This is a genomic window from Bifidobacterium pseudolongum subsp. globosum (genome assembly GCF_004155535.1).
Taxonomy (GTDB): Bacteria; Actinomycetota; Actinomycetes; order Actinomycetales; family Bifidobacteriaceae; genus Bifidobacterium; species Bifidobacterium pseudolongum_C.
In genome coordinates, this window is record NZ_RYUH01000013.1 from 1 (window position 1) to 43,454 (window position 43,454).

Consider the following 43,454-nt stretch of genomic DNA (forward strand, 5'->3'; position numbering starts at 1 on the left):
ACCCACAACCCAACCCCGGGAACCCCGGCAAGCCATGAGCGGCAGCAAGAGAAAAACCTACACCAACCCCCACCACAACACAACCCACCGGCGTGTCGCAACCCCCACAACCCAACAACCACAACACCTCCACCGGCGTGTCGCAAACCGCCACAAACACCCCTGAGCGCCACACACGGCGCGCGAACCGTTTCTCAGCACGCCCAACACACGCGGTCTTGACGTTGTCAACATATGCGGGTATGTTTACTTCTCGCCTCGGGCGGTTGGCGCAGTGGTAGCGCACTTCCCTGACACGGAAGGGGTCACAAGTTCGAATCTTGTATCGCCCACCAGGCTGCACACTGTGCATTGCCTTTGCGGACATAGCTTAGTTGGTAAAGCGCGACCTTGCCAAGGTCGAGACCGCGGGTTCGAGTCCCGTTGTCCGCTCTCTTGTTCTTACTGATTATCCGCCATTCCAGACGGTTTACGCCAATTCCCCGCGCATCGGCACATGGCAGAATTCCGGCACTTTGTACCACTTCACCGTATACCCGGCGCCGTGCGCGCAGAACACCGAATCCGGTGTATGCTCCAGATCGGCCTCGGGGTCATAGCCCACCGCCTCCACGACCGCCTGCTCGTCATGGCATTCCCTGTATCCGCCGAACATGAGCGCTAGACGCCCTTCGCCGTGCGTATATGCGTTCACGTCCATCGCATAGTCGCGCATCTCGCTCACCGGCGCCGCGCCTTCCACCACGGCAAGTCCGTCCGCGATCTGCGGGGCCGCGCTCTCGCCGCTCATCCGCTGCACGTCGCTCAACGCGCGCCCGAGCATCTCCTGCGGAAGCTCAAGACGGAACCGGTACCACGGTTCGAGCAGCACGGCATGCCCCGTCTCGCGCGTCTCCATGAGTCCCTGCCGCACCGCGCGGTAGGTCGCCTGCCGGAAATCGCCGCCTTCGGTGTGCTTCAAGTGGCCACGCCCGCCGATGAGCGTCAACCGCATGTCGGTGATCGGCGCGCCGATGAGCACGCCCGGATGCTCGGTCTCCTGCAGATGCTGCATGATGAGCCGCTGCCAATTGCGGTCGAGCTCGTCTTCGCTCACATCCGTGGCGAACTCCAGTCCGCTCCCCCGCGCAAGCGGCTCAAGCAGCACGTGCGCTTCCGCGTAATGGCGCAGCGGCTCAAAATGGCCCACGCCTTCGACGGTCGCGGTGATCGTCTCCGCGTACAGGATCGACCCCGGGCCGAATGAGATGTCGAGCCCGAAACGGTCGCGCATCAGCTGTTCAACGATCTCCAGCTGCACGGCGCCCATGAGCTGCACATGCGCCTCCTGCAGCCGCTCCTGCCACACCACGTGCAGCAGCGGCTCCTCATCTTCGAGCTCGCGCAGCGCCTGCAGACATGCGTGCACATCGTTGCTCCCCGGCAACAGTGTGTAGGTGAGCACCGGCCGCAATGCCGGCTGTGCCGCATTGCGCGCCGTGCCGAGCCCTTCGCCGGGGAATGTGCGCGCGGGTCCGGTGACCGCGCACACCGTGCCCGCGGGCACCGACTCGACCGTCGTGAATTTCGCACCCGAGTAGACGCGCACCTGGTCCACTTTCTCCGCGCCGCTCGCTTCGGGCAGCATCATCTTGGCGGTGAGCTCGCCGCCGGTCACTTTGATCCAGCTCAGGCGGTTGCCCTGCCGGTCGTGCGAGATCTTGAACACGCGCGCGCCGAATTCGGCGGTATAGTGCGGTTCGCGCGTGAAATACGCAAAGCCTTCCAGAAACTCGCTGATGCCCTGCATTTTGAGTGCCGCGCCGAAATACACCGGCACAACCGCGCCGTCGGCGATCATGCCGCGCACGGTGCGCACGTCAATGCCGCCTGTCTCGAGGTATTCGTCCATCGCGGCCTCGCTTTGCATCGCGATCGCGTCAAGCTGATCGCTCGACGGCCCATCCACCGCAGCAGTGAAGTCGATGCACGCGTCCGAACAGCGCGTGTGCAGCTGGTCGAGGATGCGCGCGCGGCTGGCGCCCGGCGCATCCATCTTGTTGACGAACACGAACACGGGCACATGGTAGCGCTGCAGCAGCCGCCACAGTGTGAGTGTATGGCCCTGCACGCCGTCGGCTGCAGACACCACGAGGATCGCGTAGTCGAGCGCCTGCAGTGTGCGCTCGGTTTCGGCGGAGAAATCGACGTGGCCTGGGGTGTCGAGGATTGTGAGCTCCACATCGCCCACGCGCATCACCGCAGGCTCGGTGTAGATGGTGATGCCGCGCGCGCGTTCGATCGCGTCGGTGTCGAGGAACGCGTCGCCGTGGTCCACGCGTCCGAGTTTGCGCGTGGTGCCGGTGGCGTACAGCAGCGCTTCGGACAGTGTGGTCTTGCCGGCGTCCACATGCGCCACGATTCCCGTTACGATCCGCTTCACCGAAGTCTCCTTTCCGCGCGCAATGCGCGTCATGCCACCCCGAACACGCCGCCGTGCACGGTGTAGACGAGACCGCACACGCCCAACACCACGATAAGCGACAATACAACCCAGCCCCTATGCGAAAACAGCTGGCGCAGTGGCACGCCAGGGCGGCGCTGCCGGCGCGCCACCACGAGCAGCGGCAGGCCAATCGCATACAACGCGCACGCCATCATCAGATACCGCAGCCCCGCCGAGTAGACGAGGAACAGCGAGAACAGCGTGCCCAGTATGCCGGTGGCGAGCGCACGATGGCGCGCGACCGCACTGCGGAACACGGTGCGCTCGCGTACGGCGACCTTCCACAGATACACACAGCACAACAGGTAGCAGGGCATGGCCATGACCGAGGTGATGGAAATCATGACCCCCCAAGCGTCCCCGTTGACGAAGTGGCAGAGCACGAACAGCAGCTGGCAGGTGATGGCGGTCCATACCAAGCCGGTGGATGGCGCGCCGAAGCGGTTGGTGGCGAGGAAGGACCGCGGATAGATGCCGTCGCGCGCGGCGTACAGCGGCATCTGGCTGATCATGATCATCCACACGAGCCATGCGAACACCACGGAGATGATCACGCCTACGTTGACCATGATGGAGCCCCACTGGCCGAAGCGCTGTTCCATGATCACCGACATCGAGGGGTTGGGCATCTGCGCCACCTGGCTGGCGGAATATACACCGAGCGGCAGCAGCGAAACAAGGATGTAGAGCACGAGCACGGTGAGATAACCGGCGGTTGTGGCACGGGAGACGTCGCGCGGATGGCGCGCCGAACCGGAGACCACGACCGCGCCCTCCATGCCGATGAACAGCCACAGGGTGACGAGCATGGAGTCGCTCACCTGGGAACCGATGCGGTGCACGTCGAACCCAAGTGGCGTGCCTTGGGCGCTCAATCCCCAGAAGCCGCGCACAAATACGCCGGTTTTGAATACGGCGGCGAGCGCCACCACGAACACGAGCACGGGGATCATCTTGCAGATGGTGCCGGCGATGTTGATGATGGCGCCTGTTTTTGTACCCAGCGACGCCACGATGAACATGAGCCAGAGGATGAGCGACGAGGCCACGGTGGACGCGATGTTGTTGCCATTGGTGAAGGTGCCGGGCATAAAGATGTCGAGCGTGGACATGATGAGCACGCCGTAGGCCACCAATGAGAAGCAGTTGCACAGCCAATACCCGTAGGCCACGAGGAAGCCGACGAAATCGCCGAACCCAGTGCGGGCATACGAGTAGAGACCGTCTTGCATATGCGGTTTGACGTGGGTGAGCACACGGAACGTGTTGACGATGAACCACATGCCCACGCCGGTGATCGCCCATGCCACGATCTGGCCACCGGCGGAAGCATGCTGCGCCATGTTCTGCGGCAGGCTGAAGATGCCACCGCCCACCATCGCCGACACCACAAGCGCGAACAGACCGACGAATCCCACCGTGCCACGAGACCCCGCGGCCGCCGAAGCGGAATCGCCCGCCATCACCGGCGCATTGGATGCGTGTTGCCCGCTGTCCGCCATCGTCAATCCACTCCTGCTGTGTGCATGCATGCCGACATCAGAGCGTAACAGATGGCTCGTTCCGCCCGGCCGGTTGTGCGGCCGGCGCAATGTGCCATGGTGTCACACCCAACCGCGCACCGCGTAGAAGCGCAGTGTGCACAGCACGTCCACGAGGATGTCGTTGAGCGACCCGGCGGTGTAGTCGACCATGGCGTAGGACGCATACCCGTCTTCGAGACGCCACATCGTGGCGCATGAAAACCCGTTGGCTGCCGTGCCATGGAACCGCAGCAGGGCCGCGTTCGGCGCCGCGTGTGCATCTGCGCTGTGCAGTTCGAACGCGCATGGGTCTTCCGCGCTCGCGGCCACACGCACCGGCGCTGCGATTCCGAGCTGGGATTCAGGCAGCACAATGGGCGCAATCCGCGCGATGCGCTGTTCGAGTAGATCGACAGTCACGGCAGGCGGATTGCCAACGGTGCTGATGAGGTCCTGATAGGCGTAGGCGATGCGCCGTGCGGCTGACGCAGAAGGCGTGTCCGCGCGCATCGTCGTCAGGATGCGCTGCGACTTTGGCGCATCGGCCGATTGCTCGATGAATGTGGCGGTCAGGCCTTCGGCGTCATAGTCGCAGTCGAGCGTGACCACGTGCCCATGGTTTGCGCGTGCTTGCATGTGCAGTCGAGCGTGGTCATCCGGATCGTCGCATAGGCGCATCAGTGCGGCGGTGAGTTCGTTTTCTGAAGGCATGCACTCCATATAACAGTATCCCGCCTCCAAACGGGGGCGGGATACTGTTGCAATATAATTCCCCATGTGAATTACACGGTGTTGGGCCGTATGACTCACACGCTTATGGTTTCCTCACCAATGGGAACAATATATGGGGAATCAATCAGCCTTCCTTGGCTTCGGCTTCACGTTCAATGGCTTTGTCCACATTGTCTGCGGCTTTGTCAAGGTCCACGTCCGACTTGGCGTCGTGCTTGGCGGCCCTTTCGACGTCCTTAATCGCATCCTTTTCCTGATGCTCGGCCTTATGCACGTCCACATCGGCCTTAAAGTCATCGAACCTCTCTTTGAGCGTTTCGTGGGGCTTCTTTTCGCCTGCCATAACGACCACCTTTCGTGTGAGTAGTCTGTAGCCCATCCGGGCCTACTCCCATTACACCGCATCCCGCATCTCGCCGTGCCAAGCGACGCTACAAGCGTATATTCGACCGTCATTTTTTGGCGATTCCGCATGGCATTGGCTTGCACGCCAAAACACGATGGCAACATGCATTATTCCCGTTTTCCGCGCAGCACCGAAGCCCCTATGCATATGGGGAACGCGGTGTTAGGTTGAGAGCAGGCGCGCAAAAAGACGCGCCGAACATCTATCACAACCATACGCAAGTCCCGAGGTGCCATTGTGTTCCATCCCCGTTTTTCACACCCGTCCGCACACGTCACCGCCGCGATCGCTTCCATCGCGGCGCTCGGCATGTTGCTGGCCGGCTGCGGCACCAGCGGCGGCACCGGCTCCCCCAGCGCGCAAGGCTCATCAAGCACCGCAACCACTTCGGTGATCACGGTGAACAACGTGGAACCCTCCGCCAACCTGTTGCCCGGCAACACCAACGACATGGCCGGCTGGAAGGTCGTGACACAGCTCTTCGACGGGCTCGTCACATTCTCGGACGACGGCAAGCTGATCTACGCCGACGCCAAATCGATCACCCCGAACAGCGACGCCTCGCAATACACGATCACACTGCGCGACGGTCTGCAGTTCTCCGACGGACAGAAGATCACCGCGCAGACCTATGCCAAGACGTGGTCGTTCGCAGCGAACGCCGCAAACGGGCAGCTCGGCGCTGCGATCTTCTCCACCATCCAAGGCTACGACGCGCTGCAGGACGCCAACGGCGACAAAGACGCACAGTTGAGCGGCCTCAAGGTGGTGGACGACCGCACGCTGCAGGTCACGCTCAACGCACCCGACTCCTCGTTCCCTTACAAGGTGGGCGACGTGGCGTTCCTGCCGATTCCCGAAAGCGCATACTCCGATGTAAACGCGTTCGGCGAGCACCCGATCGGCAACGGCCCCTACATGCTCAAGCAGTGGGACCATGATTCGAGCATCCAGCTTGTGCCGAATCCGAAGTACACCGGGCCGCGCATACCGAAGAACGGCGGCGTCACCTTCGAGCTGTACACCGACGTGCAAACCGCGTATGCAGACGTGGAATCAGGCAATCTCGACGTGATCGACACGATTCCCACCTCCGCGCTCGCCACGTACCAACATGAAAGCGGCATTCAGGCCTTCAACAAGCCAGGCCCCGCGTTCCGCTCGTTCACGATCCCGCAGAAGCTCGCGCATTTTTCCGGTGAGGAGGGACGGTTGCGCCGTGCGGCGATCAGCCATGCCGTGAACCGCGCCAACATCATCGAGAAGGTGATGTACGGCACCGCCACCGTAGCCACGGACTTCACCGCGCCGACGATCGCCGGCTATTCCAAGAGCCTCAAGGGCGCAAGCGTACTCGACTACAATGCCGAGACGGCCAAGAAACTGTGGGACCAGGCCAATGCGATCAGCCCGTGGAGCGGCACGTTCCGCCTCGCCTACAGCGCGGACAGCGGCGACAAGCAGCGCGTGGAGGGCATCACAAACTCCATCAAGAACGCCTTGGGCATCGACGCGCAGCCATACATCATCCCCACGCAGAAGGAATTAAGCAGCGCGATCCACGACCGCACGATCAACGCGGCGTTCCTGCAGGGCCTGCAGTCCGACTACCCATATCCGGAAGGATATCTCATGCAGGCCTACGATTCGTCAGCGGCTGACGGCAAGGGCCTGAACAACGGCGATTACAAGAGCACGGCCTTCGACAAACTGAGCGATGACGCTGCGCGCCAAACCAACGTGGATGATGCGATCAGCTACTATCATCAGGCTGAAGAGGTGCTGTTCAAGGATTTGCCGGTGGTTCCGCTGTGGTATGCGAATGTGACCGCGGCGGCCGGCGAGCATGTGCAGCATGTCGGATTCAATTACATGGGCGTGCCGAAGTACAACGAAATCACGAAGTGATGGCATATGGGAGCAATTGCGAACGATGAGATGATCACCGCCAAAGACGGTCAACAGCACAGTTGGAAGTCGATCAAGCTGCTCATCGCCACGCTGATTGTCAGCACGCTCGGCGACGGCTTCTGCGGTGTGATGATGGCGGTCGCGCTCCCGAACATCTCGGAAACCTACCATGTGAGCATCGCCACAGCCAACTGGGTGACGGTTGGCTATGCAATCGTCGCGGCCACGGCGGTGATGACCGCCGCCACCGTGCTCGCGCGCATCGGCTTGAAGAAACTGTTCTTCTGGAGCCGCGTGCTGCTCATCGTCAGTTCGCTCATTGGCCTGTTCTCCCTGAATTTTCCGATGATGCTCACGAGCCGCCTGATCCAGGCGGTCGGGTCGGGACTCATGTTCCCAACAATCAACACGGTGATCATCCGTGTGGTACCAGCCAAGATCTCGGGCCGTGTGGTGTCGCTCAACAGCGCCATCATCGGTCTGGGCATCGCGGTGGCCCCGTTGCTCAGTGGCGTGTTCCTGACCTATGTGAGCCTGACGTCGATGTATGTGGTGCCGTTGGCGGTCGGCATCATCTCGATCCTCATGGGCGCGAAGTTCATGTTCGACGTCGAACCGCGCAAGCGGCATCCGATCGACGTGCTGTCGATCGTGCTCTCGTTCGTGGGCTTGGCCGCGCTGATGATGGGCTTCTCTGAGCTGACGCACCGCCCGCTGTTCGCCGTGCCCATGCTCATCGTCGGTGTGGCGGTGCTCGCGTGGTTCACCGTGCGCCAGTTCCATGTGGACGTGCCGCTGCTCGACCTGCACCCGATGAAGCACTTGTATGTGTCGATCGGCGTGCTCATGTACATGGCGGGTGCGATGGGCCAGCAGGCCGTGTTGTTGCTGTTGCCGCTGTACTTGGAGCGCGCGTGCGATTACACGCCGTTCGTGGCCGGCTGTTTCCTGCTCATCATGACGTTGTTCTATTCGGGTTCGGTGATTGTGGGAGGCAAGACCGTGGACCGTTCCGGCATGTGGCCGGTCGTCTCGAGCGGCTTCCTGCTCATGGTCATCGGCCTGTTCGCCACGTTCTTCGCGGCCCCCACCAAGATCGCGTGGCTCGTGGTGCTCATCGGATCCGTTGTGGTGGTCGGCGACGCGCTCATCAATGTGCCCGATAAGGATGTGGTGCTTGAGGCGCTGCCCGACAATGCCGTGCCCGACACGAGTGCGATCTTCTCGACCGGCAACCAGATCGCAGGATCGATCGGATCCGCGCTGTTCGTGGGTGTGCTTTCCGCCGACGTGCTCAGGCAGACCGCCGCGGGCATCAACCGCCATGCGGCGTATGCCAACGGTTTCCAGCATTCGATCCTCATCGCCGCAATCTTCGAAGTGGTGATGCTGCTCGTCTCGGTGTGGTACTCGCGCGAGATGGTGAAGCACGACCGCGCCAAGATCAACCAGCCGGCATAATCTCAGCCCTCAGCCGCACTGCATGACACAGCGAACGCCGGGACCCGCATGCACGGGCCCCGGCGTTCGTCTATGCGCCGCCCTTACACGGACGGCATGGTGTTTCAGTTGTTGGCAGCCTGCTGCTGCTCTTCCACGCCGACCTCGGCCTTGAGGCGGGCCAGTTCGTCGTCCACGGACGCGGAGCCACCGGCGAGGTACTTGTTGGCGATGTCTTCGTTGCTCGCCTGCGTGTTCAGTTCGGCGGTGGCGTTGGCCTCGTTGAGCATGCGGTCGGCCTTCTCCTCCATGCGCTCGAACGCGGCGGTGCCTCGCGAGGCCTTGGCGGTCTTCTCGGTGGCTTCGTTGACGTGCTGCTGCGCGTTGGCCACGGAGACCTTGGCATGCACCGCGGCACGGCGTGCCTGCAGGCTGTTGATGTCGTTGACCAGCTTGTCGTGCATCTGACGCATCTTCGCCGCATTGTCTTCGGCGACGGTGGCGGCGGTCTCAAGCGAGGTGAGCGTGCTCTCATACTGCTGCTTGGTGGCGAGCAGTTTGCGGGCATCGTCGTCGTTGCCGGCCTTGACCGCGGCCTTCGCGGCCGCCTCGTACTTGGCGATGTCCGCCTTGCAGTCGTTGACCTGCTGGCGTGCGTTGGTGGCTGCGGCCATGACGCTTGCGGTCTCCTTCTTGACCGATGCGAGGTCTTCGTTGAGGTCAAGCAGCATCTGGTCGACCATCTTCGCCGGATCTTCGGCCTTGTCGAGCAGCGCATTGATGTTTGCGCGCATGATGTCGCCGAATCGTTTGAGAATAGCCATGGCTATTGTCCTTTCTGTTCCTGACCAACCTGATCGTTGTGATCTGCCTGATCATATTTTTCCAAAATCGGATCGCGCGCCTCTTCGAGCGGTGTGGTGACCATACGCTCCACATACTGCTCGTGCTCGCGTTTGCGCTTGATGAGCATCCACGCGATCACGGCGCCAATGGCAAGGATGCCGATCACAATGACCGCGATGATCACCCACTTGTGCACATCGTTCTTCGTGGTCGTCTTGGTCATGATGCGGTCCGCGGTCGAATCGAACGTGGCCACGATCGCATCGTCCGTCGACCGGTCGCTGAACCAGTACTCGTCAAGGTACGTCCAGAAGATCTCGGTGGCCTGCGCGTCCATGATGCTCGAGACGTGTTTGCCGTTGACAAGCGTCATGTACCCCACATCGTTGTCCACGTCCTGTTCGGCGAAATACACGAACAGCAGCGTGTCTTCGTTGTCGATGTGGTCGTCGTACCATTCGCGCGCCCACGCCTGTTTCTCGTCATCGGTTGTGAGCTTCGGGTTGTATTTGGCGAACAGGATGTACGGCTGTATGCCGGTCTTGTCGTAGAACACCTTGAGGCGTTTGGCCGCTGACGTGCGGTTTTCGAACCAGCCGAGCTGGTCGTCGATGCAGTTCGAGTCGTATGGCAGCCCGGAATCGAGCTTCGTGCGGTTGTATGTGCTCTCCGGCACCGTCACATTGTAATCGTTGCGGTTGGGCTCATTGTTCGAGCAGCTGGGCATCATGAAGATGAGCAGGAAGATGACGAGCGCGGCCAGGATGCCGATCAGTGGCATGAGCCCGGTGAGCCCTCCATGGGGCTTTTTGCCACCGTTGTTGTTGCCGCCGAACGGCGTTTGCGTGGGGGGTGGGGTCACCGGTGGGCCACCGGCCGGCGAGAACGGCCCCTGCCCCGCCCCCTGTGTGCCCGTGCCGAACGGTCCGCCCGAATACGAACGGGGCATCTGCTGGCCGCCGTAACGCGGCTGTTGCCCCATCGCGTCGAAAATCTCCTCGGGGAACGGCATACTGCGCCGGCCGTAGCGGTTACGCGCGGAGCGCCGCCCCGCATTGTAGCCACCCGCCATGCCTATGCCGGCCGCACGGAACAGATCGCCCACATCGAATGATCCACTCGACCCTGTGGATCCACTGGATTGCGGGAAGCCAGCGGGTCCACCGCCTGCGCGTCGCCCCGAGCCCGGCATGCTCGGCCGGTGTCCACTGGACATGCGTGACCCTCCATCGTGGCCGCTTGACGAACGGCCCGACCCCGAACCGGCACCAGCTCTTGGCATGTGATCATCCTAACCTCGTTGTGGGTATTGGTATCAATATAGCCGATGAGGACAGCTCGATACGCCACCATGCCCCACTTCACTCCTTGGGCGTAGGAATCTCCTTCCGTTGCCCCTTGCGGCACGGTGCCAGATGCATGACCGGGAGGAGGCCCGCCATGAACACCGTGAGCAATCCACAGGCGAGCCACGCCCATACCGAAAACGTGCCGGTGACCGGCATCACACTGACGCCCGGAGCCTGAGAGACCAGCTCGTATTGCACGATGCTGCCATCGTAGTTGTATCGGGTCATCGTGTTCCATTGCGCAGCGCCGGGCTCCCCGCCTTCCGGATACCGGGCCGAGTCATTGCCGATAATCGCCGTGGCCGACTCGTCCAACGCATACCCATCAGGGAACAACGCCCGGTCGGTCTGGGGGAAATCGCCGATGGACGTCGGATAATCGGAGCGTTTGAACTCGTCGAGGTTATCCGCATACGTCTTCGTCAGGTCATCGAGATCCTTGTACTGGTCCTTGCCGGATTCGTCTTTCCAATGCAGGCGCGCACGGATCGTGGAATGGCCGGTGACGGTGATGCGTGCGGCGTCGGCATCGGATGCCCGGGTAACCAACGGCATCATCGGAGTGCCGTCGGCCTGTTGGGCGTACAGTCCCGAAGACAGCGCCACGGTCTTCTGCGCGTCGTGCACCAACGTCGGGTCGATGCCTGTGAGCACAAAGCGGCCCGCGACCGCGGAGGCCGGCAACACATCCATCTCGATGACCAGCGAACGCACCTTGGACCAATCCGTGACCTGGTCGGCGGTGACGAAACCATCCGTGGACGGCACCGCGCCCTTCGCGTCCGTCAGCACCACCGGAGATGTAGAATACAGCACTGTGTATGCGCCATCGACCGGCGACCCATCGCTCGATATCTCGGTCACCGGCCCCGTGAGTTGCACTGAGAAGCCGTTGCCGGAATCCCGCTGCGGAACGTTGACGAATTCCTTGAGGTTCGTCAGCCGTTGCGGTGTGCCATTGGTCAGGGTCACCGCGAACCGCATGGTTCTTGGGTCCGCGTAGTTCGTGGTGTCGCCATTGCCGGCGGCCTTGTCGTCGGAACCCGTCTGCGAGGCGAATGCATACGCCAGATTGCCCTGCGACAGCTCCCCTGACATCACCGCATTCGGGGCGGAGACCGCCCAAGTGCCTTCTCCCACCTTGTAGACGTGGTCGCTTGCGCCGCCTACATAACTGTGATTGGCAGGTACGCCCGCGGCATTGGACGCGGTCATGGCGGTGGTCGGACTGACCATGTAGATCTCCCAGGGGTACGATCCGGCCGCTGTGTCCGGCGCGATGTCGAGATGCACCTGGTTGTTGGACCCTTGCGCCGTGTAATAGTCGTATCCTGTGCCGGTATAGTCCACCTTCACCACCTGGCGGCCGTCCGTGGCCTGGAAGGCGCTGACATGCGGCTGCACCGTGATGCCGTCATGGTTGTTGAGCGTCGTCACGCCGATCTGCTCGTCGTACGAGACCCCTCTCGGCAGCACGTAATAGAACACGGGCTCGTGGATGCTGCGTGTGGTCTGGTTGCCGTCCAGATTCGCCCACAGGGAGATGTATCCGGAATCCTTGGATCCCGGAAGCCGCTTTGCCTGAGAGGGATACACGCCGAGCGACGCCTTCAGCTCTTCCGTGGTGATGACCTGCTGCCGCACGCTTGCGGTGAGCGAGAACGACGTCCATTGCCTGTTCTTCGCGTCCCATTGCCTTGCGCTTGGCACCGATAGCGATGCGGATGTGGTGATCATGTCGCCGCTCCTGACCGGCGTACCGTCGTCGTAGGAGCCCGCCAGTGTGCCTTGCACGTACACCATGGTCCGGCCTGCGCATGCCGCATTGTCGTCCACAAACGTGGTGCAGGACGATCCGGCATCGGTGTCGGCCCCGGAATCGAGCATGTTCGGATACAATGTGATGTCGCGGATGGGCGAGTCCTTGGACCGTGCGATCGTTCCACCGGCGGGCACCGTGCCGGTCATGAGTGTGCCATCCAGCAAGGTGACCTCATACCGGTACTGCGTCAGGTCGGGAAGTTTCTGCGCGTTGGACGGCGTCACCACCGCCGTCGCGTCGAACCCGCTGGGCACCTTGATCTCCAGGACGGCGTCGTCCACGTTCATGGGGGAATCGTTGCCGAATCCCACGAAGTTGAGTGTCGTGAGCTTGCTGTCCTTGGTGAGCAGCAGATCGTTCACCGTGTTGTTGCCGCCGATGCTGACGGCCATGCAGTCCGTGTTGCCGTTGTCGCACAACTGCGAATCCCCGGACGGCCGCAGGTATTCGGTCCACGCCGGCACCGTTGCGGTGAGATGCTGTTCGCGGCCCTGTGGGTCGACGACCGTCTGGTCCACCGACACGGGGCTTTCCGCCGTCAGTTCGGTCACCTCCTGTGGCGGTTCGGTCCGGTAGGAGCCTACAAGATAATACGGCGGCGCCGCCTGCCAGCTCTGTCTGCCGGAGCCTTTGGGCACCGTGATCACGATATCGCCCGAAACCCCGTCAGGCTGGGCGATCGTCGTTTTGTCAGTGAACCCGTTCTTCACATTGGTGGCCTCCTGGTCCAGACGAAAGTGCTTGGGGACAGGAATACGGATTGTGGTGCCATGGTTCACCGCCGAATTGACCTGTGCGGACGACCATGACGTGTCGTCGTACACCCCGTCCGTCTCATTCAACGCAAACCGATAGGTGTAGTTCTGATTCGCGTAGATGGCCTTGTATGAACTGCTTGGGGGCGTCACACGGGTGATGGCGGTGGGCTTCATCACAGGACGGATGACCTGCGTGAACTCGATGGGCTCGAGCTTGGTGCCATTGCATGACCACGTGATCGTCTTCGTGGAGGTGCCCACACCGTCGATCGGGGTCGGCTGCGCATAGTAATTGTTCCGTGTCGCAAGCACGATGTTGACGGAAAACGACGCCGAGGCCGAGAACGTGTAGGTGAACGTCGTGGCATGCGACGCATTGTCGTCCCTGCGCGTGACCGTGCCGATGCTCGGCGGCACCTCTTCGGAATCCGAGATGGCGTATGTGCCGTTGCCGTTCGCTATTGATTGCGGCACGGTGATGGTGTATGTATCTCCGGCATGGGCCCTGACCGCAAGCGTCAATGTCGCATCCGCCGGATCTGGGACATTGCCGATCCGGTTGCGCGAAAGCGTGAGCGTCGCGTCCGCGCTCGTACTGGATACACTCTGCGCCACATCCGCCGACGTGGCTTGCGAATCCTGTTCGGAGGCGGCCGCCGTACCGGTGACCGCACATGTTCCCAGCAGCAGTGCGACAGCCGTGAGCACCGCTGTGATTTCACGTCTTATCATCCGTTCGTCCCTCATAACACAGAAAGGGGATCATATATATATACACGCGCATTGCGGGAGTCCCCTTGTCGGCCTTGTATCTGCAGCCATTATCACCAACGTCCACACAAACACCATCCTTGTTCACGAAAGGCCGATTATCCCGTGTAGCGGGAAGCCCCAATCAACCATGCACGGTGATGCCGTGGCCGGATGAGGCGCGCTGTTCCCGCCGCCTGTGTCTGATCCAACGCGTGACGAGGATCGCGGCGAGGATCGCGACAAGGAAGCAGGCCAACCCCACCCCGATGGCGATGAGCAGTCCATCGGACTGCGTGTCGGCAGGCGGTATGTTGTCGGGGATGGGTTCACGTACACCGGTGACGAGCAGACGATCCGTATTCACTCCGATCGGCGTGCAGGTGACCATCGTCACCGTGGCGTTGTCATTGGCGTATTGTGCACGGAGCATCTGCAATGTATGCTCCATCTGGTCGGGTTTGATGGTGCGGATGTCCCCGATGCGGTACCCGTGTTCGCCTCCCAGCACGTCGAGGTAGAAGACGTCTCCCCTCTTCATCTCGTTGAGGCGGGTGAACAGCATGCCCTGCACGCCGCCCGAATGCGCGGCGAGCACCGAATACGTGTGCGCGTCACCGACCGGCATGGCTGTGCCGTAGATGTGGCCCGCACCCTTGTCGAGCACATTGTCGAGCGTCGTGTGGTAGACGGGGATGTTCACCGAGATCTTCGGTATGCGCAGCCGGGCCATGGCGCCGTTGCCGTCGACATCCAGCGTATTGGCGTACTTGCCGTCGGCCGTCTCCAACGGGGCACCGTCGGCCCCCTGCGCATCCGCTGGGATGCGCCCCGCGAACACCGTTTGCAGCGCGTTGTTGTAATCGCGCGCCGATTCGAGCGCCTTGCGCCTGCTCTCCGCCGGCCAGGCGGCGGGGGCGGACGCTACGTCGTCCGCCACGGAGCGCGCGATGATGTCGTTGTGGATGAGTGCGCCGACGACCCACGACAGCATCAACGCGGCGAGAATATAGCAGGCCCATCCGATGATCGCGAACGAAGCGGTCAACGTGTCCTGATGCCGCAGATCGGCTCGGATCCTGGGCGCGAACCAAGCGGCATGACGTGTCCCTGTGGCTGCATGCCGCTCATGCCCTTCGGGCCGTTCCCCGCTCATCGTTCCTCCTGCAAGTCATCCATGATCCACCGTGGTGGTGGCGTGCCGCACCACCACCCATTGAACCCTAGTGCTTCCGGTGGCGTACAGGCAGTATCACCGTCAGCATAGCGAGCGCGATGGCACAACCTACCGCGACCAGCAGACCGGTGACCGACTGCCGTCCGGTCGAGGGCATGACCGATGCCGTGTGCGTCTCGTTGACGAATTCCGTGGCGCCCTCATAGCTCACTGCAGTGGTGAGTGCGCCCGCGCCGTCATCGGCCACCGTGACCGTGGCGACCACGGTGTGCCCGTCGTATACGATGCCGTCGTCCTTGCGCGCGACTTCGCTGATCCGGTACTTATAGGTGCCGGGCGTGACGTATGCCAGTTGCGGAAAGGTGACCGTGCCGTCCTCGAGGTTCGCCGGATTCTTCCCCACGGTCGCGCATGTCTTGGAGGCGTCGTCGATCTGGCACATCGTGAAGGTGAACCGCCCGCGTTCCAGCGGGAACCGGACGTCAGGCTGCTCCTGCGAGCGCAGCGTCTTGTGCACCTGCAGCGTCGCGTACCCGGCCTTCGTGCTGTATGCATTGACCGCCTCGACGGCCATCCGTTCGCCCGCGGACAGGGTTCCGTCGGGGTTCGTCAGTGATTGCAGCGCATATCCCGCCGGGATGTCGGTCTCCTCGACGTGGTATTTCGCCCCGGCCGGTATGTTACCGATCGTCGCGCTCGTTCCCGCGGTGAGCTCGACATCCGCCTTGCCGTCGGTGAACACGGCGTCGCCGTAGGTGCCGCTGATCGCGCGGCTCGCGTTGTCGGCGAGTGTGACGGCGAAGTGGAATTTCCTGCCCGTATCCTGTGTGCCTGTCACGGTCTTGCTGAGGGTGAGCGTGGCCGGTTTCGACGCGTTCCGGAACGTCGTGTCGCCGACGAGTTGCGCGGTCGCGGCGAGCGTGCCGTCCTTGCCATCGGTCACGGTGACGGTGACCTCGACGGTGTGGCCGTCATACGTGATGGTGCCGTCGCTTCCGGCGACTTCACGCACGTAGTAGGTGAATGTGCCGGTCTGGGTGAAGGTCAATGGCGCGAACGGGATCTGCGCGCCCACATTGTGCACGGTCTGCACGGCCTTGCCGTTCTGGTCGAGGAGTTCGAATTGGAAGTCACGGTCGGGCACGTTGCCGTCGAGCAGCTTGGTGAACCGCAGTTGCAGCGCGGTGGATTGCGGGTTGTAGCGGTTCGTGAACGTGGCGGTGGCCATGCTGTTGGCGGGCACGGCGCCTACGGTGTTCTCGCCGGAGACCTGTTCCCACCCGGGAAGCATGCCGCTTGCCCCGCTCGTCGGCCCGGTCTCACCGCTGGACTGCTTCTTCCATTGCGCGTACAGGGTGTACCGGGTGCCGGGGTGTGGGTCCGATGGCTTCCACGTGTCTCCAGGCTGGTACAGCGTGGTCTGGTCGTCTTTCTGTGTGGACCAGCCGATGAACGTCCAGCCGAAGCGCAGGAAGCTGGAGCGTGGCACCGTCGCGGAATCCGCCAGCCCCGTCATGATGGCATCCATGGACCCCAATGCGCCGTTCGCGTCGAACACCGTGATCCAAGACGGCGTGTATCGGATGAACACGCCGCCGGCGGTCACCGGATCATGCTCCGGATCCTCGCTGTTCGTCATATGGTCATACATCGCCGCCGCAGTATACGGTCCGACATAGCCGTCGGTGGATATCCACTGGACGGACGACGCCTCCGCTCCCTGCTCCTTGCCTATGTCTTCCATGGCGTGCACCAAGTCCAGGGAACTTGGGTTCTGCCCCTGCGCGTTGGAGGGGATACCGACGCTCGCCACCGCATCGTCTCCGGAGAACATGTCGGTGGTGTCCGTCTGCGGCATGTTCCATGTGCCCAGCGCCGAAGCGTCGACAAGACCCGTGCAGTCCTTGAACATGGCATTCGCCACCATTACGGTCCAATGGCCCAATCCATCCAACGTGGTCAATCGTGTGCATCCCTTGAACATGGATGCGGCATCCAGGTACCGTTCATCCATGTTCCACGCAGACAACGCCTTCACGCTGGTCAGGGACGAGCAACCCTCGAACATGGACTCCATGTTCGAGGCATAGCCCAATCCCCAATGGGCGAGCGCATCGATGTCAGACAGCGACGCGCAGCCTTTGAACATGGCGTTGAAGTCGTTTGCCGCCTCAAAGGACCAGGAGTCCAGTCCGTTCAACGTCTGCAGGGATGAGCATCCTTCGAACAGCGACGTCACGGTGGATACGCCGTGCAGATCCCACTTGGACAACGGCCTCAGGTCCTTGAGCGAAGCACATCCTTTGAACAGCTCCGTCACGTCCCCGACGGCGCTCAGATTCCATGTGGACAATGGCTGCAGGTTCTCCAACGATGCACAGCCGGAGAACAGCTCAGGCATCTGGTCGACGCCGCTGACATCCCAGGAGGACAGCCCGGAGATGTCGGTCAGATTCGTGCATCCCTTGAACAGTCCGTTGATCTCCCCTTCCACGGTGATGGGACCGTCGGAGACGATCCTGCGGATATCGGCGGCATGGGACTGCCACGGCGTGGTGCCATCGGTGTACACATGTCCCTGCCCCAGATGCAATGTGCCCTGTCCGTCAAGGCTCCATGTGACAGCTTCGTCGCCGTTGCCCCAGATGCCTGAGGTGGCGGCATCGGCCGCGGCACGCGCCATGGGCGCCGCGCCATCTTCCGCGGTGACGACCGCCGGCTGCGCCGGCGGGGCCGGTTCACCGACAGCCATCGCCGACGCCGGCCAGAACATGGCCAGGGAAGCGATGACCGCGGTGGCGGCCTTGATTCCCTTATTCATTTTCCTTCGCTCCTTAGCAGAATCCACATGTTCATCGCCGCGCCGCCTCCTCGGTGAGCGAGGCGACTTCGGTCACCGCATAGCCCGTGCCGCCGGGGACGCCCCCGATTGTGACGCTGCCGCCCGCGGGCACTCCCACGCGGAACCGGCCGTGCGCGATGGTCACATGTGCGACGGATTTCTGGTTGTCCCGGTCGATGACGGTCACGTCGTGTTCGCCGTCTAGCGGTTTCGCGCCGGCGGGCACAGCGAGCGTGACCTCCATCGGGAAAACGGTGTCGGCATGTGCCTGCGTGGCTTCGTCGTCGGTGATCTTCTTGACGATCCGCAACGTGCCGTTGGCGGCCTGATTGCGCCAGACCAGCGGCGCCGACGCGTCGCCGCCGTGGAACCGCTGCGCGATGGCCAAGGTGCCGTCGCCGTTGTCGCTGACCGTCGCGGTCACCTGCTCCATGTGGGTATCCCACGTGACGGCGTCGTCGTCTTCCACAGATTCCTTGATGGTGTACGTGAACGACTTGCCCGCGTCCTGTTCGCTGTATGCGATCGGCTTGAACCTGGCTTCGCCGGAATCGTCGGTGACGGCCTGCTGCAACGGCTTGCCCGCGGCATCGAGCATCTCGAACGTGAAATGGCGCTTCGTCAGGTCGCCGCCCACGAACACCTTCGTGGCGGTCAGATCCATGCTGCCTGTTGCCGTGTAGGCGTTGGAGAACGTCGGCGGCGTGTTGGCGCCCGTGTCGTCCTTGATCTCGGTGCCCGCGGCGTCGTAATACGTGGGCACTGCGCTCATCGTGCCATCGCCGTTGTCGCTGACCGCGACCTTCACGATATACGTCCTGTGGTCATAGGTGTATCCCGGGGCCCCGGTGTCCACCTCGCGCATCGTGTAGGTGTAGGTCCTGCCGTCGTCCGGCGCACCGTATCCGATTGTGCCGAATGCGATGGTGCCGTCCGCATCGTTGTTGGCGGTGCGGACCAGGTCCCCGTTTGCATCGAGCAGTTCGAAGCGGAACTGGCGATTGCCCAACGCGCGGCCATGCAGCGTCTTGTGCGCCTGGATCTGCACGGAACCCTGCGTCGTGTACACGTTCCGCACTGTGCCCTGCGCATTGCCGCCTGTCGTCACCGTGCCTTGCAGACCCGTTGCGGAGCCCACGGCGAAGCCGTCGGTCCCTTCCTCGGTCCATGCGTAGGTGTCGGTGGACGGCACACGCTTCACCGTCACGCTCTGCCCGGCCTTCAGCGTCACCGTACCGCCGTTCTCCACGCTTCCGGCGGACCCGTCGGTGCGGGTCCATGCATAGGCTCCGGTGTCATAGGCGCCATCCGCCTTGCGCAAGGTGAGACGGAACGTGAACGTCGCGTTCTGCGACTCGTCGGTCACACCGCTTGCGGTCTTGGTGAGCGTGATGTCACCATATGGGTCGTACCGGTTCGTGATGTCGAATCCGTCGGCGGCGTATTGCGGCACATACCCTTCCACATACCGCTCATGCACGGCGTAGGTGTATGGGACCGCGGCGCCGTTCACACGATGGTTCTTCGGCAGCTCGCCGAAATCATAGGTCCATGCGCCTTCGGCGTCAACGTGCACGGTCCGGCTGTCGATCTGCGTGCCGTCGCGCAGCAGCACGACTTCGATGGCATCGGGCCGCGTCATGGCGTCTTTGTCCTGCCAACGCTTCACCCCGTGCACGGGCACCGTTTCGATCTCGTGCACGTTGGTCAGCGTGCACGTCAAGCCATCCGCGGTGACCGTGGAGCCGGTGTGCGCCGTGTATCCGTCGGCCACGTCCAGCTCCTGCACGTTCCAATCGATCGCATTACCCTGCTCGTCGCTGCGCGCGAGGTTCTTCCAGACATGGGTCCACGAGTTCGAGGCGTCCAACGTGACCGGCGCGCCTTCGGCGGCGCCGTCGCGCATCAGCTGCACCCGCACCGAGGAGGGTCGTGTGCCATCGCGGTCGCCATCGTCGTCGAACGTCTTGACGGCGGTCACATTGAACGGCGTCAGGCCGACCTTTGTGTAGTCGTGGTGGATGTAGTGGCTCGCCCGCTGCCCATTGTCCATGATCTGGGTGCTCGACATGTAGACGTTGTTGTATGCATGCGCCTGCCGTTCGATGGCCTGTGTGGCCGCATCGCCGATCGGCGCGCGCATGCGCACGATCGCCGTCAATCCGCTGTTCGGCGCCATGACGAACGGCGATCCGTCAACGGCCGTGGAGCAATCGATGGCGATGGCCTTGACATCCGCGGGATTCTGCGGCACCGTGGTGGTCCACACCGATCCATCAGACAGATCCGGCAGCGACGACATCGTGCCGGAGACCGAGTACCGGCCCAGATCCACATGCGCCGTGGCATAGTACACCACCGGCTTGATGCCGAGCGCGCGCAGGCGTGCGGTATCCACGCCGATGAACGAGCCCTCCCAGCGCGCACCGCCATGGTCGGCGTCGCCGGCGGTGGGCGTGTATCCGTCCAGATCGTCATACAGCACCACGTGTTCCACGCGCGAGGTCTGATCGGTGCGCATGTCGAGCGCGTACCGGTAGGTGCCGCCCGCGGGCACGGTGACCGCGGTCCTCAGCCCGTCGCCGTACACGCCGTCGACGTCGGAGGCGACCTGTTTGCGCAGGCCGACGAACGCCGAGGTATCGGCGTCCAACGTCACGCGCGACGACGCGTAGACGGTGTTCGGCGCGGATGCGGCACCGGACAGATGACTCATCAGATCGGCCACACCCTGTGTGGCGTCTGCCGAATACTGGTTGTTGCCCGCCGTCGGGTCATCCGGCTCCCCCATGAGGCCCTTGCGGGTCCCCAACTGGCCGGTTGTGGATTGGTAGGCGATGTTGTTGGTCAGCTGCTTGCCCAGCTCGGTCGCGTCGGACCAGCGGTAGCGTGCGTCGAAACCCAGCCTGATCGTGTCGCCGTACCCTTCCGAGGCGAGTCCGCCGGAATCGCGGATGGTCGCGGCCGCGGGCGTATGCGCCACGGTGACCTTGAGCATCGTGCGCCCCGATCCGCGCCAATCGTCCACGGCATGCACCGCGGTGACGTCGCTGCCCTGGGCCGTGACCGAGGTCAGGTCCGGGGTGACGCCCTGCGGCAGCAGGTCGTAGAACGTGCCGCCGTGGTCCTGCGCGACCGCGCCGTCTGCGACCGCCTGCGCGTACAGCTGCGCGGATGTGATGTTCGACTGTTCGTACACGTTGGCGTCGTAGTGCAGGCCGATCAGCTGCCTGGCGGTGTCGTTGCCGGTCACCGTGGTGGATTTGCGCATCCAGACGCCTTGTGCGGTGGAGGCGAGCGAATCGTACCCTCTGGCGTCGCGCTCGCCCAACACCTTGCCGTCCTGGTCCGCCTGCATATGCGCGGCGTTCGCGATCTCCGCGGCGGCGGTGTCCGACTGGCCGGACAACCGCGCCACCGCGTTCTCGATGCGCGTTGACGGCTTGATCGTGATCGTGGGGAGCACGCCGGTGTAGACCGCGGCGGCGGAGGAGGAGTAGGTCATCTTCCACTGCGTGATGCCTGCGTCCTTCGGGAACGTCAGCGTGGAGCCGCCGGCCGTGGCGCCGTTGTCCGCGGCGATCCGCAGGGACTGCAGTCCGTCCGCACCCCATGCGGCGGTGCCGTAGTGCACCCAATCGCCATCGGATGCCTTGCCGTACAGATCCACGTTCGGCCTGGGCACAGTGCCGTCGCTCTGGTAGGCCCATGAACCGTCACTGTTCGTGGCGTATGCATACATCTGGGGGTCCAGCACGCGCAGGCTCTTGACCTCATAGTCGTCGGGGCCGAGCGCGGTTGTGTAGTCGTGGTCGAAATACATGGCGTTGTCGCAGACCGTCACGTTCACGGCCTTCTTGCCGTAGTTCCCCTGATCCGAAGGGTCGCCTTCGCCTGCATACGTGTATTGGTACAGATGGTTGGTGGCCACGACGTCGTACGTCACATCCACGTTCTGCCCCGCCTGCAGCTTGTTCAGCTGATAGGGGTATATGCCCTGATGGTCGTGGTTGGCCACGCCGGAGCCGTATTCGTTCGTCATGCCGTACGGACTGAGGCTCGTTCCCGTGCCGTCCTGGCTGATCCCCCACTTGTACAGCATGAAGTTGCCTGCCGGCACCGTGAACGGGTGCGGCGCGTACTGTACGGAGGCACGGCCGGTGGCGGTCGTCACCTTGCCGGTGTCCTTGGCTGTCAATGTGTATGTCACTGTGTTCGTCATCGTGCGTGGCTCGTTCGCCTTGAACGCGTTCTTCGGGTACGCCATGTAGACATGCTGGTAGAAATCGTTGCCGTCGCGTTCATACCCGGAGAACATGCTGTCGCATGCATAGGCACCGTCCTTGACGCAGGAGATGTCGCTGCCTCCTATGACCGTGCCCGTCAAGGCGCCGTCGGCACCGCTCTGCTGGTCCTTCATGCCGACGGAGAAATACTGGTTGCGGAGATGTAGGCATAGGTGTACCAATCCACATACACATAGTCCTGCGGCTTGAATCCTGCAGGCAGCGCCAATCGGGACGAAGGCCATTCGCTGGGCATCGTCTCGTACACCGTGCCGTTCTTTGTGGCGGAACGCACCTGCTCGTCGGTGGTGATGACGGCGTCGATCGTGTTCGACGTGCGGCTGAGCGTGTCGCCCTGTTGCGTGACGACGGTGATCTTCGCGCCGAACGGCGCGCTTGTGGAGCCGGAGACGACTTCCGCCGGCATGATGTGCCGGATCGACATCTCCATATAGCCCTGCGTGGCAGCGGGCAGCCGCTGCACGTTGGTGATGACGACCCGGTCCCCCACACGGCGGTACGAGAACGTGGCGTCCTGCGACGGGTCCTCCGGTATGGACAGCGACAATGCGCCTTCGTCCTCTCCCGCACGGTCCTTGAAGATGTTCAGCGGCACCGTGATCTGCACGGCTCCCGGATCGTAGTCGTGCTGCCCGGAAAGCGCGTAGTCCACGCGCATCTTCACACTCAGCGCCGTGTTGTCCTGCGGGTCAAGCGCCAGGGTGCCGTCCTTGGCGCCCGGCGTGACCCAACTGACGTCGATGTGCTCGATGGCGTTGCCGTCCCGCGACGGCTTGTCGCCGGACGGGTCGAAATCCATCGCCGAAGAGGAGCGCTTGGCGAGCTTCGCGCTCAGCCAATGGCCGATGAGCGGCACACCGTTGTATGTGGTGTCTGGCAGCGTATCGTTGACGTCTTGATGCGACGGCAGGTAATCATGCAGGGCCCCATCGGGACCGTTCTGCACAGCGGATTGCGCCGCATCGTCCGGGGTGATGCGCTCCGGCGCCTGTGTCGCCGACGTCTTCGCCGACGTCTTCGCCGACGGCTGCGTGTGCGTTGTCGTGGTCGCGGCGGGTCGCTCGGTGTCCGTCCGCTCCGCCGCGATGGTGTGTTGAGTCTGTTGGTCCGTCGTCTGGTCGGTTCCGGCGTATGCCACCGATGCGGTGGGCATGATGCATGCGATCGCGGCCAGTATGCCGATCGCCCTTCCGAGTCCTCTGTTCCTCATGGCCTGTTCGTATCCTCTCCAGCCGGCCCCTCCTCTTCAGCCGGCACATGCACGATCCACACGGTTGCCGCATGGCGGAATCGGGGCATCCCCGTCTCTGGGAGGCCCCGTCCTTCCGGTGTTGTGGTCCGTGGTCCATGGCGGGATCGACTTCCGATCCCGCCATGGACCACGGATGAGATGGTTGGTTGCGCGCCACTCACGATGGATGACGCGCATGGGTGCGGGTCAGTTCCTGCGGCGCAGTCGCGCGGCGATCATGAAGCCTGCACCCAGCACGGCCAGCACGCCGACCGCGATGAGCACGCGCGTGATCTCGCCACCGGTCTTGGCGAAGTCGTTCTCCGAGGTGGTGTTCTCCACGTGGATCTGGCCGCCGACGACCTTGGTGGTGTTGTTCGCGAGCTTCGTCGCATCGACAGCGGTGCCTTCGCGCACCGAGGCATCAGACAAGTCGATGAAGTTCGCATGATCCTGCGAATCGATCTTGTATGTGACGGCGGTCAGGTTCTTGTTGGATGTCTTGTCGAACGTGGGCGTGACCGTCAGGGTGAAGCTGACCGGCTTGGCGCCCAGAATGTAGCCTGTAGGGGCCTTCGTTTCGGTGAAGGTGTAGGTGGTGGGCTGCGAGGAATCGGCGCCCAGACCGGCGATGTCCACCGAGTCGGCGGTTATGGACTGCTCCTTGCCGCGCGGATCCACCGTGTACAGGGTCTTGCCGTTCGGCGTGGTCTTCGTGAACGTGACCGGCTTACCGCCCTGCTTCACCGAGAACGTGGCGCCGCTCAGCTTGGTGCTCGCATCGTTGAACTTGATCTTGTCGAGCGGGATCTGGGCCACGTAGACGTTCTTGGTCGTGCTGATCGTGGAATGGGAGGTGCTCACGTCGGGATTGTTCGAGAAGTCGACGGTCGCCGTGTTGTTCGTCAGGTCCTGGTCCAGATTCTGGATCGTGCCCCGGTATTCGACGGTGATGGTCTTGCCGCTCCACTGCGTCGGATCGTTGAGGCTGATCGAGAAGTCGTTGGGATCTGCGGTATCGGATTTCAGATCAACGGTGTAGTTCTGCGGTTCCGTGCCTGCGGCAAGCGGTGTGTCGTCCGACGCGGTGACCTTCAGGCCATCGATATTGCCCTGAGTGTCCTTGATGGTGATGTTGTCGGTCGGGTTATCGCTGATCGCGTACTGTTGATCGGTCCAATCCGGGTATTGCGTGTAATCGGGGACGTTGGCCGTGATCACGAACGTGCGCTGGGAGCCGATGCGCACCAGTTGGTCGTCTCCCTTGATTTCCTTGGTGGGCTCCACCTTCTCGGCCTTGAGATGGATCTGGCCGAGCGTGAAGGTATTGGTTCCGTCCGTCACCGTGTCATAGTATTTGCCGCCCGGCTCCGACTCCATGGCGGTGCCGACCACCATGGCGCGGGAGATGAGCTCGCCCTGCGGCATCTGCTGTGTCGTTTCCACGATCAGGTACATACCGGGGCCCGCCTCTTGGGTATCGAGCGACACCGCGTTGTTCTCACCTGTGGCCGTGACGGTCCTCACGTTGGCGGCGTTCTTCAGGTCGGCCTTGGCCGCCGTCGCGAACGCGCGCATCAGCGCATTATCCGCCTGCGCGTTGCCGTAGCGGTCCGTGCCGGTGCCGTACATGTACTTGGCGATGAACTGCAGCGGCGTCATGTTCTCGGCGGCGTCCTTGAATGTGCCATTGGGGTTCAATACGCCGGCCAGGCTGGGGTCCACCGTTTCGCCCTTGACTGCGGCTGCTTTGATCCATGCATCCAGCTCATCGTTCGTGATGCCGTCCGCCGGCGTCAGGTCGTAGCTAGTCACACTGCCGTCGTGGACGACCACGTCGCGGTAATCCGCCAGCTTATATGCGGTGAACGTGCGGCCATTGACCGTTGCTGGCACCAGATTGTTGTCGTCACTCGCAGTGGGCGCAATGATGGTGATGCCATCATTGGAGACTTCCGCGGCCTGGGCGGGGAATACCATGAGACCCCCGGCGCCTGCCGTCATGGCCAGCGCCGCAAGCGACGCAGCCATCGTACATGCCATAGAACGAATTGTCATCGTTACCGACTTCTTCCCAAAGTATCGGAATCGAACGGTCGGCGATGCACCGCAAAGGTCTCGCACATATCCTTTGCACATGCCCCATCGATGCATGCCCGCCGGTTGATTCCATTGTGTTGCGTTGTACGGTACCGGTTCCCGGCACCGGCTCCATCGTAGACAAGGAACTGGTGGCACCCCCTCCAGCACACCCTTTCGCACGCAACAGCACTTCCGGAAAAAACGTTGAATACAGATTATCTTCTCTTATATTCCTTTAATACAAGATACTCTCCTTAAAAAAGCGATTACATCGGAATCATGTCGGATTGCGAACAATCCGACAGTTTCCCCACAAGAATAACCGTAGGCAATATCCAGCGGACTGTTCCAACAGAAGGAGCGGATATGCCCGCAGCACATCCACTCCTTCCTCTGGCGCCCGCAGTCAGGCCTTGGCCACAGTCACCGTGAGCTCGTCGCCCTGTTCCACATCCACTGCCGTGGACAGCGTCTCCGAACAGATGAGGTCGCGGAACTGCTCCACTTTCGGCAGGTCGTCGGCAGGCACCGTGAGCGTCAGTACGATGCGGTCGGACACCTCAAGACCGGCGTCCTTGCGCGCGTCCTGCACCGCGCGGATCACGTCGCGCGCATAGCCTTCGGCGATCAGGTCGTCGTTGAGCTCCAGATCGAGGATCACGAATCCACCGCTGGGCAGGATCGACGATGCGGAATCGCGCCGTGCCGCGGCGTCCGCCTCTTCCACGCGTCGGGTGATGTCGTATTCGTCGCCCTGCAGCGTGATTGTACCGTTCGGCGTCTCGATGACCGGATCGCCCGTGGCCGGGTCCGTATGCCAGTCCCCGCTCTTGGAGGCCTTGATCGCGAACTGCACCTGCTTGCCCAGACGCGGGCCTGCGGCGCGCGCATTGACCTTGAGCTCGTCAATGATCTTGAGCCCGTGGTCCGCGGCCTCATCGAGCGTGGAGTATTCCACATCCTTGATGTTGAGTTCGCTCTTGAGCAGCGCATCGTATCCATCCACCTGCGACGGCTCGTCCACCACCACGGTGAGCTTGGCGAGCGGCTGGCGCACACGCATCTTCTTCGCCTTGCGCAGTGACAGTGTGGCGGAAACGACCTCGCGCACCTTGTCCATCGCGGCCACAAGGTCGCCATCCTCCACAAGCACACGGCCCAGCGCGGTGTCTTCACCGGTCGCGGGGTCGGTCAGATACGGCCAGTCGCCCAAGTGCACCGAGTCGCCGCCGGTCAGGCCGCGCCACACCGTCTCGGCCTCCATCGGGGCGAGCGGGGCGAGCACGCGCATGAACGCCTCGAGCACGGTGTACAGCGTGTTGAACGCGTTCTCGTCCTCATTCCAGAACCGGTCGCGCGTGTTGCGGATATACCAGTTGGTGAGCATGTCGATAAAGTCGGAGACCTCGTCGCACGCGTCGGAGATCTCGAACTCGTCCATATGCGCGCTCACCTGCGCGATGAGCTTGCGCGTGCGGGCGAGCAGATAGCGGTCCATCTGCGGCAGGCCCGGCACTTCGTCCGCCGTCAGTTCGCGCGCGTTGTAGCCCCGCCCGTTGTTCGCGGCGTTCGCATACAACGTGAAGAAGTAATACGAGCTCCACACCGGCAGCATGATCTGGCGCACCGTGTCGCGGATGCCTTCGGACGTGACGATCAGGTTGCCGCCGCGCAGGATCGGCGAGCTCATCAGGAACCAGCGCATCGCGTCGGAGCCGTACTGGTCGAACACGCCGTTGACATCGGGGTAATTGCGCAGGTGCTTGCTCATCTTCTGGCCGTCGTCGCCGAGCACGATGCCGTGGCAGATCACGTTCTTGAACGCCGGCTTGTCGAACAGCGCAGTCGCCATGACGTGCAGCAGGTAGAACCAACCTCGGGTCTGGCCGATGTATTCGACGATGAAGTCGGACGGGAAGTGCTGTTCGAAGTACTCCTTGTTCTCGAACGGGTAATGGTACTGCGCGAACGGCATCGAGCCGGACTCGAACCAGCAGTCCAGCACGTCGGAGATGCGGCGCATTGTGGATGTGCCAGTCGGGTCGTCCGGGTTCGGGCGCGTCAGCTCATCGATGTACGGGCGGTGCATGTTGATGTTGCCGTCGTGGTCGCGCGGGTAATCACCGAAATCCGCCTTGAGCTCGTCAAGCGAACCATAGACGTCGACGCGCGGGTACTTCGGGTCGTCGCTCACCCACACCGGGATCGGCGAGCCCCAGAAACGGTTGCGCGAGATCGACCAGTCACGGGCGTTGGAAAGCCACTTGCCAAACTGGCCGTCCTTGACGTTGTCCGGGATCCAGTTGATCTCCTGGTTGAGTTCGAGCAGGCGTGGCTTGATCTTCGTCACCGAAACGAACCAGCTGGAGACCGGCTTGTAGATGAGCGGCGTGCCGCAGCGCCAGCAGTGCGGGTAGGAGTGCACGTAGCTCTTCTCCTGGAACAGCAGCGCGCGCTGGTCTTCGGGCATCTGCGCGAGCGGGCCGTCGCCGGCGCGCAGATTGCGCAAGATCGGCAGGTTCGCGTCGAACACAAACATGCCTTCGTAATCCGGGCACAGTGATGTGAATCGGCAGCCGGAGTCGAGCACGTCCACACTCGTGATGCCGTGGGCGTTGAGCGTGTTCATATCGTCTTCGCCGTACGGCGCCTGGTGCACCAAGCCGGTGCCTTCCGTGGTGTCGACGTAATCGGCGGTCAGGATCTGGTAGGCGTTCGGACCGGGGGTGCCGCCTTCGGCCGTGGCCTGTTCGCCCGCGAAATACGGGAAGACCGGGTAGTAGCGCCAGCCCACCATGTCGGAGCCCTTGAGCTCACGCACCACCTCATAGTCCTCGCCGAGCTCCTTGTTGTAGGAGCCGAGCAGGGCCTTGGCGAAGTAGAACTTCTTACCGGCGAACTTGCCTTCCTTGGGGCGCACCTCCACATAGTCGATGTCTGCGCCCACCACAATCGCGAAGTTCGTGGGCACGGTCCACGGCGTGGTGGTCCAGAACACCGCATAGGCGTCGTCTTCGTCGCGCAGCTTCACCGCGACCGATACAGTTGTGTCCTGACGGTCCTGATACACGTCGGCGTCCATGCGCAGCTCGTGCGCGGAAAGCGGCGTCTGGTCCTTCGGGCAGTACGGCAGCACGCGGTAGCCCTTGTATGCCAGGCCTTTCTCGTACAGCGTCTTGAACGCCCACATGACCGACTCCATGTACGGGATGTCGAGTGTCTTGTAGCCGTGTTCGAAATCGACCCAGCGCGCCTGGCGGTGCACGTAGTCACGCCATTCGTTCACATATTTGAGCACGGAAGCACGGCAGGCGTCGTTGAATTTGTCGATGCCCATCTGCTCGATCTGGTCGACCGAGTCGATGCCGAGTTCCTTCTGCGCTTCGAGTTCGGCGGGCAGGCCGTGCGTGTCCCAGCCGAACACTCGGTTGACTCGGCGGCCCTTCATGGTCTGGTAGCGCGGCACCACATCCTTGGCATAGCCGGTCAGCAGATGGCCGTAGTGCGGCAGGCCGTTCGCGAAGGGCGGGCCGTCGAAGAACACGAACTCATTCGAGCTGTGCTCGCCACTGGGGTTTTCGTCGATGGATTTCTGGAAGGTGCCGTTGGTGTCCCAATAACGCAGCACATCTTGTTCGAGCTGCGGGAAGTCGGGATTCGGCGCGACGTTCGCGCTTTGTTCGCCGACCGATGCCTTGGGATACACGTGCTGTGGTGTTTCGCTCACCATTGCTCCTCATCTTGCAGGATCTGTCTTTTCCTGCGAGGACGATGGCTCCGGGCGGATTGCTTGGCAATCCCCGCGCCACCGCGGTACCACCTCGCTTGCCACGCGCGCGTGCATGCACGCGTGACCGCTTGTGTTCGGCTGTACGGGCCGACCCCGTCGGTTCTACTGGGTCGGGCGGCGCGCCGCCCGGCTGTTCTTCCGAAGGCTCCCCGCTGATGACGGATCACTGCCCGGTTTCGTGCGCCACTATACCAGCAACGCGGGAACGAATGCGCCCCTGAAACATGAATGACCCGCCCCAGCACGCCTGCCGTTCGACTCACACATCCTCGCGCATGCGGCGTGGTGTGTCCTGGGGAATGGGGCGGCTCGATGGGCGGGCCATTTCAGGGGAACACGAATGATGGTTGGTCTAGGTGTTCGTGGCACTATGTGCCATCAATCACTCGGGGACTTCCATGTGCTGCCAGGTGTCCGCGGACTCGAACAGCAGGTCTTTCTCGTTCTGTTCGGCGACCTTGTGCTTGTGGGCGGTTGCACAACCCTCGGCGTCCACTTCCGGCTCGCCGGTTGCCGGATCGGCCTGCGGCTTGTCCGTTTCGCTGACTACCTCTTGAAGTTCTTCGACTTGTGCGGCGTCGAGCCCCTCGAGTCCTTCCGCTTTCTTGGGTTCGGTTTCTGCCATAGGGCGCCTCCTTAACAATCGACTCTCGTCGTCGATGACGATAAGCTCACTATAGCGTCTTTTCCACTGCCACACGCGCAGCGTCTCACGTTTTTCCCAATCAGCACAACGCCATAAGCGCTTCAGTTACTTGCGTCATCGGTGAGGTAGAAATCGCGCAGTGCACGCAGGTCGGCCTCACTGAGCCCAATCGCCGTACGCAGGTAGCCGACAGGGCCGCCGAACGATGCAGTGGCGTCGATATACGTCTGGAAATAGAGCGGCGAGGCGACGAGGAACTCGTCGATGTCCGCATGGGCCTTGGGGCCGAGCAGTGCTTCGAAGGTGTCGACGAACGCCGGCATTTCCGTGGACATGTAGAGGTTGGTCTGCAGGTAATCGTCGCGGATCACGTCTTCAGGCACTTCCAGCGCAGCCAGAATGAGCGCCGCCGCGATGCCGGTGCGATCCTTGCCCTGTGTGCAGTGGAACAGGTAGCCACCCGGCTCGTCGATGAGCAGGCGGAACATCCGCTTCCAGCACGCGACCGCGGCGTCGTCGAGCACGAGGCGCGGGTAGAGGTCCTCGATGAACGTGCCCGGGCGGGTGACGATGTCGCGCAGCTGCAAACGCAGCGCCTTCGTCTCGCGGAACGTGGGCAGTGCGTAGAACGACCAATCCTCGAGCAGGCGGTCTGGCTTCAGGTCGCGTTCGGGATCGGTGCGCAAATCGATGACGTTCGAGATGCCCCTATGCGCCAGCGTCTCCAGGTCGTCATGGCGCGCATCGTGCAGGTTCGCCGAGCGCACCAGCAGTCCCGGGCGCACCATGCGCCCTTGCTCCGTATGGATGCCGCCCAGATCGCGGCAGTTCTCCACGGTGGGCAACGGCAGTTTGCGTGACACTACGCGCATAGGGCTCCTCTCAGGTGGGTCAGCGACTCACTTGTCTTCGAGATACGGGTCTTCCCACTGGTTTTCGTTGTCGGTCTCCTCGGGGCGGTCGATTGCGAGCTCCTCGCGTTGCGCCGCATCCTGCTTGGCTTCCTTGGAGGCATCGCTCACACCCACCTCGTTTTCCGGAATGTCCTCATTCGGCTTGCCGGTGATCGGGTCGGTGTACGGATGGTCAGTGTCGCTGACAATCTGCTCCATCTGCTTGACCTGATCGGCGCTCACCGCGCCAAGGCCTTCGTGTGTGTTGGTGTCTGGAATGTTCTGTTGCTCTGCCATGATGGCTCCAATCTCGAGAGCGGCGCGGGTGCGTGTCGCACCCGCTTCCTATCCCCCCACTATAGCCTCGTACAAAAGGGGCGCCCGGCGGACTTTGCCCAGTGGGGAACATGCGTGCGGGCCCAGCGTATAAGGAAGCCCCTTGCCTATGTGCGGCAAGGGGCTTCGTACGTACGCCGATATCGATTCGCCCGGCGCGCACTCCCCCACTGGGGCGCATGCGCGGGCGGTTCGGCGGATCAGTGGGTCTGGTGGGTCTCTTCGTGCTCGGCGACTTCCTTCTTGTCGCCCTTTTCCGCACGGGAGGTCTCCCAGCCTTCCTTGACATCCTTGAGCTTGTCGGTCAGGTCACCGACGCTCTTCTTGATGTCTTCGAAATCGTCTTTGTGCTCGTCGATGCGGGCCTTGATCTCTTCGAAGTTTTCCTTCATCTTGTCGCTCATATCAACCATGGTGACCTTCCTTTACTGGTAAACGGGTTGCCTGCTATCCATTACAGCACGTTGGGGCCGGTTGCGCAGATAGGGAAATCGCCGCGCGCGGCGTCCCGCACATACCAAAGCGCGGCCGTGCATTGCACACGGCCGCGCTTTCGCTTTACCGGGGCCCGCTACTCGAGTTCGAGTGAGCCAGTGTACAGCTGGTAGTATTCGCCCTTTTCCTCCATGAGCTCGTCGTGCGAGCCGCGTTCGATGATGCGGCCGTGGTCGAGCACCATGATGACATCCGAGTTCCTGACCGTGGACAGGCGGTGGGCGATGACGAACACCGTGCGTCCCCTCATCAGGTTGTCCATGCCGGCCTGGACCACTTCCTCGGTGCGCGTGTCGATCGACGACGTCGCCTCGTCGAGGATGAGCGCCGGCGGATCGGCGACTGCAGCGCGCGCGATCGAGATGAGCTGGCGCTGGCCTTGCGACAGGCCGGAGCCATCGCCGGAGAGCACCGTCTGGTAGCCGTCGGGCAGCATGCGGATGAACGAGTCCGCGTTGACGAGCTTCGCCGCGGCGATGCATTCGTCATCGGTCGCGCCGAGCTTGCCATAGCGGATGTTGTCCATCACCGTGCCGGTGAACAGGTTGACGTCCTGCAGCACGATGCCGAGCGAACGCCTCAGGTCCGGCTTTCTGATGCCCTTGACGTTGATGCCGTCGTAGAGGATCATGCCTTCCTGGATGTCGTAGAAGCGGTTGATGAGGTTCGTGATTGTCGTCTTGCCGGCGCCGGTCGCGCCCACAAGCGCGATCTTCTGCCCAGGCTTCGCGAACCACGTGATGTCATGCAACACTGGCTTGTCCGGGTTGTATCCGAAGGTCACGTCGGTGAAGCGCACGTCGCCGCGCAGCAGCGTAAGCCTGCCGTCGGCCGACGTGACCGCCTCTTCATGCGCCTCCTCGGCCACTTCGGCCGCGCGCTTGCTGAGCCTCTTCGCGGCTTCGCGCGAACGCGTGCCGTCGTCGCTCGCCTCGCGCTTCCACGCCCAGTGACCGGTCTTCTTCGGCGTCTCCGTCATCGTGCGGCCGTCCGAAGCGAGCTCGACGTTGACGAGCGTGACCGTGCCATTGTCTTTCTCGGACGGCTCGTCCATCAGCGCGAAGATGCGCGACGCGCCCGCGAGCGCCATCATGACCATCGTCATCTGCTGCGAGACCTGGCCGATCGGGTTGACGAAGGATCTGGACAGCGTGAGCAGCGAGATGATCGTGCCGATGGTGAACGCGGCGCCGGAGAAGCTGAGGTTGCCCCAGTTGCCAAGCGCGGCGAGGCCGCCGAAGATCGCGGAGAGCACATAGAGCAGATAGCCCATGTTGCCGACGACCGGCATCAGCACGTTGCCGTAGGTGTTCGCGCTTGCGCTGGCGTGGTACAGGCGCTCGTTGCGTTCGTCGAACGACGCCTGCGTGGCGTCTTCGTGGTTGAAGACCTTGATGACCTTCTGCCCGTTGACCGATTCCTCGACGAACGCGTTCACGTCGCCGAGTTCCTGCTGCTGCACCACGAAGTAGCGGCCCGAGCGGCTCACGATCACGCGGATGAGCAGCAGGAGCAGCCCGGTGAACACAAGGACGAAGACCGTGTACGGAATCGACAGGTAGAGCATCGCGATGAGCGCCGCCAGCGCGGACACACCGGATGCGAACATCTGCGGTAGCGACTGGCTGATCGCCTGGCGCAGCGTGTCGGTGTCGTTCGTGTACCGGCTCATCACGTCGCCATGCTCATGTGTGTCGAAGTACGAGATCGGCAATGTCTGCATGTGTTCGAACATCTCGTCTCGAATCTCCTTCATGACGCCCTGTTCGACGCCGACGAGCAGATACGAGTACAGCCACGCGCTGAATGTGCCGAGCGCGTAGAGGATGCCCATGAAGATGAGCGCTTGGATGAGCGGCGCCCAGTCCGGGACGCTCTCCCCTACAAGCGGCATGATATACCGGTCGATCAACGCCTGCAGGAACAATGCCGACCCCGCCTGCGCGACTGCGGACACGATGATCGCGATGATGATGACCACCATGCGCACCTTGTATGCGAACACGTATTTGAGCAGTCGCTTGAGGGTGCCCTTCTTCGCCTTGTCACGCGGCATGCCTTGCGCGCCGTTCGCCTCGGGCATGCGCGCGTCGTCATTGAGGGTCTCTTTGTCGGTGGCAGAAGTCTGTGCCACCGTTGCCGCCGCTGCGCTCATCGTTGTTCACCTCCCTTGATTGCTTCGATGTCTTGCGCCATATGCGCTTGCTGCTCGCGTTCGCGCTCCTTCTGCCGCGCAATGACGTCGCTTGTGCGCATGTCTTCGTTGTAGTCGGTCGCGAAACCGCTCGCCTCGGCCTCTTCCTCGTGCAGGTCCTGCGATTCCTTGTCGAGGTCCTGCTGGCTGTGCTGCTGCGTCTGCGATTCGTAGATGCTGCGGTATTCCTCGCAACGCTCGAGCAATTCCGCGTTCGTGCCCTGGTCGAGGATGCGGCCTTCGTGCATGACGACGATCTTGTCGGATTCCTCGACGGACGCGACGCGCTGCGCGATGATGATCTTCGTGGTGTTCGGGATCTCGTGGTGGAACGCTTCGCGGATGAGCTTGTCCGTCTTGGTGTCCACCGCCGACGTCGAATCGTCGAGGATCAGGATCTTCGGCTTCTTGAGCAGTGCGCGCGCGATGCACAGGCGCTGCCGCTGGCCGCCGGAGACATTCGTGCCGCCCTGCTCGATGTAGGTGTTGTACTTGTCGGGGAATTCCTGGATGAATCCGTCGGCCTGCGCGAGTTCGCATGCATGGCGAATCTCCTCGTCGGTCGCGTACGGATTGCCCCAGCGCAGATTTTCCGCGATCGTGCCCGCGAACAGCACGTTCTTCTGCAACACCATCGCGACCTCGTCGCGCAACGCTTCGAGTTCGTAGTCGCGCACGTCGACGCCGCCCACTTTGAGTGCGCCGGAGGAGACATCGTACAGGCGCGGGATGAGCTGCACGAGCGACGTCTTCGCGGAACCGGTGCCGCCGACGATGCCGATTGTCTGCCCCGAACGGATGTGCAGGTCGATGTCATCGAGCACCGGGCGTTCAGAGTGTTCGGAATAGCGGAACGACACATGGTCGAAGTCGATCGAGCCGTCGGCCACGGCCGTGATGGGCTCGTCCGCCTCACGGATCGTGCTCTCCTCGGTGAGCACGCCGCAGATGCGTTCCGCGGATGCGCGCGAGATGATGACCATGACGAAAATCATCGAGAGCATCATCATCGCCATCATGATCTGCATCGCGTACGTCACGAGCGCGGTCAGGTCGCCCGTCGTCAAGCCGAGCGCGGCGTTGTTGCCGGACGCGACGATCTGGCGCGCGCCGACCCATGCGATCGTGATGAGCGACGCGTACATGCACAGGTTGAACAGCGGCGAGTTGATCGACAACAGCTTCTCCGCCTTGCAGAACTGCTCGTAGATCTTGAGCGAGATGCGCCCGAACTTCTTGTCTTCGAAATCCTCACGGTTGAAGGATTTGACCACGCGGATGCCCTGCAGGTTCTCGTCGACGACGTTGTTGAGCTCATCATACGTGTGGAAGACGCGTTCGAAGATCGGATGGACCACGATGATCAGGCCGAACAGGCCGACCGCGAGCACCGGGATGCAGGCGAGGAACACCATCGAGATCTGCGGGCTGATGCGGAACGCGAAGATCCATGCGACGATGAGCATGATCGGCGCGCGCATGCCGACGCGGATGAGCATCTGGTACGCGTTCTGCACGTTCGTCACGTCGGTCGTGAGCCTGGTGATGATCGAGCCCGTCGAAAAACGGTCGATGTTCGCGAAGCTGAACTGCTGCACCTTCTCGAACTCGTCATGGCGCAGGTTCTTGGCAAAACCGGAGGAACCGATGGCCGCGAACCGACCGGACAGGAAGCCCGCGCACAACGACACGACCGCGCAGGCGATCAGGATGCCGCCGTACTTCCAGATGTCCGGCATGGATTTGCCGCTGATGCCCTTATCGATAAGAATCGCGATGACGGTGGGGATGGCGATCTCTATGACCGCCTCAACAATAACGAATAGCGGCGAAAGCAGGCTCGCCGTGCGGTATTCCCGAAGGGACTTCGCCAATGTCCTGATGACATGCGCCTTGGAGGGCGTGGTGTCGGTTGCCGTGGTAGTGCTCATGCTGCCTCATCTCCTTTCTGCTACTGGTGTGTGGTGTCTTGCCTGGTACGTGTGGCTGGCTCATCCGCCGTGCGCTCGGAGCCGACAAGCCCGGTCTCCACCAAATTGGCACGCATGCGGGCAAGGTCGTCCATGAACCGTTCCTGCTCGTCCGGGGGGAATCCAGTGAACAGCGTCGTCTCCAACTGGTGCGCGGCGCGCATGATCTCCACAACAAGGTCGGACGCGGTGGGCGTGAGCTCGATCTTGCGCACGCGCGCATCCCAATCGACGGCGGAACGCGTGATCAGACCCTTCTTTTCCATGAGTCCGAGCACGCGCGACGCGGTGGAGCGAGTGATGGAGAACGCCCGTTCGATGTCGTATTGGAACACATCCGAATCGCGGTGTTCGTGCAGATACTGCACGATGGGCATGTTGGCGCCCGACATCATGGAATCCGGGGGCACAATGCCGTTCCAATACCGGCCGATGAGATTGTGGAGCGCCTTGATTTCGAGGCTCGGGCGCAGCATACCTGACGAATCCACACCTTGCACCCTGTCCATGCGCGCTCTCCTCTTGCCGTGATATTTCGACGCGGGCATATTGCGATGCCACAACGTCGCTACTGCAACAGAACACTATAGATTGTTCTGTATACAACAGTTGCAGATACAACTAGACTATGCCGACAGTGAACCGCGTGCAACCATCGCGCGTCACCGCCTCCACATATGCAAGCGATCCGCGCCCTGCAGCACGCAGGTCGCGGATCGCGCACATGATGGGCCAGTGGCTACCGCCGACCCGTCACATCAGTGGATTCACTTGACTTCGTTTTCGGAAACGAAGGTCAGGAAGTCATCGGCCTGCGTGCGCAGCGCCTCTTGATCGGCACCGGTCATCGCCCAGTCGCCGGTCTGGACAGCCTCGTCCGGCACGGACAGGCCGACCTCGACCGGGAAGAGGCGCATGCCGGCGTCCTCCAGCAGATCGCCGACCATGATGCGCGGATGCAGCTCTTCGAAACCACCGACACCGGAAATCGCGACCGGCTTCTGGTCGAGGACATTCTTGCCCTCCTCGTCCTTCGTCGACGGCAGCGACAGCCAGTCGAACAGGTTGCGCAGCGAATCCGGGATCGTCTTCTTGTATTCGGAGACGACGACCCATACGGCGTCCGCATTGCCCAGCTTGTCGCGCACAGCAAGCGCGGCTTCCGGAAGCGGATACTCCGGGTCTTCGCCGGCGAGCGGCAGGTCCTCGTAGTCAATGGTGATCGCTTCAGCACGGTCACCGACAATGTTCATGATCTCCTTCGCGAGGTCCGCTTCGAACGAACCGTCGGTGAGCGAAGTCTCAACAAATGCAATAGTCGGCTTGTCTGCCATGTTTCCTCCTTGCGCCCCCGGCCTGTGGCATGGTGGTCATGCACGGCCCGCGGAGCTGTGAACTGCTATCCATCATGGTGTGTCCGCGCGCGCGGCGCACCCGGAAATAGCCACAAGTGAACAAAGCACGGAAGGGCGCGCAATGGTATGCGCGGGGTGTGCGCGGGCGATCCACTGCCCGGACGATACTGGTGGGCGTGGCACAATCCCCCTCACACCCAGAGTCCCCGTACGCGCGCGGCACGCGTAGCTACACCATGTCGCGCATCCGCGGCAAAGACACGTCGATCGAGAAGACGGTGCGCTCCTATCTGTTCGCGCGCGGGTTCAGATTCCGCAAAAACGACAAGCGGTACCCTGGGCACCCCGACATTGTACTGCCCAAGTACCACACGATCGTGTTTGTGAACGGCTGTTTCTGGCACATGCACGAGGGGTGCGAATCGTTCCACATGCCGAAGTCGAATGTGGAGTTCTGGACGGCGAAGCTCACGCGCAACCGAAACCGCGACCGCCGGCAGTACGAACAGCTGCGGCAGATGGGGTGGCGCGTGATCGACGTATGGGAATGCGAGCTGCGCGGCGCCGCACGCGAACCGCGACTCGAGCGGCTTGCGCGGGAGATTGCGGAAGGGGTGTAGATTTGTGGGGCTGCGCGCAGGTGAGGAGGGGTCGTTATGAAAACGCAAGGGTTGGATGTCTTCTACGACGGCAATTTCGAGCAGTTTCTTGCCGAGGACCACGATGCGGCGACACTGAAACAAGACACAGATGACGCGTTGGTCACCTATTGCGGCATGTTCCACGGACCATTTTTCAACATAGAGGACACCTCTATCAACGTCTCCGACGAAGAGCTGTACCGATGGGTCAGCTGGTGCATCTTCTACGGGCGGTCAAAAGACGAGTATCCACTCGCGAACAGGGAGACTGCGGCCAGCACAGATGACCCTGAGGACCTTGACGACCCCGGCGACCTTCTGTTGGCCGATTTTGCGCAGATTCTTGAAGAAGCCAAGGCATACCAAGACGCCGACATACTCGACAACATCGCCATTATCAGTGAGTTTGCCATAGGTCTCAACTTTGCGATGCTCGCTTGCCAAGATCTCGATATCACCCTTCCTACTCAGCTACTTCATGCCACGTTGGACTCCCCGTATTGCGAAATAGGGTCGTATGCCTACGAAATCGCCAATGACATGCTTGATAAAAGGAAAACCACTAACGCAGGTCACGAACCGTCTGAGACGGTAGTGCGTGGCTGAGCCTAGCCATGGAATACCGTAGAGTCGCCCGAGATGGTAGTTGGTGGCTGAGGTCAGTCACGGGAGTCCAATAATCGCGTCCCATATGGCTGCTGATGTCTGACCATCGACACCAACAGCCATGCAGGTGACATAAACGGCGAATTCGACATGGCTACGGCATTGCCGCCGCTACGGGTAGCGCCTTCTTCGCTACGGGTAGTGCTCCTCCCGCTACGGGTAGTGGTTCTTCGCGTACCCCCCACCTACAATCGTTGAAATATGGCGGATCATAGCGATGAGTACACCAGAAAAGCACTACCCGTAGCAGAGAGAGCACTACCCGTAGCGAGAAAGCAGACACCGCTGCCATTCCAGAAGGCGGTAACAGACGGTAAGAGTTCCAGACGCCATTTGACTCCATCTACATCACCGTCGCCGCCAAGAATATTCGTGAAGCATTGGGAAGCAACTACGGTGATACACGTCGATATCTTCTGCATTGATGACTCTCGATCGGTATGGGAGAATGCGCTGCGCTCCTCGAATCAGTCAATCCTGTGACATGGGGCGTTCTTTTCTTCATGAGATCGCGGTATGCCTCAAGCGCATAGCCGTCTTCTGGATCAAGTTCTCTACCGGTCTGAGCGAGCATATCGGACGGCACATCAATGCCACTTCCCTCGCGTAAAAGATGCCGGTACCTAGCGCAATCATCAGCTCGCCTGAATCCAGGTCCCGCAACACATCAGCCGCATGTTCATGATTGATGCGGTCTATCAGACGCACATATTCCCTCACAAGCTCCGCTAAAGATGAGGTGGAATCATTATAATTGTTTGTCATCCCGCCTCCTCACTAGATACGCATTCAGAAATATGTCGCGGAAATCTATGATAGTCCAACAATCAGTCATGCGTGGTCTTACTAAAAGTAGAATAAGCACATGGACACAATGCGCGAGGATCGATTCACGTTCATGCTTGGAGAGGGGCAGCCAATTATGGATTCAAACGAACTCGATTTGATATACAAAAAGACCGGAGTATATCCATTGCCAGCCCAAGAACAGGCTTGGATCAGCGAGGAGGGATGCCGTCGATGGGCCGACGGTGACTTTGTGTCGACCGACGAATTGAGAGCCGAATACCACAGGCGCAAGGCACAGCGGAAAGTCTGAGCATCGATACTCGTACTGCGCTCTGAAAAGCCGGCATATAGGTCTGGTCTATTGATCGTTTTGCGCTGATTTAGGCTAGCAGGTGCTGCGTGGATAGTAAGTGCGCAGGTAGCTTTCACAAGGGATTTCGGACAGTTACGATGCCTAAATGTCGCAAATATCGATGCCACCACGTTATTTCGGACAGTTACCAGTCATATCTGTCTCAAATATCACTATCGCTACATTATTTCGGACAATTACAGACAATTGTCATGCTCCGCGGCTCCGGACATGACTTTCGTCAGGAGCGCTCAGGGATTCGTCATGCAGCAGCGCGAAACGCGGCTATGGACTGGGAATCTAAATAACACCCCCGACACACTTACTGGCGCAACACCAAACACGCAACATAATCAACACATTTTGACCCATATGCCGGATTCCTGGGGTTGCCAGCTGGACGCATCACGATGCAACGAACGTCTCCGCCTTTGCGAGTAGTTCATGACCGATCACACCGGCATAGGAGTCTTCCTCGCACCACGGCGAATCCAGCACCGCGCGAATCAACCTTGCGTCTGGAATCAGCCCGAGATTCTTGAATGCCAGCATCGCATAATCCAAGCCGGCCGAGTATTCACCGGCATGTGCATCGCTTTGCAGCATATCCGCATCTGCATGGGCCTTCCCATCCAAGAGGACCTGGATGAGATCCTGCAGAAGCAGATCAGTCGAATTTGGTTGCCTGCTCATTACTCGATTGTACGGCGGCTGATTGATCCAGATTGGTAGGATGACCTTATGTCGATCAGCGAGGAACGATCAAGCCGATACACATTTGAGCCCGGCCAGCTCACACCGGTCACAGACCCAGAAGAACTCAAGCGTATCCATGAGAAGACCGGTGTGTACTCGCTGCCCGCCGATGAGCAGGCATGGATCGCCGAGCAGTGGAGACTGCGATTCGGCACAGATCCCGAACTGTCCACATTCAAACTGAGCGACGAATACCAACGACTCAAAGCCCAAGGCAAGATCTGAGATACATACGGGAAGCAGATGGAAGGCATCATGAGATACGAAACATTTAACACCATGATGGAGCTGCCGTGACGGGACAGGGGACGGAGTTAGGCGCTTCCTCTGATGGTGACTTCGAGCAATCGCACTCCCGACATAAACAGCGAATTCGTGTTGACCATGGCATTGTCGCCGCTACAGGCAACCCCTTCTTTGTTACGGGTAGTGCTTCTCCCGCTACGGGTAGTGATTCCCTAGGCAATTTCCGTATACAATCATTGGAAAATGGCGGATCATAGTGACAAGTGCACCAGAAAAGCACTACCCGTAACGAAAAGAACACTACCCGTAGTGAGGAAACAAACACCGCTCAACACACCTTTACCTCAATCAAGAGAGCCAAGACAAACAAAAGAGCACGATCATTACTCACATATACTCACATAGACCTGCTGAAACAAGCATTTAGAGTGAAGAGCGATAAAACAAAACATAATAAAGGCGGATGTTATGAATGTGGAATATGAGGATTTGTTCTCTATAGCTGAATCGTGTATGGCTGCGTCTGGTTTCGTCGAGGAAGTTCGTATTGATATCATGCAGGATGCGATTGATTGCGGAGAACCAGATTTGGCTATTATTGATGCATTGGATATCGTAGGCAACGACATGACACGTCTGTCACATTTCCCACCGCAGGTACTTGACCTGGCCAATGATCCAGAATGGCCAGAATTCCATCGCTTCCGAGATACACTGAAGAAAGTTGTTTTCGACTAAATATATAAGTAAAGAAAGAGCGATGAATATCCAGAACATCACCATTGACAATTTGCTGGAATACTATCTCAGACTCCTCACCGTGGAGGGCGGGGGCAAGTGGTCGGACGAACTGCGTGATGCATGCGACGCCGGGGAATACACAGCCGGACCAATCATTGCTCTGGCAGCCTGTGAAGACCAAGGTTTGAAACCGGACCGGCAGGTATTGCGCGCCACCCTTGCATCCCCGTGGTGTGAGGAAGGCAGTGACGCCGATGTAATCGCATGTCACATGCTTGATGCGGCCGCCTATCCCAATCCATGACGAGGATATGCTGAATCAGACCCATGTCACGGCGTAACGGAGGATCCGCCCCTCCTCAAGAACTCTCGGCAAATATCACCGGCGTACGAATCCTTTTCAAACATATTGGTCATCCGCACACTTGCGGAGAGCACGCGAAGTCGAAGAGATTGTTGGTGCTGAGATTATTAAACAGGTCTGCGTAGACGCCTATTTCCGGGTATCGGGGATTGTTTGCCAGTTCCTTCACTTGCTCGGGGAATTGCGGAAGTAACTCCCTGTTTTCTTTTCTACCAGCCACGTCGAGCGCTGTTGCAATCACCAGGTCAGGTTCCCCTACATCCAAGCATGTTCTCATATCATCGTCGTCCAGATCCGATCTGCCGGACACGATATTCATGCACTGGACGGCAAGCTGATGAAGACGTTCATATTCACTGCTCATTTCGCACTTCCCCCCATAGTGTTCCTTTGGAAAGCTTCGAATCATCCCCGCGCATGCGGGGCAAACGCGCCATGAAACTCATACACGCCGACGGCTATAGCCGACAACGCAAGGGCGACATGATCCGCCGCATCAGCAGATACGCCGCCAAAAACCCCGGTGAAGCGGTTGCCGAAGCGCTTGTCGACGTCCATGCCAACGGGCATAACGCACAACCACTCAGCCGCGCCATACACAACGCCATCAACCACCCCGAGCGGTACATGCGCCACCGCACTGCGCAACACTAGAATGGATCCCAAGAGGAGCCAGACATGAAGCACACAGACCCATACGCCTACGACCCCACCAACAGCGTGCTCGCCACACGCGACGGATACTTCCTGCTCGTCGACAAAACCACCGGCGAACCCATCAGACGTAACAACAGAGAAACAGTCACATTCCCCGACTGCGACAGTTTCGACTCCATGCACGTCAAAGACAGCCCCGACTACGACCCAACAGACGACGGATCCCGAATACACCGACCCTGACCTTGACGCCATCTTCAACGAGCCCGAACCATCCGGATTCAACCCCAACGAGAAGCCAGCCGACCATGACCAGTGAACAGGCCCTCGACCGCATCGCCCACAGCCTCGAACAAATCACCGACATACTCAACGGAACAGCACCACTCGAAATAACCCGCGAACACCCACTCGACGCATGGGGCATGCGCATATACGAGGACGAATATCTGCGCGCGCTCGAAACACTCGGCATCACCATCATCTAAGGGGAACCCCATGCTACAACGGCCACGCCCACGATGCAGCCACACAGACTGCACCCGCAAAGCCACACACACGACGGACTATGCGACCATCACCAACGCGCACCATGGCAACACACCAGCGCACACAACCGCCTGCGGATCATTCCCGCGCATGCGGGGCAAACTGGCCGAGCCCGGTTGCGGATTGCAGGGTGGTGTTCAACGGCAAGGATGTGCATCTCGATGATGATTGGCTGTCCGCCGAGTTGGCGAGACACTAATCTCCCTGCTACGAAGAAGCCAAAGATTCGGGTTATAGGCCAAAAAGTGTGTCTGGAATCGCGTCTTAGGCCTTGCGGAGTATGGCGTTTCATGGGTTCGAAAGTCGGTGACATGACTTTCGCGCCCGGCCGGAATGTGTGTCTGGAATCCTTG

The 43,454-nt window shown here is 61.2% G+C and carries 35 protein-coding genes and 2 tRNA genes; 12 read left to right on the forward strand and 25 right to left on the reverse strand.

Going from position 1 to position 43,454, the window contains the following annotated elements; all coding sequences use genetic code 11:
* Nucleotides 1-260 precede the first annotated feature (260 nt).
* Nucleotides 261-335 (forward strand) — tRNA-Val (locus PG2093B_RS06865).
* Nucleotides 336-359: 24 nt separating this feature from the next.
* A tRNA-Gly gene (locus PG2093B_RS06870) sits at nt 360-432 on the forward strand.
* Nucleotides 433-469: 37 nt separating this feature from the next.
* On the opposite strand, the gene PG2093B_RS06875 is transcribed toward PG2093B_RS06870, so the two are convergent.
* From PG2093B_RS06875 to PG2093B_RS06890, 4 genes are all read right to left on the reverse strand, one after another.
* Entirely contained in the window at nt 470-2,422 is a 1,953-nt protein-coding gene (locus PG2093B_RS06875; RefSeq protein WP_129897865.1) for an elongation factor G, read from the reverse strand.
* Between the two features lie 29 nt (nt 2,423-2,451).
* Entirely contained in the window at nt 2,452-3,987 is a 1,536-nt protein-coding gene (locus tag PG2093B_RS06880) for a basic amino acid/polyamine antiporter (protein ID WP_129897866.1), read from the reverse strand.
* A 102-nt stretch (nt 3,988-4,089) separates the two neighbouring features.
* Nucleotides 4,090-4,719 (reverse strand): hypothetical protein, encoded by a 630-nt coding sequence (locus tag PG2093B_RS06885; protein ID WP_129897867.1) that lies wholly within the window; start codon nt 4,717-4,719, stop codon nt 4,090-4,092.
* 145 nt (nt 4,720-4,864) lie between these two features.
* Nucleotides 4,865-5,083, reverse strand: a complete 219-nt coding sequence (locus tag PG2093B_RS06890; RefSeq protein ID WP_101430300.1) for a hypothetical protein — start codon at nt 5,081-5,083, stop codon at nt 4,865-4,867.
* A 300-nt stretch (nt 5,084-5,383) separates the two neighbouring features.
* Between PG2093B_RS06890 and PG2093B_RS06895 the strand changes: the two genes are divergently transcribed.
* Together PG2093B_RS06895 and PG2093B_RS06900 are read left to right on the forward strand one after the other, a co-directional pair.
* Complete coding sequence (locus PG2093B_RS06895) at nt 5,384-7,054, forward strand: peptide ABC transporter substrate-binding protein (RefSeq protein WP_129897868.1); 1,671 nt, start codon at nt 5,384-5,386, stop codon at nt 7,052-7,054.
* A 6-nt stretch (nt 7,055-7,060) separates the two neighbouring features.
* Nucleotides 7,061-8,518, forward strand: coding sequence for an MFS transporter (locus tag PG2093B_RS06900; RefSeq protein ID WP_129897869.1), 1,458 nt, complete (start codon nt 7,061-7,063; stop codon nt 8,516-8,518).
* A gap of 104 nt (nt 8,519-8,622) precedes the next feature.
* Here PG2093B_RS06900 and PG2093B_RS06905 read toward each other — a convergent pair whose 3' ends face one another.
* From PG2093B_RS06905 to PG2093B_RS06990, 17 genes are all read right to left on the reverse strand, one after another.
* Entirely contained in the window at nt 8,623-9,321 is a 699-nt protein-coding gene (locus PG2093B_RS06905; protein ID WP_101398938.1) for a PspA/IM30 family protein, read from the reverse strand.
* A 2-nt stretch (nt 9,322-9,323) separates the two neighbouring features.
* Nucleotides 9,324-10,559 carry a hypothetical protein gene (locus PG2093B_RS06910; protein WP_207215005.1) on the reverse strand — a complete coding sequence of 412 codons (1,236 nt, stop codon included), beginning with the start codon at nt 10,557-10,559 and terminating at the stop codon, nt 9,324-9,326.
* 145 nt (nt 10,560-10,704) lie between these two features.
* A complete protein-coding gene (locus PG2093B_RS06915; protein WP_129897871.1) occupies nt 10,705-14,004 on the reverse strand; it encodes a hypothetical protein in 3,300 nt (1,099 codons plus the stop codon).
* Between the two features lie 163 nt (nt 14,005-14,167).
* Nucleotides 14,168-15,178 carry a class C sortase gene (locus tag PG2093B_RS06920; RefSeq protein WP_129897872.1) on the reverse strand — a complete coding sequence of 337 codons (1,011 nt, stop codon included), beginning with the start codon at nt 15,176-15,178 and terminating at the stop codon, nt 14,168-14,170.
* Nucleotides 15,179-15,245: 67 nt separating this feature from the next.
* Entirely contained in the window at nt 15,246-18,020 is a 2,775-nt protein-coding gene (locus tag PG2093B_RS06925; RefSeq protein WP_129897873.1) for a Spy0128 family protein, read from the reverse strand.
* Between the two features lie 31 nt (nt 18,021-18,051).
* Nucleotides 18,052-22,461, reverse strand: coding sequence for a Cna B-type domain-containing protein (locus tag PG2093B_RS06930; protein ID WP_165369734.1), 4,410 nt, complete (start codon nt 22,459-22,461; stop codon nt 18,052-18,054).
* Nucleotides 22,458-23,558 (reverse strand): hypothetical protein, encoded by a 1,101-nt coding sequence (locus PG2093B_RS06935; protein ID WP_129897875.1) that lies wholly within the window; start codon nt 23,556-23,558, stop codon nt 22,458-22,460. Before PG2093B_RS06935 ends, PG2093B_RS06930 begins: the two co-directional genes overlap by 4 nt.
* A 228-nt stretch (nt 23,559-23,786) precedes the next feature.
* A complete protein-coding gene (locus PG2093B_RS06940) occupies nt 23,787-25,637 on the reverse strand; it encodes a SpaA isopeptide-forming pilin-related protein (protein ID WP_165369735.1) in 1,851 nt (616 codons plus the stop codon).
* A gap of 430 nt (nt 25,638-26,067) precedes the next feature.
* The gene (gene ileS / locus PG2093B_RS06945; RefSeq protein ID WP_277985347.1) at nt 26,068-29,388 is read right to left on the reverse strand and encodes a mupirocin-resistant isoleucine--tRNA ligase; all 3,321 of its coding nucleotides are present in this window, start codon (nt 29,386-29,388) and stop codon (nt 26,068-26,070) included.
* A gap of 445 nt (nt 29,389-29,833) precedes the next feature.
* Nucleotides 29,834-30,076 (reverse strand): hypothetical protein, encoded by a 243-nt coding sequence (locus PG2093B_RS06955; protein ID WP_101398926.1) that lies wholly within the window; start codon nt 30,074-30,076, stop codon nt 29,834-29,836.
* Between the two features lie 122 nt (nt 30,077-30,198).
* Nucleotides 30,199-30,969, reverse strand: a complete 771-nt coding sequence (locus tag PG2093B_RS06960) for a tyrosine-protein phosphatase (protein ID WP_004218195.1) — start codon at nt 30,967-30,969, stop codon at nt 30,199-30,201.
* A 27-nt stretch (nt 30,970-30,996) separates the two neighbouring features.
* Nucleotides 30,997-31,287 (reverse strand): hypothetical protein, encoded by a 291-nt coding sequence (locus tag PG2093B_RS06965; protein WP_004218197.1) that lies wholly within the window; start codon nt 31,285-31,287, stop codon nt 30,997-30,999.
* A gap of 239 nt (nt 31,288-31,526) precedes the next feature.
* Nucleotides 31,527-31,739, reverse strand: a complete 213-nt coding sequence (locus PG2093B_RS06970) for a hypothetical protein (RefSeq protein WP_004218199.1) — start codon at nt 31,737-31,739, stop codon at nt 31,527-31,529.
* Nucleotides 31,740-31,897: 158 nt separating this feature from the next.
* Nucleotides 31,898-33,904, reverse strand: a complete 2,007-nt coding sequence (locus PG2093B_RS06975; protein WP_207215006.1) for an ABC transporter ATP-binding protein — start codon at nt 33,902-33,904, stop codon at nt 31,898-31,900.
* A gap of 68 nt (nt 33,905-33,972) precedes the next feature.
* On the reverse strand, nt 33,973-35,946 hold the full coding sequence (locus PG2093B_RS06980) for an ABC transporter ATP-binding protein (RefSeq protein WP_101398920.1): 1,974 nt from the start codon (nt 35,944-35,946) through the stop codon (nt 33,973-33,975).
* Nucleotides 35,947-35,966: 20 nt separating this feature from the next.
* Entirely contained in the window at nt 35,967-36,494 is a 528-nt protein-coding gene (locus PG2093B_RS06985) for a MarR family winged helix-turn-helix transcriptional regulator (protein WP_129897880.1), read from the reverse strand.
* Between the two features lie 258 nt (nt 36,495-36,752).
* Nucleotides 36,753-37,319 (reverse strand): NADPH-dependent FMN reductase, encoded by a 567-nt coding sequence (locus PG2093B_RS06990; RefSeq protein ID WP_101398916.1) that lies wholly within the window; start codon nt 37,317-37,319, stop codon nt 36,753-36,755.
* A 197-nt stretch (nt 37,320-37,516) separates the two neighbouring features.
* On the opposite strand from PG2093B_RS06990, the gene PG2093B_RS06995 reads away from it, so the two are divergent.
* Together PG2093B_RS06995 and PG2093B_RS07000 are read left to right on the forward strand one after the other, a co-directional pair.
* Nucleotides 37,517-37,960: a very short patch repair endonuclease gene (locus tag PG2093B_RS06995; RefSeq protein ID WP_277985346.1), complete on the forward strand. Its 444-nt coding sequence runs from the start codon at nt 37,517-37,519 to the stop codon at nt 37,958-37,960.
* 36 nt (nt 37,961-37,996) lie between these two features.
* Nucleotides 37,997-38,587, forward strand: coding sequence for a hypothetical protein (locus PG2093B_RS07000; protein WP_129897881.1), 591 nt, complete (start codon nt 37,997-37,999; stop codon nt 38,585-38,587).
* Between the two features lie 561 nt (nt 38,588-39,148).
* Here the strand turns inward: PG2093B_RS07000 and PG2093B_RS07005 are convergent.
* The gene (locus tag PG2093B_RS07005) at nt 39,149-39,412 is read right to left on the reverse strand and encodes a hypothetical protein (RefSeq protein WP_129897882.1); all 264 of its coding nucleotides are present in this window, start codon (nt 39,410-39,412) and stop codon (nt 39,149-39,151) included.
* Nucleotides 39,413-39,512: 100 nt separating this feature from the next.
* On the opposite strand from PG2093B_RS07005, the gene PG2093B_RS07010 reads away from it, so the two are divergent.
* On the forward strand, nt 39,513-39,746 hold the full coding sequence (locus tag PG2093B_RS07010) for a hypothetical protein (protein WP_129897883.1): 234 nt from the start codon (nt 39,513-39,515) through the stop codon (nt 39,744-39,746).
* 447 nt (nt 39,747-40,193) lie between these two features.
* Here PG2093B_RS07010 and PG2093B_RS07015 read toward each other — a convergent pair whose 3' ends face one another.
* Entirely contained in the window at nt 40,194-40,481 is a 288-nt protein-coding gene (locus PG2093B_RS07015; RefSeq protein ID WP_129897884.1) for a hypothetical protein, read from the reverse strand.
* Nucleotides 40,482-40,529: 48 nt separating this feature from the next.
* Between PG2093B_RS07015 and PG2093B_RS07020 the strand changes: the two genes are divergently transcribed.
* From PG2093B_RS07020 to PG2093B_RS07030, 3 genes are all read left to right on the forward strand, one after another.
* Nucleotides 40,530-40,769 (forward strand): hypothetical protein, encoded by a 240-nt coding sequence (locus PG2093B_RS07020; RefSeq protein ID WP_129897885.1) that lies wholly within the window; start codon nt 40,530-40,532, stop codon nt 40,767-40,769.
* Between the two features lie 489 nt (nt 40,770-41,258).
* Nucleotides 41,259-41,528 carry a hypothetical protein gene (locus PG2093B_RS07025; protein ID WP_129897886.1) on the forward strand — a complete coding sequence of 90 codons (270 nt, stop codon included), beginning with the start codon at nt 41,259-41,261 and terminating at the stop codon, nt 41,526-41,528.
* A gap of 22 nt (nt 41,529-41,550) precedes the next feature.
* On the forward strand, nt 41,551-41,835 hold the full coding sequence (locus PG2093B_RS07030; RefSeq protein WP_129897887.1) for a hypothetical protein: 285 nt from the start codon (nt 41,551-41,553) through the stop codon (nt 41,833-41,835).
* A gap of 109 nt (nt 41,836-41,944) precedes the next feature.
* Here PG2093B_RS07030 and PG2093B_RS07035 read toward each other — a convergent pair whose 3' ends face one another.
* Both PG2093B_RS07035 and PG2093B_RS08995 read right to left on the reverse strand, forming a co-directional pair.
* Nucleotides 41,945-42,259 carry a hypothetical protein gene (locus PG2093B_RS07035; RefSeq protein ID WP_129897888.1) on the reverse strand — a complete coding sequence of 105 codons (315 nt, stop codon included), beginning with the start codon at nt 42,257-42,259 and terminating at the stop codon, nt 41,945-41,947.
* Between the two features lie 41 nt (nt 42,260-42,300).
* Nucleotides 42,301-42,453, reverse strand: a complete 153-nt coding sequence (locus PG2093B_RS08995) for a hypothetical protein (protein ID WP_165369736.1) — start codon at nt 42,451-42,453, stop codon at nt 42,301-42,303.
* Between the two features lie 120 nt (nt 42,454-42,573).
* On the opposite strand from PG2093B_RS08995, the gene PG2093B_RS07040 reads away from it, so the two are divergent.
* Together PG2093B_RS07040 and PG2093B_RS07045 are read left to right on the forward strand one after the other, a co-directional pair.
* On the forward strand, nt 42,574-42,795 hold the full coding sequence (locus PG2093B_RS07040; RefSeq protein ID WP_129897889.1) for a hypothetical protein: 222 nt from the start codon (nt 42,574-42,576) through the stop codon (nt 42,793-42,795).
* Nucleotides 42,796-42,860: 65 nt separating this feature from the next.
* Nucleotides 42,861-43,040, forward strand: coding sequence for a hypothetical protein (locus tag PG2093B_RS07045; RefSeq protein ID WP_129897890.1), 180 nt, complete (start codon nt 42,861-42,863; stop codon nt 43,038-43,040).
* Nucleotides 43,041-43,454: the final 414 nt, after the last annotated feature.

Excerpts from the sequence above, each read along its gene's own strand:
- PG2093B_RS07025 (WP_129897886.1), top strand. The coding sequence starts at position 41,259 with ATGAATGTGGAATATGAGGATTTGTTCTCTATAGCTGAATCGTGTATG.
- PG2093B_RS06885 (WP_129897867.1), bottom strand. The coding sequence starts at position 4,719 with ATGCCTTCAGAAAACGAACTCACCGCCGCACTGATGCGCCTATGCGAC.
- PG2093B_RS07015 (WP_129897884.1), bottom strand. The coding sequence starts at position 40,481 with ATGAGCAGGCAACCAAATTCGACTGATCTGCTTCTGCAGGATCTCATC.
- PG2093B_RS06970 (WP_004218199.1), bottom strand. The coding sequence starts at position 31,739 with ATGGTTGATATGAGCGACAAGATGAAGGAAAACTTCGAAGAGATCAAG.
- PG2093B_RS07010 (WP_129897883.1), top strand. The coding sequence starts at position 39,513 with ATGGACACAATGCGCGAGGATCGATTCACGTTCATGCTTGGAGAGGGG.
- PG2093B_RS06955 (WP_101398926.1), bottom strand. The coding sequence starts at position 30,076 with ATGGCAGAAACCGAACCCAAGAAAGCGGAAGGACTCGAGGGGCTCGAC.
- PG2093B_RS07045 (WP_129897890.1), top strand. The coding sequence starts at position 42,861 with ATGACCAGTGAACAGGCCCTCGACCGCATCGCCCACAGCCTCGAACAA.
- PG2093B_RS07005 (WP_129897882.1), bottom strand. The coding sequence starts at position 39,412 with ATGACAAACAATTATAATGATTCCACCTCATCTTTAGCGGAGCTTGTG.
- PG2093B_RS07000 (WP_129897881.1), top strand. The coding sequence starts at position 37,997 with ATGAAAACGCAAGGGTTGGATGTCTTCTACGACGGCAATTTCGAGCAG.
- PG2093B_RS06930 (WP_165369734.1), bottom strand. The coding sequence starts at position 22,461 with ATGAAGGACCAGCAGAGCGGTGCCGACGGCGCCTTGACGGGCACGGTC.
- PG2093B_RS06910 (WP_207215005.1), bottom strand. The coding sequence starts at position 10,559 with ATGTCCAGTGGACACCGGCCGAGCATGCCGGGCTCGGGGCGACGCGCA.
- PG2093B_RS07035 (WP_129897888.1), bottom strand. The coding sequence starts at position 42,259 with ATGAGCAGTGAATATGAACGTCTTCATCAGCTTGCCGTCCAGTGCATG.
- PG2093B_RS06960 (WP_004218195.1), bottom strand. The coding sequence starts at position 30,969 with ATGCGCGTAGTGTCACGCAAACTGCCGTTGCCCACCGTGGAGAACTGC.
- PG2093B_RS06890 (WP_101430300.1), bottom strand. The coding sequence starts at position 5,083 with ATGGCAGGCGAAAAGAAGCCCCACGAAACGCTCAAAGAGAGGTTCGAT.
- PG2093B_RS07020 (WP_129897885.1), top strand. The coding sequence starts at position 40,530 with ATGTCGATCAGCGAGGAACGATCAAGCCGATACACATTTGAGCCCGGC.
- PG2093B_RS07030 (WP_129897887.1), top strand. The coding sequence starts at position 41,551 with ATGAATATCCAGAACATCACCATTGACAATTTGCTGGAATACTATCTC.
- PG2093B_RS06920 (WP_129897872.1), bottom strand. The coding sequence starts at position 15,178 with ATGAGCGGGGAACGGCCCGAAGGGCATGAGCGGCATGCAGCCACAGGG.
- PG2093B_RS06975 (WP_207215006.1), bottom strand. The coding sequence starts at position 33,904 with ATGCCCGAGGCGAACGGCGCGCAAGGCATGCCGCGTGACAAGGCGAAG.
- PG2093B_RS06980 (WP_101398920.1), bottom strand. The coding sequence starts at position 35,946 with ATGAGCACTACCACGGCAACCGACACCACGCCCTCCAAGGCGCATGTC.
- PG2093B_RS06915 (WP_129897871.1), bottom strand. The coding sequence starts at position 14,004 with ATGATAAGACGTGAAATCACAGCGGTGCTCACGGCTGTCGCACTGCTG.
- PG2093B_RS06965 (WP_004218197.1), bottom strand. The coding sequence starts at position 31,287 with ATGGCAGAGCAACAGAACATTCCAGACACCAACACACACGAAGGCCTT.
- PG2093B_RS06940 (WP_165369735.1), bottom strand. The coding sequence starts at position 25,637 with ATGACAATTCGTTCTATGGCATGTACGATGGCTGCGTCGCTTGCGGCG.
- PG2093B_RS07040 (WP_129897889.1), top strand. The coding sequence starts at position 42,574 with ATGAAGCACACAGACCCATACGCCTACGACCCCACCAACAGCGTGCTC.
- PG2093B_RS06880 (WP_129897866.1), bottom strand. The coding sequence starts at position 3,987 with ATGGCGGACAGCGGGCAACACGCATCCAATGCGCCGGTGATGGCGGGC.
- PG2093B_RS06985 (WP_129897880.1), bottom strand. The coding sequence starts at position 36,494 with ATGGACAGGGTGCAAGGTGTGGATTCGTCAGGTATGCTGCGCCCGAGC.
- PG2093B_RS06905 (WP_101398938.1), bottom strand. The coding sequence starts at position 9,321 with ATGGCTATTCTCAAACGATTCGGCGACATCATGCGCGCAAACATCAAT.
- PG2093B_RS06935 (WP_129897875.1), bottom strand. The coding sequence starts at position 23,558 with ATGAGGAACAGAGGACTCGGAAGGGCGATCGGCATACTGGCCGCGATC.
- PG2093B_RS08995 (WP_165369736.1), bottom strand. The coding sequence starts at position 42,453 with ATGGACGTCGACAAGCGCTTCGGCAACCGCTTCACCGGGGTTTTTGGC.
- PG2093B_RS06925 (WP_129897873.1), bottom strand. The coding sequence starts at position 18,020 with ATGAATAAGGGAATCAAGGCCGCCACCGCGGTCATCGCTTCCCTGGCC.
- PG2093B_RS06900 (WP_129897869.1), top strand. The coding sequence starts at position 7,061 with ATGGGAGCAATTGCGAACGATGAGATGATCACCGCCAAAGACGGTCAA.
- PG2093B_RS06990 (WP_101398916.1), bottom strand. The coding sequence starts at position 37,319 with ATGGCAGACAAGCCGACTATTGCATTTGTTGAGACTTCGCTCACCGAC.